We start from the raw sequence: 54,986 nt of genomic DNA on the forward strand, positions 1-54,986 counted from the left end.
AGACCAGGATCCAGGTATAGCCATCCGGCTCGGCCCGCGCCGCCTCGCCGGCGCCGATCGCGCCCGAGGCGCCGCCACGGTTCTCGATCACCACGGGACGGCCCAGAATATCCTGCAGGCGGGGCTGGAAGATGCGGGCCACGGTGTCGGTGCTGCCGCCCGGGGGCCAGGGGACGACCAGGCGGATCGGCCGCTCCGGCCAGGCGGTCTGGGCGCGCAGCACGGCCGGCCGGGCCAGGGCGGCGACCGCGCCGGCGGCCACCAGGCCGCGGCGGTGAATGATCATCTTTCTTGTCCTCCCAGTATGGTCCCGCCGCAATCCGCATCCGAGACAGGGAGAGGCGACCCGGGGCCGCGCTTGCCGCACGGGCCCGGGCCGCCTTCTCCTTACGGGAAGGAAAGCATCTGCCCGAAGGTCTCAGCAAGCACGGTTTGGCAGCCCACCGGGTTCGTGGCGAAAACTGTCGATGATGTGCCGCCCCAGCGCCACCGCGGCCGGGGTGTCGGCGCGCTGGGCGAGCGCGATCTCGAATTCCGGCAGGCGGGGCAGGCCATCGGCCTCATCCAGCACGCGCAGCCCCGGCGGCAGCGGGGCGGAGAGGCCGACCGTGATGGCCAGCCCGGCCAGCACCACCGCATAGGTGCCCATCTGGGCGCTGGAGGAATAGGTGACGCGCCAGGGCAGGCCGGCCGCATCCAGCGCATCGGTCGCGGCGCGGCGCCAGATGCAGGAGGGCTGGGCCAGCGACAGGCGCAGCGGCAGCTGCCGGTGCACCGCATGGGCGGAGGAGCCGACCCAGTGCAGCGCCCCGCGCCAGAGCGGGATGCCCGGCCCGCTGCCGCGCAGCTCATTGCCCGCGGAATAGATGGACAGGTCCAGCTCGCCGCGCTCCAGCCGCTCCAGCAGCTCGGTCGAGGGGGCGCAGACCACCTCCAGCTCGGCGGCGGGGTGGCTTTCGGCGAAACGGGCCAGGATGTCGGGCAGCCAGAGCAGCACATAGTCGTCCGGCGTGCCCAGCCGCACCCGCCCGGTCACCTCGGGGGTGCGGAAATTGGCCAGGATCTCGTCATGCATGGACAGCCAGGGCCGCGCCCGCTCCAGCAGCCAGGCGCCCTGCGGCGTCAGCGAGAAGCCCTTGGCGCCGCGCACCAGCAGGGCGTGGCCCAGCAGCTCCTCCAGCCTGCGCATCTGCATGGAGACGGCGGATTGGGTGCGGCCGACGCGCTGCGCGGCGCGGGTGACGCTCGCCCCTTCGGCGATCAGCACGAAGGAGCGCAGCAGATCGGGGTCGAGGCCGGGAGGAAGGGCGAGCATGGGGCCATCATCAACCGCATTGATGCCCACCGTCAAAACAATTCGTTTTTCTTATTCCGCGCCCATCGCCAGATTGGTGTCGTCACCAACCCCCGGCGCTTGAAAGGCCTCCGGTCATGTCCGCCCAGCTCGGCTCCGCCTCTCCCTGCCCCGTCGCCCTGCGCAGCCCGCGCGGCACGCGCCCGGTCGGCTGGATGGCGACCCTGCGACAGCTGCTGCGCATGATCGAGACCCGGCAGCATCTTGCCGAACTGGATGAGCGCATGCTGCGCGATATCGGCATGACCAAGGCCGAAGCGGCGCATGAGTCGCGCCGCGCCGCCTGGGACACCGGCCGGCGCAGCTGAGCCCGGCGCGGCGGGCTGCCCCTCTCCGCCCCTTCCCCAGGGTGGCCCGCCGCGTCCCCCCCCCGGCCCAGCGCGGAGGCGCAAAAAAACCGGAGCAGCCCGCGGGGCAGCTCCGGTCCAATGCAGCGTTCCGCCACCCAGGCCGGCGGCGCGGGACCGGGGGCCAGCGACCCTCCGATCCACCCAGGGCGCCGCCGCACCGGCAACACCCTCATGGTCACCCCAGCGCCGCGTCCCGCCGCAAAACCAGACGGCGGCAGCCCGAAAGAATCAGGCTGCGAGGCGCAGGGCGGGCTGGCGGCGCAGCAGCTCGGCGGCCCAGTCCGGGCCCTCGGCCAGCAGCTGGTCGATCTGCTGCGGGGTCAGGGTCTCGACATGCTCGCGCGCGGTGGTCGCGGCGCGGTCCCAGCCCTGCAGGGCGGGCAGCGGCGGCACGGCGCCGCCGGTCAGCTCCAGCGCGCGGCGCGCGGTGCAGAGCAGGCGCGCGGCCTCCTCCAGGCGCAGGCGCTCGGCCAGGCGGCCTTCGGCCAGCTCGTTCAACGCATTCAGGGTCAGCCGCCGGCGGGTCGCAGGCGGCAGGTCCATCTTCTCGACAGCCATGGTGGGAATCTCCGTTGCATCCCCGCTTCTTGCTTGCTTGGGCGCGGCGGGGCGTCTTCCCGCCACATGGCCATGTCGGCCGCTAACGGCAAGACGAATCGACGATTTTGCCTCCCGCCCGTCGCATGGCGCCATGCGCGGCACGCGGCGGTAGCGGCACCGGGGCTGCTTGGATCTGCGCCCTGCTGACCCCGGCCTGCGTGCAAACGCAGGCCAAGCCTGCCGGTTTCGCACTTCACGAAAGCGCGGCATCCGGGCATCAACCCGCCATGTCCAAGCACAGCCCGCTGTCGAACCAGCGCATCTCCCTCCCCAAGGACCGCATCCGCATCCTTCTGCTGGAAGGCGTGGCGGACAGCGCCGTGTCGCTGCTCGGCGGCGCCGGCTACAGCAACATCCAGCGCGAGTCGAAGGCGCTGGAGGGCGAGGCGCTGCGCGAGGCGCTGCAGGGGGTGCATCTGCTCGGCATCCGCTCCCGCACCCAGCTCACGAGCGAGGTGCTGGAGGCGGCGGACCGGCTGATCGCGGTGGGCTGCTTCTGCATCGGCACCAACCAGGTGGATCTGCGGGCGGCCAAGCAGCTCGGCATCCCGGTGTTCAACGCCCCCTTCTCCAACACCCGCAGCGTGGCGGAGCTGGTGATGGGCGAGATCGTCATGCTGCTGCGCCGCATCCCCGACCGCTCGCGCTCGGCGCATGAGGGCGGCTGGGACAAATCGGCCACCCATTCGCGCGAGGTGCGCGGCAAGACGCTCGGCATCGTGGGCTATGGCAATATCGGCAGCCAGCTTTCGGTGCTGGCCGAGGCCTTCGGCATGCGCGTCATCTATTATGATACGGTGCCCAAGCTGCCGCATGGCAATGCGGTGGCCGCCGCCAGCCTGCACGACCTGCTGGGCGCGGCCGATGTGGTCAGCCTGCATGTGCCGGAGACGGCGGAGACCGCCGGCATGATCGGCGCCGCCGAGATCGCGGCGATGCGCTCCGGCGCCATCCTGATCAACAATGCCCGCGGCCGGGTGGTCGATCTCGACGCCCTGGCCGGGGCGCTGAGGTCGGGCCATCTGCTGGGCGCCGCGGCCGATGTCTTCCCCGACGAGCCGAAGCGCAATGGCGAGCGTTTCGTCACGCCGCTGCAGGGCCTGCCCAATGTGATCCTGACGCCGCATATCGGCGGCAGCACGGAGGAGGCGCAGGACCGCATCGGCGAGGAGACGGCGCGCAAGCTGGCCGACTATTCCGACACCGGCGCGACGCTGGGCGCGGTGAACTTCCCCGAGGTGACGCTGCCGGCGCGGCCCAACGGCACCCGCTACATGCATGTGCACCGCAACGTGCCCGGCGTGCTGGCGGCGATGAACGAGGTGTTCAGCCGCTTCAGCCTGAACATCGGCGCCCAGTATCTGCAGACCGATCCGGAGATCGGCTATGTGGTGGTGGATGCCGAGAATGTCTCGGACCCGGAGGGGGTGCTGGCCGCGCTGCGACAAATCCCCGGCACCTTGCGGGCCCGCCTGCTCTACGAGCGCTTCTGAAGCTGGTAGAGAGACCGCCGCGGCGCCCGAGACGCACCGCCCATGGCCAGGGGAGGGATTCCGCGGGATCCCTCCCCGCCTGCTTTCTGATGACCCGCGACCGCAAGGGGGAGTTCCGGTGACCCAGCCCAACCCGATCGTCGAGGCCGGCGGTGTCCGCTTCGGCCAGGACCTGCCCTTCGCCGTCATCGCCGGCCCCTGCCAGCTGGAGAGCCGCCAGCACGCGCTGGAGATGGCCTCCGCCCTGAAGGAGATCGCCGCGCGGGTCGGCTTCGGCCTCGTCTACAAGACCAGCTTCGACAAGGCGAACCGCACCAGCGCCACGGCGCAGCGCGGGCTTGGCCTCGAGAAGTCGCTGCCGATCTTCGCCGAGATCCGGGAGAGCCTCGGCCTGCCGGTGCTGACCGATGTGCACAATGCCGAGCAATGCGCCCCCGTGGCCGAGGCGGTGGACATCCTGCAGATCCCGGCCTTCCTCTGCCGCCAGACCGACCTGCTGCTGGCCGCCGCCGCCACGGGTCGCGTCGTCAATGTCAAGAAGGGCCAGTTCCTGGCGCCCTGGGACATGGCGAATGTGGTCGACAAGCTGACCGGCGCCGGCAATCCGCAGGTGCTGCTGACCGATCGCGGCACCTCCTTCGGCTACAACACCCTGGTCTCGGATTTCCGCGGCCTGCCGGTGATGGCGCGCACCGGCGCGCCGGTGGTGTTCGACGCGACGCATTCGGTGCAGCAGCCGGGCGGGCTCGGCGGCGCCTCGGGCGGGCAGCGCGAATTCGTCCCCGTCCTGGCCCGCGCGGCCGTCGCGGTCGGCGTCGCCGGCCTGTTCATCGAGACGCATCAGGACCCGGACAAGGCGCCCTCCGACGGGCCGAACATGGTGCCGCTGCGCCAGTTCGAGGCGCTGCTGTCCGAGCTGGTGGCGCTCGACCGGCTGAGCAAGCAGCAGGCCGCCGCCCGCGCCGGGACCGCCGCGGCATGAAGCCGGTCCTGCTGATCCCCTCGCGCCTGTCCGCCACCCGGCTGCCGAACAAGCCGCTGGCCCTGATCGAGGGCGAGCCGATGATCGTGCATGTCTGGCGCCGCGCCATCGAGGCCGACATCGCCCCGGTCTGGGTCGCCACCGACACGGCCGAGATCGCCGAGGTGGTGCGCGCCGCCGGCGGCAATGCGGTGATGACCGAGCCGAACCACCCCTCCGGCTCCGACCGGGTGTTCGAGGCGCTGAACCGCATCGACCCCGACCACCGCTATGATGCGGTGCTGAACGTGCAGGGCGATTTGCCGACGGTGACGCCCACCACCATCCGCGCCGCCGCGGCGCCGCTGGCCGATGCCGAGGTCGCCATCGGCACCGCCGTGGCCCCCATCCTGCTGGCCGAGGAGCGGGCCGCCAGCAGCGTGGTGAAGATGGTGGGCTCGCCGCTCGGCGGCGGCCGCTTCCGCGCCCTCTACTTCACCCGGGCCGAGGCGCCCTGGGGCGAGGGGCCGCTCTACCACCATATCGGCCTCTATGCCTGGCGCCGCGCGGCGCTGGAGCGCTTCGTCACCCTCGCCCCCTCGCCGCTGGAGCTGCGCGAGAAGCTCGAGCAGCTGCGCGCGCTGGAGGCCGGCATGCGCATCGACGCGATGGAGGTGGCGGAGGTGCCGCTCGGCGTCGACACCCCGGCCGATCTGGAGCGGGCGCGCATGATGCTGGCCGGTCATCGCGGCCCCGTCCATGAAAGCCGGCCGCAGGACAGAAGCAGGCAGGACGCGAAGGCCTAGCCAGCGCCCGCGCCGGCCGCCCCCTCCGCCACGGCCCGACCTGGATGGCCGGCGCCGCCCCCGGGCCACAGGGGGCGGCGCCGGCCATTTCGATTCCCTTACGGTCTGCACAACAAGAAACCCGAAGCAGACTCGGCCGTTTTCCCCGCAGACGCCGACACGGCGCCGGCGCGGCACTGACGCCACGCCGCCGGAGGAAAGGCACTACAGTATGGACAAGAACCGTATCGAGGGCGCCGCCAAGCAGGCCAAGGGCGCCATCAAGGAAGCCGCCGGCAAGGTCGCCAACAAGCCCGGGCTCGAGGCCGAGGGCAAGGCCGACAAGCTGGAGGGCAAGGCCCAGTCCAGCGTCGGCAAGGCGAAGGACGCGGTGCGCAGCGCCACCCACTGACCGGAGGCGGGAGGGCCTGGCGCCCTCCCCCACCGCGCCGCGACCGCGCGGCACACCCCGCCCCGCCGCGTCAGGATCCGCCGCGCGGCGGGTCCGGTGCGGGGGGCGTTTCCCCAACCCGCCTCCGCAGCGCCTGACCGCCCGATCGGATCATGCTGCGGCCGCCCACCCCCGGTGCCCCCGGGAGGGAACCCCCCAGATGAGCGCCACGACGCCTCATGACGCCTATGGTGCCACCCCGGTCGGCCTCGCCGTCGAAGGCGCGCCCAGCCTGCCGCCCAGGATCTCCTGGGGCGCCGTCCTCGCCGGCGCGGTGATCGCGCTGGCCGTCAGCATCACCCTGAACGTGCTGGGCGGTGCGATCGGCGCCAACATGATCGACGCCGTGCAGCGCGACACGCCCGACGCCGCGAGCTTCGGCATTGCCGGCGGCATCTGGATGCTGGTCTCCCACCTGATCGCGCTGGGCATCGGCGCCTATGCGGCGGCCCGCCTCTCCGGCACCGCCGACGGCACCGACGGCACGCTGCACGGGCTGGCGGTGTGGGGCACCACGGTGCTGTTCTCCGCCCTGCTGCTGGGCAGCGTGGTCAGCGGCGCCGTCTCCACCGCCACCACCAGCATCAGCAACCTGCTGGGCGGCACCGCCAACGGCATCGGCCAGGTGGCCGCGACCGCCGGCGGCGAGGCGGCGGACCGCACCAGCACCGCGACGCTGCGCGACGCCGCGCAGTCGCTCGCCGAGCGGGCGCAGAACGCGCTGACCAATTCCGGCGCCGATCCGGCGCAGATGACCAGCGACCAGCGCCGCGCCGAGATCGGCCGGCTGACCGCCCGCCGCGTCACCGAGGGCCCGCTGCCGCAGCCCGAGCAGGCGCGCCTGGCCGCGCTCGTCGGCGCCGAGGCCGGCATCAGCCAGCAGGAAGCCCAGGCCCGCATCCAGCAGGTCGAGCAGCAGACCCAGCAGAGCCTGCAGCAGGCCGAGGAGCGTGCCCGCCAGGCCGCCGACACGGCAGCTTCCGCGGCCGCCACCGCAGCCTATTGGGCCTTCGGTGCGTTGATCCTGGGCGCCATCGTCGCGGTGCTGGGCGCGCGCGCCGGCACCCGCGCCATGGCCGACAGCTTTCGTCGCCGCTGAACGACACAACGGAAGGAGCAAGAGCATGAACACCGATCGTCTCGAGGGCGCCGCCAAGACCCTGGCCGGCCAGGCCCAGGAAGGCTTCGGCAACCTGACCAATGACGACCAGCACCGCGCCGAGGGCCTGGCCCGCCAGGCCGCCGGCCGCGTGCAGGAAGTCTATGGCGAGGCCCGCGACTACGCCCAGCATGCCGGCGAGCGCGTGGTGCGCGTGGTCGAGCAGCAGCCCCTGACCTCCCTGCTCGCCGTCGGCGCGCTGGGCTTCGTCATCGGCCTCCTCTCCGCCCGCCGCTTCTGATTTCCTTCGGCGGCCGGTCAGGGCCCCGACGGGAGGCGCCGCACGGGGGCGGAGCGATCCGGCCCGGTGCGGCGGGCTTCCAGGGCCCTGCGGCCGGTGGGAATGGACGAACCCCGGGGAGAACGCCCCCGGGGTTTTTCCATGGGCGGGGGGCGGGCCGCCAACCGATGCCCGGCGGGGTGCGCGGAGCGCCGCACGGGCCGCGCCAGCCACCCCGGCGCAGCGGGCGCGCCGGCGCGAAGCGCGTTGACGCTGCCTCCGGCAACCCCCTACCCTCGCCGCATGCGTGGCCTTTCCCTCCGCACCGCCAGCCGACGCCGTCGCTGCTTTGCAGCGGCGGCCTGCATGGCTGCGCGCGGACAGGCCCCCGGCCCGGTGCGGACCCCTCTCTAGCGGTCCACCCGGCCGGGGCGGCTTCCGCCCGCATCCCCACAGACCCCCGCAGCCCCCGGCTCCGGGGGTTTTTCTTTGCCTTCTTCCCAAGCCCCAGGACCCCATCATGAGCATTCGCGTCGGTATCGTCGGCATCAGCGGCTTCGGCGGCGGCGAGGCGCTGCGCCTCGTCGCCGGCCATCCCTCCTTCGAGCTCGTCTACGCAGCCGGCGAGGGCAGCGCCGGCAGCCGCCTCGGCGAGCGCTTCCCCGGCCTGCCGGCGCGGCTGGCCGATCTCGTCATCCGGAAATGGGACCCGGCCGGCCTGCCGCCGCTCGACCTGCTCTTCGCCTCGCTGCCCACCGGCGCCTCGGCCGCGGCGCTGGCGGCGGTCCCGGAGAGCGTGAAGATCGTCGATCTCGGCGGCGACCATCGCGACGCCGCGGGCTGGGCCTATGGCCTGGCCGATATCTGGCCCGAGCGCATCCAGGGGCAGCGGCGCGTCGCCAATCCCGGCTGCTTCCCGGCGGCCGTGCTGACGGCCCTCGCCCCGCTGCTGGCCGGGGGGCTGGTCGAGCCCGGCAACATCATCATCGATGCCAAGACCGGCATCTCGGGCGCCGGGCGCGGCGGCGCCGACAGCCGCTTCGGCTTCGCCGAGAGCAACGAGAATTTGGTGCCCTATGGCCTGCTCCAGCATGTGCACATGCCGGAGATGGCCCGCGCCATCGCGCGGCTCAGCGGCGGCAGCGCCGCCGGGCTGGTCTTCACCCCGCATCTGGTGCCGATGACCCGTGGCCTGCTGGCGACGATCTACTGCCGCGGCGGCGCCGGCACGGAGGAATGCCTGGCGGCGGCGCGGCGCTTCTATGCCGGGCGCGCCTTCATCCGCGTCACCGAGCGGCCGCCGCAGACCAAATGGGCGGCCGGCTCCAACCTCGCCTTCGTCAGCTACGCCGCCGATCCGCAGCGCGGGCTGGTGATGGCGCTGGGGGCGGTCGACAATCTGGGCAAGGGCGCGGCCGGCCAGGCGGTGCAGAACGCCAACCTGATCTGCGGCCTGCCGGAGACCACGGGGCTGGAGGGAATGCCCGCCTGGCCCTGAGCGGCGCCGGGCCGGCGGGCGCGGCGCCCGGGGCTGGGCGCGGCGCCCGGGGCTGCTGCCCGGGGCTACTCCTCGCTCTCCAGCGCCTGCCGCGCCTCCTGCAGCCGCGCCCTGCCCTCCGCGGGCAGTTCCGGATAGCGCGGGTCGATCCGCTCCAGCGCCTCGATCACCGCCTCCACCACCATCAGCCGGGTCAGCCATTTGCGGTCGGCCGGGACGATGAACCAGGGGGCGTGCGGCGCGGCGGTGGCGCGGATCGCCGCCTCATAGGCCTCCTGATAGGCGTCCCAGTGGCGCCGCTCGGCGATGTCGGAGGGGTCGAGCTTCCAGTTCTTGTCCGGCTCCTCGATGCGCTTCAGCAGCCGGTCGCGCTGCTCCTCGCGGCTGACATGCAGGAAGAATTTCAGCACCACGATGCCCTGGCGCGAGAGGTAGCGCTCGAAGGCCGCGATATCCTCCAGCCGGTGCTCCCAGATCGTCGGGCCCGTCACCTCCTCCGGCAGGCGCTGCCGCGCCAGCACCGGCGGGTGGACCCGCGCCACCAGCACCTCCTCGTACCAGGAGCGGTTGTGGATGCCGATCTGCCCGCGCGCCGGCAGCCGGGCGATGTGGCGGCGCAGGAAATCCTGGTCCAGCTCCTCCGGCCCCGGCGCCTTGAAGGCATGCACCGAGCAGCCCTGCGGATTGACGCCGGAAAACACGTGCTTGATGGCGCCATCCTTCCCGGCCGCGTCCATCGCCTGGAAGATGACGAACAGCGCGTGCCGGTCCTGCGCGGCAAGCCGCGCCTGCAGCTCCGACAGCCGCTCCACCCCTTCCCGCAGCAGCTCTTCCGAGCGCTCCTTGGTGCCGGCGGGGGCCGCGCCGCGGGTCGAGTAATCCCGCAGATGGAACCCCTTGCCGCCGGTCACCCGGCATGCGGCGACCTGGGCGCGGGCGAAGTCACGGGACATGGCGGCCTCCTGCCGGCGAGAGAGAGGGGGCCCCGCCTCAGCGGGCGGGGGCGGTCTCCGGCGTGGCGGCGGGCGCCTCGGGCGCCGGCGGCACCGGCGGCGGCACCACGGGCTGGACCGGCGCCGGGGGCGTGGCGTCGCCCTGCGGGCGCGGGGTGGCGTCGCCCTGTGGGCGGGGGGCATCACCCTGCGGGCGGGGGGCGGCCGGCGCCTCCGGCGGCGGCACCGGCGGCGGCGGGGCCGGCAGCGCGCCGGGGGAGGCCGGCGCCGGCTGGCCCGGTGCCGTCTGGCTGGGCGCCGGCTGGCTGGGCGCTGATTGGCTCGGCGCCTGGGGCGCGGCCGGGGCCGCCGGGCTGTCCGGCGCGGCGCCCCGCGGCGCTGCGGGCGGCTGCGGCGGCGCGGGCGGCGGCACCTCCGGCGCGGGCGCGCGCGGCGTGGCCGGGGCCGCCGGGCGCTGCGGCGCGGCCGGTGCCGGGGCGGTGGGCGCGGCCGGCGCCTCGGTCCCCGGCAGGGCGGGCAGCACCACGATGGTCACGCTGCGCGATTCACGGTTCGGCGTGCGGCTGGCGAAGCCGGGGTTGCGCGCCTCGGCGCGGATGCGGTCGCGCTCGATCCCCTGGCCGACCGAGAGCAGCTCCGCCACCTCCCGCGCGCGGCGGGCGGCGAGCTGGGTGCTGGTGGTCTGCCCGCCCTCGCGCACCGCATGGCCCAGCACGCAGATGTTGCGCCCCGGCTCGGCCTTGGCCAGCGCCGCGGCGGCGGCGACCGGGGTGCGGGCGCCGTCATTCGGCCGCGCGCTGCCCTGGGGGAAGCGCACTTCGAACACATCATCCTCCAGCCGCTCCGCGCCGATGCAGTTGAACTGGCGGGGCTGGGCCTCGGCTGCCCCGGCCGGGAGCAGCAGGGGCAGGAGCAGCAGGAGAGACTTCTTCATGCGGCGACGAGCAATCCGGATTCGGCCAGGCGCTGCAGCAGCGCGCTAGCGTCGATGGAGGGGTGCGCGGCGCGCAGCTCGGCCTCGGTGCCGTCGGGGCGGGCGAGCAGCCAATTGGCCGCCTCCGCCTCGGCCGGCGCCAGCGGCAGGGCGCCGTTCGGCGCCTTGACCACCCATTCGGCGCCGCGCCGCACCGCCTTCACCCCGGGCTGGACCACGCGGAAGGCATTTTCCTCGCTGCCGCCGCCGGGTGTGGCGGGCGCGGCCAGGCCACGCGCCGCCAGCAGGTCGTTGCCGCCGCGGCGGTAGCGGTAATCCGCCACGAACTTGGCCAGCACATCCATCACCTTGGGGTCCCGCGTCAGCTCCGACAGGCGCTGCCCGAGCTGGGCCGCACGGCTGGTCAACGCGAAGCGGGAGGCCGCGGTTCCATCCTGGCGCGGCAGCGGCTTGCGGAACTCGGTCTCATACAGCACGCGCTCGAGCAGGATGTTCACCAGATCCATGCCGAGCGGCGCATGCACGCCATAGGCGATATGGACGGAGCTCGGCGCCTCGGCCAGCGCGTCATGGTACCAGCCGCGCGGCAAATAGAGCAGGTCGCCGGTCTTCAGCGTCACTTGGCCGCGCAGGCGGCCCTTGGCCTGGTCGTGATGCGCCTGGCCCAGGCTGCGGAAGGCCGGGTGCGGGATCGGCCATTCGGCGCGGCCTTCCCAGATGTTCCAGGTCTTCTCGCCCTCGACCTGCACGGCCCAGACGTCATGCGTGTCGAAATGGCTGGGGAAGGCCTTGTGGCTCTGCCAGGAGATGTAGACATTCGCCTGCGCCTTGCCGAGCCCGGCCTCCTCCAGCGCCGAGGACACGGCGGTCAGGCCGGGCGTCAGGCTGTCCACGTCGTTCAGCACGATCGAGGCGCCGCGCTTCACCCATTCCGCCACCTTGTGCGACTCGGGCTGCAGGACGGCGGCGTTGTCGCGGCTGGTGGCGCGGCCGCAATACTGCTCCGGCGGCACGGCATTGCCGTCCAGCACCAGCTTCAGCGACTGGCTGGACCAGATATGCGTCTGGTCGAGCAGCCGGTTGATCTGCCGCCAGGAGAGCACGGAGGCGAATTTCGCCGCGCCGCCCTGCACATGCAGCGGCTGCTTGTCATAGTACTCGGCGAAGAACTGCTCCGGTGTGACGGGGGCGAGGAGGTCGGCGAGCGTGCTGATCATGCGGAGAGGATAGCCCCGTCCCCGCGCCGCGGTCACCGGGGGAAAAACGGCCGCGCCACGCGCCCGCGGCGCGCTCCGCGCCGCTTCGCGCGGCGCCGGGCGCGGGGCCCGCCCGCTGCGGCGGGGCAGCATGGGCGGCGCCGCGCGGGCGCCGCCGCGCACGGCGCGCCGAGCCCACGCGAAGCGGCGCGAAAGCGGCGAAAAGATGGCCCTTTGCCGCCGAATATTTATGCAAATTGCCCCGCAAACCGGCACGCCATGGCTTGAACCGGGCCCGGCCCTGGCCGATTTTCCGGCCTGTCCATCCCAGGAAGGAGCAGGGGCATGCCGGAAGGCCAGGGCCGCGAGCGCGGCGCAAGGGCGGAGTTGCTGCGCGCGGCGGTGGAGGCGCTCCGCCAGCAGGCACCCGGCCTGCCGGAGCATGCCGCGACCCTGCTGCACCGCCTGGCCGAGGCGCTGCCGACCGCCGAGCTGGCGGCCGAGCCGCCGGAGCGGCTGGCCGCCGCCGCCGCCAGCCTGCACGCCTTCGCCGCCGAGCGCGAGCCGGGCAGCGCCAAGGTGCGCATCGTGCCCCCCGGCCCCGGCCGCGGCGCCGTGGCGGTGGCCGAGATCGTCACCGACGACATGCCCTTCCTGGTGGACAGCGTGCTGGCCGCGCTCGCCCTCTCCGGCCGCACGCCGCGCCGGCTGCTGCATCCGGTGCTGCGCGTGACGCGCGACGCCGGCGGCAGGCTGGCCGCCATCGGCGAGGGCGAGGCGGCCGAGAGCATGATGCATGTCGAGATCGCCCCCGCCGCGGCGCGGCTGGTCGGCACCGGCGAGGCGCCCTCCGAGGGCTGGGAGGCGACCGAGGCGGCGCTGTCCCAGGCCATGGCCGATGTGCGCCAGGCCGTTGCCGATTTCCCCGCCGTGCTGGAGCGGCTGCGCGCGGCCGAGGCCGAGATCGCCGGCAGCGGCGCCGACGCCGCCGCCGGCCAGGCCTTCCTGCGCTGGATGGCGGAGGACAATTTCGTCTTCCTCGGCCACCGGCTGATCCGCTTCGGCGCGGGTGGCGACACGGCGGAGGACGGGCTCGGCCTGCTGCGCGACGCCGCCGTGCCGGTGTTCGACGCGCTGCGCGACCTGGCCTCGATCCCGCCGGCGGTGCGCGCCTCGCTGCGCGGCGCGGCGCCGCTGGCCATCGCCAAGGCCAATATGCGCGCCCGCGTGCACCGGCCGCAGCATGCCGATGTGGTGGCCACCCGCGTCTTCGGCGCCGATGGGCAGGTCACCGGCGTGCGGCTGTTCCTCGGCCTGTTCGCGGCCTCGGCCTACAACCGCAACCCGCGCAGCATCCCCTGGCTGTCGGCCAAGGTGGAGCGCATCCTGGACCGCGCCGGCGTCAACCCGGACAGCCATGATGGCCGCGCGCTGCGCAACATCCTCGACACCTGGCCGCGCGACGAGCTGTTCCAGGCCGAGGACGACGCCATCCTGGAAGGCGCGCATCGCGCGCTCGACCTGTTCATCCGGCCGCGCCCGGCGCTCTATATCCGCCGCGACCCGTTCGAGCGCTTCGTCTCCGCCATCGCCTGGCTGCCGCGCGACACCTTCGACACGCGGCTGCGCGAGAAGGTCGGCGCCATGCTGGCGCGCGCCTTCGGCGGCCGGCTCTCGGCCTTCCACATCGCGCTCGGCGACACGCCGCTGGCGCGGGTGCACTACATCATCGGCACCACGCCCGGCGCGGTGACCAGCGTCGACGACGTGGCGCTGGAGGCCGCGGTGGCGCAGGCCGCCCGCCCCTTCACCGACCGGCTGGGCGAGGCGCTGACCGCCGATCTCGGCGAGACCCGCGCCGCCGCCACCCTGGCGCGCTGGACCGATGGTTTCCCCGCCGCCTATAGCGAGACGGCGACGGCGACCCAGGCCGTGGCCGATCTGCAGCTGGCCGAGGCCGCGCTGTCCGCCGGCCGCCCCGCCGCGCGCTTCGAGCGCCGCCCGGGCGAGAGCCGCCGCAGCCTGACGCTGCGCCTGGTGCATCCGGGCGGGCCGCTGCCGCTGGCCGATGCGCTGCCGCTGTTCGAGAGCCTGGATCTGCGCGCCATCGAGGAGCAGCCCTACCATCTGCAGCCCAAGGGCGCCGATGGCGCGCCGGCGCGGGCGGTGCTGCATGTCTTCTCGCTGGAGGCCGGCACCGAGCTGGCCGAAAGCCGCTTCCCCGCCATCCTGGAGGCGCTGGCCGCGCTGCAGGATGGGCGTGACGAGGTGGACGGGTTCAACCGCCTGGTCACCCGCGCGGGGCTCTCCTGGCGCGAGGCCTGGCTGCTGCGCGCGCTGTATCGCTGGCTGAAGCAGGTGGGCTTCGCCTTCGCCCAGGGCTCGGTGGAGGCGGCGCTGGCCGCCAATCCGCGCGCCGCGCGGCTGCTGGTCGGGCTGTTCAATACCCGCTTCGACCCCGCCGCCGAGAATCGCGACACGGCGGAGGCCGCGCTTTCGGCCGAATGGGCGCAGCTGATCGAGGCGGTGGAGGACCCCGACACCGACCGCATCCTGACCCGGCTGCGCACCGCCCTCGATGCGGTGCTGCGCACCAACTACTTCCAGGGCAAGGGCTATATCGCGCTGAAGATCGACAGCGCCGCGGCGGGCGAGATGCCGCAGCCGCGCCCCTGGCGCGAGATCTTCGTCCACGCCCCGCATATGGAAGGCTGCCATCTGCGCGCCGGCCCGGTGGCGCGCGGCGGCATCCGCTGGTCCGACCGCAGAGAGGATTTCCGCACCGAGATCCTGGGCCTGATGAAGGCGCAGCGGCTGAAGAACGTCGTCATCGTGCCGACGGGGGCCAAGGGCGGCTTCGTGCTGAAGGGCGCGGTGCCGCCGGCCACCGACCGCGAGGCCTTCATGGCCACCGGCATCGCCGCCTACAGGACGCTGATCCGCGGCATGCTGGACGTCACCGACAACCTCAAGGGCGAGGTGGTGGTGCCGCCCCCCGCCGTGGTGCGGCGCGACGGCGACGACCCCTATATCGTCGCCGCCGCCGACAAGGGCACGGCGACCTTCAGCGACATCGCCAACGGGCTGGCGCAGGAATACGGCTTCTGGCTGGACGACGCCTTCGCCTCCGGCGGCAGCCAGGGCTATGACCACAAGGCGATGGGCATCACCGCCAAGGGCGCCTGGGTGATGATCGCCCGGCATTTCTCCGAGCTCGGCCACGACATCCAGAAGACCCCCTTCACCATGGTGGGCGTGGGCGACATGTCCGGCGACGTGTTCGGCAACGGGTTGCTGGTGTCGAAACAGACGAAGCTGCTGGCGGCCTTCGACCACCGCCACATCTTCATCGACCCCTCGCCGGACCCGGCCGCGTCCTATGAGGAGCGGGCGCGCATCTTCGCCCTGCCGCGTTCCTCCTGGGCCGATTATAACCCGGAAAAAATCAGCGCCGGCGGCGGCGTCTATCCGCGCAATGCCCGCACCGTGCCGCTCTCGGCCGAGGCGCGCGCGCTGCTCGGCATCGAGGCGGAGCGGCCGGACCCGGCGACGGTGATGCAGGCGATCCTGCGCGCCCAGGTCGACCTGCTCTATTTCGGCGGCATCGGCACCTATGTGAAGGCCTCGACCGAGAGCCAGGCCGAGGCCGGCGACCGCGCCAATGACGCCATCCGCATCGATGGGCGTGAGGTCCGCGCCCGCATCCTGGGCGAGGGCGCCAATCTCGGCGTCACCCAGGCCGGGCGCATCGAGGCGGCGCGGCTGGGCGCCGAGGGCGCCGGGGTGAAGCTGAACACCGACGCGCTGGACAATTCGGCCGGTGTCTCGACCTCCGACCACGAGGTCAACATCAAGATCCTGCTGGCCGATGCCCGCGCCGCCGGCGCGCTGACCGAGCGGCAGCGCGACGCGCTGCTGGTCGAGATGACCGACGAGGTGGCGGCGCTGGTGCTGCGCGACAATGCGCAGCAATCGCTGGCCGTGTCGCTGGAGGAGGCGATGGGCGCCGAGGCGCTGCCGGCGCATGCGGCGCTGATGACGCGGCTGGAGGCGAGCGGGCTGCTGGACCGCGCGGTCGCCGGCCTGCCGGATGCCGCGGCGCTGGAGACGCGCATCGCCCAGGGCGCCGGGCTGACGCGGCCGGAGCTGTCCGCCCTGCTGCCGTTTGCCAAGCTGTGGCTGACCGAGGCGATCGAGCAGGGCGGGCTGGCCGAGGATCCGGCGCTGCTGCCGTTGCTGGAGAGCTATTTCCCGAGCGCGCTGCGCCAGGGCTACGCCCCCTATATCGCCCGGCACCGGCTGCGGAAGGAGCTGCTGGCGACCATCCTGGCCAATGACGTGGCCAACCGGCTGGGCCCGGCCGGGCTGGCGCGGCTGGCCGCCGGCACCGGCCCGGCCGAGGCGGCGCGCGCCGTGATCCTGGCCGACCGTCTGCTGGGGCTGGGCGAGGCGATGGATGCGGCGGATGCGGCCGAGGCCCCGGCCGAGGCGCGCTATGCCGCCATGCTGGCGCTGCGCCAGCTGCTGGCCGCCACGGCGCGGGAGCTGCTGCCGATGCCGGAGACGGCGCTGCCGCTGCAGCAGGCGCTGGACGCGCTGCGCCCGGGGGTGGAGGGTCTGGTCGCCGCCGAGACCGCCGCCGCCGAGCCGGCCGCCGAGGGTCTGCCCGAGAGCGTGGCGCGGCTGGTGGCCGCCGCCCCGGCGCTGGAGGCGGCGCCGGCCATCGTGCGGCTGTCGCGCCAGGCGGGGGTGGAGCCGGCGCGCGCCGCCGCGGCCTGGGCCCGGGTGGGCGAGGCCTTCCACCTGCCGGCGCTGCGCCAGGCGGCGCAGCAGGCGCAGGCCACCGGCCCCTTCGGCACGCGGGCCAAGGCGGCGCTGCTGGATGATCTGGCGGATCTGCAGACGCGGCTGGCCACTTCCTGCCTGAAGGGCAGCCTGCCCGAGGCCGAGGGCGCCCGCCGCGTGGCGCAGGAGGCCGCGGCCCGCCCCGACCTGGCTGCGGTGACGGTGGCCGTGCGCGAGATCGCCCGCGCGATCCAAAACTGACGGCGGGGTCCGGGGTGGCCCTGCCACCCCGGCGGTGGGGTCTGGGGAGGCAGCGCCTCCCCAGATATCTTCCGGTTTGTCTGGGGAGGCAGCGCCTCCCCGGCAGATGACAAAGGCCGGAAGGGACCTCCCCTCCCGGCCTTTTCCATGCCCGCGCTCTGGCCAGTCCCGGCCCGCGCGGGCAGTCTGCCGCGCATGCCCTCCTCCCTCACCCGCAAGGCCGTGGCCTGGTCGCTGTATGACTGGGCCAACAGCGCCTTCCCGACGGTGGTCTCCACCTTCGTCATCGCCACCTATTTCACCCAGGGGGTGGCGGCCGACCCGGCCACCGGCCAGGCGCAATGGGGCTGGATGCAGACCCTGGCGGGCCTTGCCATCGCGCTGCTCTCCCCGGTGCTGGGGGCGGTGGCCGATGCCGGCGGGCGGCGGCGGGCGATGCTGCTGCTCTGCACCCTGGTCACCGCCATCGCCACCGGGCTGATCTGGTTCGCCACGCCCGGCCCCGGCTCGGCGCTGTGGGCGCTGCTATGCGTCGGCATCGCCACGGTGGGGTTCGAGCTGGGCACGGTGTTCTACAATTCCATGCTGCCGCAGGTGGCGCCGCCCGAGCGGCTGGGCCGCATCTCCGGCCTGGCCTGGGGGCTGGGCTATGCCGGCGGGCTCGCCTGCCTGGTGCTGTGCCTGGTGCTGCTGGTGCGGCCCGACCCCTCGCCCTTCGGGCTGGACCGTGGCGCGGCGGAGCATGTGCGCGCCACCGCCCTGCTGGTGGCGGTGTGGATGCTGGCCTTCGGCTGGCCGGTGCTGCTGGCCCTGCCCGACCCGCCGCCCCCGCGCCCGGCCTGGGGCGAGGCGGTGCGGCGCGGGCTGGAGGAGATCGTCCGCGTGCTGCGCGGCCTGCCGCGCCACCCTTCCATGGCGCGCTTCCTGCTGGCGCGGCTGTTCTACACGGACGGGCTGAACACGCTGTTCGCCTTCGGCGCCATCTACGCCGCGGGGCGCTTCGGCATGGGGTTCGAGCAGATCCTGGTCTTCGGCATCGCGCTGAACGTCACCGCGGGGCTCGGCGCCGCCGGCTTCGGGCTGGTGGAGGACAGGCTCGGCTCCCGCCAGACGGTGCTGGTGGCGCTGGCCTGCATGGTGGCGCTGGGCACCGCCCTGGTGCTGACCAACGACGTCGCCTGGTTCTGGGGGCTGGCGCTGGTGATGGGGCTGTTCATGGGGCCGGCGCAATCGGCCTCGCGCAGCTTCATGGCGCGGCTGGCCCCGCCGGCCGAAGTCGCCGCCTATTTCGGGCTGTTCGCGCTGTCGGGGCGGATCACGGGCTTCCTCGGGCCCGCGGTGCTGGCGATCGTCACGGGGGCCACGGGCAGCCAGCAGGCGGGCATGGCGACCGTGCTGGGGTTCCTGGCGCTGGGGGGGGTCATCCTGCTCACGGTGCGGGACCGGCCTATCCAGTGATTCTGGGGAGGCTTTGCCTCCCCAGACCCCACCACCGGGGGGACAGGGTCCCCCCGGACCCCGCCTTCAGCTGGCGGGACTGCCTTCCACACTCTCGCTGCCGGCGCGCCAGCGATGGGTGGAGGCGCCGAAGGCCACCATCTCGCCCTTGTCGTTGAACACCTCGGTGCGGGCGAAGAAGATGTTGCGGCCGCGCGAGATCAGCTTGCCCTCGGCCACCACCTCGCCGCCCGAAACCTGGCCGGTGAAGCGGCAATCCAGGTCGATCGTCACCGCCTTGCGGATATTGCCCGGCACGCTGCACCAGAGGCCAGCGAAGGCCGCGGCCTGGTCGATCAGCGACAGGATCACCCCGCCATGCACGATGCCGCTGCGGTTCAGATGGCCCGGCCCGCTGTCGCAGACGACACGGGCAAAGCCGTCCCGCCATTCGACCAGGCGGATGCCGAGAAGCTCATGATAGGGCGGCGCCGGAGAGGCGAGGTCTTGCTTGGACATGAAGGCCGGGGTGCCTTGTGCGGCGCAGCAGGTCAAGGTGCCAGCGCGGCCTCCAGCGCGGCGGAGAGGCCCTGGCTCGGCGTGCGGCCAGCGGGCGGCGGGATCGGCTGGGGCTGCGCCGCCACGCGCAGCAGGCAGTCCAGGCTGTCCAGCACCGGCACGGGCAGGCGCGGCGCCAGGCGCGGGGCGAGGCCGGCGAGGCCCGCGCCGCCCAGCACCACGGCCTCAGCGCCCTCGGCGATGGCCGCCCCGGCCGCCTCGGCCAGGAGCGACAGGGCGCGTTCGGGCTCGCGCGCGATCATGTCGCCGGTGGGGGTGACGGCGCGCACCAGCACACGCTCGGCCGGCCAGCCGCGGGAGAGGGCGAATTCCTGCAGCATCGGCACCCAGGCGGTGCCGCCGGTCAGCAGCGCCACGCGCGAGTGCTCGGCCAGCGCCAGGGCCAGGCTGGCATCGGCCATGCCGGCGACGGGGCGCTGCGCCAGTTCGCGCGCCGCGTCCAGCGCGGGGTCGCCGAAGCAGGCGATGGCGATGGCGTCGACCCTGTCGCGGTGCTCGGCCACCAGCTCCAGCACGGCGTGGCCGGCGATGGCGGCGGCGGTGCGGCTGGCGATGTAGCGGGCGCCGAAGCGCGCCGTGGCCGGCACCAGCGTGACATGCGCCAGCCCCATCCTGGCCAGCGCCTGCTGCCCGAGCTGCTGCATGCGCTCGGTCATCGCCGCGTCGGTGTTCCCATTGAGCAGCAGAATCCGCATGCGCTGTTCCTGATGGCGGGGTCCGGGGTGGCCCTGCCACCCCGGCGGGGGTTCAGGGGGCGGAGCCCCCTGCCTTGCTGAACCGATAAGGTGCCGCGCTTTCCTCATGCGGGTCCAGGTTCAGCCGGTGTTCGAGCGGCGGGAAGGCGCGGGAGCGGCATTCGGCGCGGTCGCAGAGGCGGCAGGACAGCCCGATGCCGGTGCGCGCCTGGTCGAGGTTGATGCCGTCCGCATAGACGATCTCGGCGGCGCGGCCGATGTCGCAGCCCATGGCGATGACGTGGAGGGGCGGCGGCTCTCCCCAATGCGCCGCCGGCCCGGTGACGGTTCGGGCGAAGCAGAGGAAGGCGGCGCCGTCGGGCAGTTCGGCGACCTGGACGCGCAGCGCGCCCGGGGTGGCGAAGGCGGTGTGCGGCACCCAGCGCGGGCAGGAGCCGCCGAAGCGCGCGAAGGGGAAGCCGGCGGCGGAGAAGCGCTTGTCGACATTGCCGGCGGGGTCGACGCGCAGGAAGAAGAAGGGCACGCCGCGCGCGCCCTCGCGCTGCAGGGTGGAGAGGCGGTGCGCCACCTGTTCGAAGCTAACGCCGAAGCGCGATGCCAGCAGGTCGAGATCGTGGCGCAGCGCGCGGGCGGCGGCAAGGAAGGGGCCATAGGGCATCAGCAGCGCGCCGGCGGCGTAGTTCAGCAGGCCGAGGCGGATCAGCGCCGCGGCTTCCGGCGTGCTGGGCGCGGCGGGGGCGAGGATGTCTTCCACGCTGTCCCTGGCTTCCAGCAGCATCAGCTGGAAGGCGAGCTGGAAGCCGCGGCTTTCGCGGGGGAGGGATTCGGAGAGTTCGAGCAGCCGGGCGGCGGGGTCGTAGCGGCGCAGGCTGCCCTCCAGCGGGCCGACGCGCACGCGCAGCGCGTGGCGCTGGCGCAGCCGCTCGGCGATGGCGTGGTTCAGCTCGGCCGGCGCGGCGGCGAGTTCGGCGCCGATGCGCTCGGCGACGCTTTCCAGCGCGGGGAAGACATTGGCGTGGTCGTGGAAGAAGTCGCGCGCTTCCTCGGTGGGCAGGATCATGCGGCGGCCGCTGGGGAGTGCGATGCCGCTGGCATCCTCCCGCGCCACGCGCAGCGCGCGGTAGAGGGCGAGCATGGCGCGCGCCGCGTTGGGGGCGCTGCCGGCCAGCGCGCGGATCTCCTCCTCCGGGGTCTCGTCGAGGCCGAGCAGCGGGTCGGCCAGCACCTCGCGCAGGCTGGATTCCAGCTGCTGCTCCTCGCGCCCGGACAGGGCGGCGAGGTCAACCTGCAGCGTGTGGCCGAGCTTGATCAGCAGGGCGGCGGTGACGCCGCGCTGGTCGTGTTCGATCAGGTTCAGATAGCTGGCGGAGATGCCGAGCCGGCTGGCCAGGGCCTGCTGGGTGAGGCTCTGCTCCTGGCGCAGGCGGCGGATGGTGCGGCCGATCAGGGGCCGGGCCATTCTTTACAACCTTTACAAATTTACGTCCTTCACAGTGAAGAACGCCACGGTCTTGCGCGAATACAGGCAGGATGGCGGATGAACTTCGCGGTCGCAATGTGAATTATTGACGCACGGCCGATGGGCCAGAACGAGCGATCGAGGAATACGGACATGCGTCACACCCCGCTTCCCTGCCGCGCCCCGGATGGCATCGGCGCCGGCCCCGGCGCCCCGGGCGACCGCTTCGCCGGCATCCGCCGCGACTACACGCCGGCCGATGTCGAGCGGCTCTCCGGCTCCTTCCGCGTCCGGCACACCCTGGCCGAGATGGGGGCGAAGCGGCTGTGGCAGCTGCTGCACAGCGAGCCCTACATCAACACGCTGGGCGCGCTGACCGGCAACCAGGCGCTGCAGCAGGTCAAGGCCGGGCTGAAGGCGATCTATCTCTCCGGCTGGCAGGTGGCGGCGGACGCCAATTCGGCCGGCGAGATGTATCCGGACCAGTCGCTCTACCCGGTGGATTCGGTGCCGAAGGTGATCAAGCGCATCAATGCCGCGCTGCGCCGCGCCGACCAGATCGCGCGGCTGGAGGAGAAGGGCGACGACACCCACTGGATGGCGCCGATCATCGCCGATGCCGAGGCCGGTTTCGGCGGCGCGCTGAACGCCTATGAGCTGATGCGCGCGATGATCGAGGCCGGCGCCGCCGGCGTGCATTTCGAGGACCAGCTGGCCTCCGAGAAGAAATGCGGCCATCTGGGCGGCAAGGTGCTGGTGCCGATCAGCCAGCATATCCGCACGCTGAACGCCGCGCGGCTCGCCGCCGATGTCGAGGGCGTGCCGACCGTGCTGCTGTGCCGCACCGATGCCGAGAGCGCCCAGCTGCTGACCGCCGATATCGATGAGCGCGACCGCCCCTTCATCAGCGGCGAGCGCACGCCGGAGGGCTTCTTCCGCATCAGGCCCGGGGTCGGCAAGCAATACGCCATCGCCCGCGGCCTGGCCTATGCCCCCTATGCCGATCTGCTGTGGTGGGAGACCTCGGACCCCGATCTCGACGACGCCCGCGCCTTCGCCGAGGCGATCCACCGCGACTTCCCGGGCAAGCTGCTGGCCTATAACTGCTCCCCCAGCTTCAACTGGAAGCGCAAGATGGGCGAGGAAGCCGCGGCGAAGTTCCAGCGCGAGCTCGGTGCGATGGGCTACAAGTTCCAGTTCATCACCCTGGCCGGCTTCCATTCGCTGAACCATTCGATGTTCCAGCTGGCGCGCGGCTACCGGGAGCGCGGCATGGCCGCCTATTCCGAGCTGCAGCAGGCCGAATTCGCCGCCGAGGCCGAGGGCTACACCGCGACGCGCCACCAGCGCGAGGTGGGCGTCAGCTATTTCGACGCGGTGGCGACGGCCGCCTCGGGCGGCACCAGCAGCACCACCGCCATGGCGCACAGCACCGAGACGGCGCAGTTCCACGACGACGACACCCACACCCGCCCCGCCCCCGCCGCCACCCCGGCGATGGCGAAGTGAGCGCGGCCCGACAGGAGAGACGATCATGACCGAGAGCAACGCCCCCTATCTGGACGACAGCCATGATGACGGGCTGGTGCACAGCCATGGCTGGGCCAGCGAGCCGGCCATCGCGCCCTCGCTGCACAAGCAGCCCTGCGTCGCCGCGGCGCATGCGGTGCCGACGCCCAGCACCGCCTATCACGACGACCATCAGCGCGGCTGAGCCCCGCTGAGCGGCGGCCGGCCTGCTCCGGCCGGCCTGCCCTGGCGCTCGGCAGACCCGGCGGCGGGCGCCCCCGGCTCCGATCCCGCCCGCCCCGGCACTTGTCTGCCTGGCCGGCCCGGCCCCGGCGTCCCACGCGCCGGGGCCGGTGGCGTTCCGAAGTTAACGGAACATCCATCTTTCGGGCCTTTTTGTGGCAACCCCGCCCCCGCCCTCGTGTTCACCGGCAGGAGGGGTGTGACCATGCCAATACCTTATTGCGGCGTGGCGCCGCTGCCGGCCGAGCTGTGGGGGCGCTGGAACCTCGACCCCTACCTGCTGACGGCGCTGGCCCTCGGCCTGGCATGGCTGCTGCTGCGCGGACCCAAAGGCGCGCGCGGCCTGGCTGCGCTGGCCGCCTGGGCGGTGCTGGCGCTGGCCTTCGTCTCGCCGCTCTGCGCCCTGGCCTCCGCCCTCTTCGCCGCGCGCAGCCTGCACCATGTGCTGCTGGTGGCGCTGGCGGCGCCGCTGCTGGCCCTGGCCGGGCTGGCGCCGCGGCGCGGCCTGGCGCTGGCCGTGCCGGCGCATCTGCTGCTGCTCTGGGCCTGGCACGCGCCGCCGGCCTATGCGGCGGCGCTGTCCTCGGACGCCGTCTACTGGCTGATGCAGCTCAGCCTGCTCGGCAGCGCCACCTGGTTCTGGGGCGCGGCGCTGGCGCGCGGCGCGGCGCTGCCCGGCATCGGCGCGCTGCTGGCCGGCATGGTCGGCATGGGCATGCTGGGCGCGCTGCTGACCTTCGCCCCTGTCGCGCTCTACGCGCCGCATCTGGCGACCACCGGGCCCTGGGGCCTGTCGCCGCTGCAGGACCAGCAGCTGGCCGGGCTGCTGATGTGGGTGCCCGCGGCGCTGGCCTATCTGCTGCCGGCGCTGGCGCAGGGCGCGGCCTGGCTGCGGGCGGAACGCGGCTGAGCCCGCCGGCAGGGAGGCAGCGCGGATGGCCTGGCTGAAGGCGGCGCATATCGCCACGCTGTGCATCTGGTGCGCCGGGCTGCTGATGCTGCCCGGCCTGTTCATCGGCCGCGTGCAGCGCCTGCCGATGCGCGAGCTGAAGCGGCTCTGGCGCTTCACCTGGATCGGCTACCGCGTGGTGATGTCGCCCGCCGCGGTGCTGGCCATCGCCAGCGGCACCGGGCTGATCTTCGGCTATGCGGTGTTCGAGCCCTGGCTCTACCTGAAGCTCGCCGTGGTGGGCGGCATGGTCGCCCTGCATATGAGCTACGGCCTGGCGCTCGCCCGGCTGGCCCGGCCGGAGCAGCGTTTCCCGCGCCTGGCGGGCCTTGCCATGCTGGGCGGCGCCAGCCTGCTGATCCTCGCCGTGCTGCTGCTGGTGCTGGGCAAGCCGCCGCTCGACGCCGCGGCGCTGCCGGACTGGCTGCGCCAGCCCGGCAGCGGCCGCATCCTGCTTCAATCCTCGTCGTTGGAGAGCATGAGGCCGATCTGATGCTCGAACACCAGCTTGCCCCCATGCCAGCCGGCCAGGCCGACGAAGAAGGCCGCCAGCAGCGACAGGAAGGCGCCCCAGGGCAGCAGCGCCGCCTCGCCCTGCTGCAGCCGCACGCCCCAATTGGCGCCGGCGACGGAGAGCAGCATCACGGCGGCGACGAAATGCGTCCAGCCGGCGCTGTGGCGGCGGATGTCGCGCACCAGCAGCAGCTCCGCCGTGCCGGACAGCCCGGCCAGCAGGCCGAGCAGGAAGGCCGCGCCCGAGGCCCAGAGGCCGGCGCGCACCCAGAACGGGTCGCCATCCCACCAGTACAGCGCGTCGCAGGCCAGCGTCGCCATCACCAGCGCGATCGGGAAGGCCACCAGCATGGCGTGGATCGGGTGGCCGGCGACCGCCACCTTGGAGCTGGCGCCCTGGCTGCTGAGCTCGGGGATCGGGTCGGACATCGCGCGCCTCCTGGCCGGCGGCACCATCGCCGCCTGCGGGCGTTAAGCGCCGCGACCCTGCCCGGGTTCCTCGCCGCCTGCGACGGGCCGCTCTCCACCCTCGATCCGGCGGGGCCGGGGGCGGCGGCCGTGGCCTGGCTGTGGTGGGCGATGCTGGCGGCCGCGCTGCCGATCCTGGCGCTGGTCTGCGGCCTCGCCCTCTACGCGCTGCGCGGCGAGCGGCGCGGCCATGGGCTGCGGGTGCGGCGCTTCGTGCTGGGCTGGGGGCTGGTCTTTCCGCTGGTCGTGCTCGGCGTGCTGCTGGCGGTCTCGCTGCGCACCGGGGAGGCGCTGCTGGCGCGGCCCGAGGAGCCGGGCGTGCTGCGCGTCACCGCCATCGGCCATCGCTGGTGGTGGGAGTTCATCCACACCGATGCCGCGGGCCGGGCGCTGCACAGCGCCAATGAGCTGCACATCCCCGCCGGGCAGACGGTGGAGCTGCGGATCGAGGCGCGCGACGTCATCCACAGCTTCTGGGTGCCGCGGCTGACCGGCAAGATGGACGCCATCCCCGGCCACCCCAATGTGCTGCGGCTGCAGGCCGATGCGCCGGGTGTCTATGACGGGCAATGCGCCGAGTTCTGCGGGCTGCAGCATGCCCGCATGCGCTTCCGCCTGCGCGCCCACCCGCCAGAGGAATACGAGGCGGCGCTGGCCCGGCTGGCGGCGGCGCGGCCCGACCCCGCGCATCCCGGCGCCGCGGCCTTCGCGCAGAACTGCGCCAGCTGCCACAGCATCGATGCCGGCCAGGCCAGCGCGGCGCCGAACCTGGCGGGCCTCGCCCAGCGCGACCGGCTCGGCGCCGGGGCGCTGGACTACCGGGAGGCGGGCGATCTGCGCCTCTGGCTGACCCGGCATGAGCGTATCAAGCCCGGCAGCGGCGAGCCCGCGCATGATTCGCTGCCGTCGGCCGATCTCGACGCCATCATCGGCTATCTGGAGAGCACGCGTTGAGCGGAGACCTGTCGCCGATCGCCCGCCACCGCGCGCTGGAGGCGATCTGGGGCACGCCGCCGGGCTGGGGGCGGCTGGCGGCGGTGAACCATTCGGTGCTCGGCCTGCGCTTCATGGTCACGGCGGCGGTGTTCTTCGCCATCGGCGGCGTGCTGGCCATGCTGATCCGCGCGCAGCTGGCGCTGCCCGGCAACGCCTTCATGGATGCCGGCCAGTACAACCAGGTCTTCACCATGCATGGCACGGTGATGATGTTCCTCTTCGCCATCCCGATGTTCGAGGGGCTGGCGCTCTACCTGCTGCCGAAGATGCTGGGCGCGCGCGACCTCGCCTTCCCGCGCCTCTCCGCCTACGGCTACTGGTGCTATGTGCTGGGCGGCGGCTTCATCGTGCTGGCGATGCTGGCCGGCCTCGCCCCCGACAGCGGCTGGTTCATGTACACGCCGCTCTCCTCGGCCACCTACACGCCGGGCATCAATGCCGATGTCTGGCTGCTCGGCATCACCTTCGTCGAGATCTCGGCGATGGGCGCGGCGATCGAGCTGGTGGCGAGCATCCTGAAGCTGCGCGCGCCGGGCATGGCGCTGCGGCGCATGCCGATCTTCGCCTGGTACATCCTGGTCACCGCCGGGATGATGGTGCTGGGCTTCCCGCCGCTGATCCTGGGCTCGCTCCTGCTGGAGGCGGAGCGCGCCTTCGGCCTGCCCTTCTTCGACCCGGAGCGCGGCGGCAGCCCGCTGCTGTGGCAGCACCTGTTCTGGCTGTTCGGCCATCCGGAGGTCTACATCATCTTCCTGCCGGCGGCGGGCACCATCTCCACCATTCTGCCGGTCTTCGCCCGCCACCGGCTGGTCGGCTACAACGGCATCGTGCTGGCGCTGATCGCCATGGGCTTCCTCAGCTTCGGGCTGTGGGTGCACCACATGTTCACCGTGGGCATCCCGCATATGGCGCTGGGCTTCTTCTCGGCGGCCTCGATGGCGGTGGCGATCCCGACCGCGGTGCAGGTCTTCGCCTGGCTGGCGACGCTGCTGAAGGGCAGGCCGCGGCTCGAACTGCCAATGCTCTACATCCTGGGCTTCTTCTTCGTCTTCACCGCCGGCGGGCTGACCGGGGTGATGGTCGCCGTGGTGCCCTTCGACTGGCAGGTGCACGACACGCAGTTCATCGTCGCGCATCTGCACTATGTGCTGGTGGGCGGCTTCGTGCTGCCGATGATGGGCGCGGCCTATTACTGGATGCCGCTGATCAGCGGGCGGATGCCGGTCTTCCATCTCGGCCGCATCGCCTTCTGGCTGGTCTTCATCGGCTTCAACATGACCTTCCTGCTGATGCACCTGACCGGGCTGCGCGGCATGCCGCGCCGCGTCTACACCTACCCCGAGGGCATTGGCTGGGACTGGCTGAACCTGATCTCCTCGGTGGGCGGGTTCCTCACCGCCATCGGCTTCGCGCTCTTCGCCATCGACCTGCTGATGCAGCCGCGCTTCGGCCGCCACGCGCCGCGCAACCCCTGGGGCGCCACGCCGGAGACGGGCGGGCTGGAATGGGCCATGGCCCTGCCGCCGCCCAGCTACAACACCGCCAGCCTGCCGCCGGTGGCCAGCCGCACCCCGCTGGCCGGGCAGCCCGGCCTGGCGCGCGCGCTGGCCGCCGGCCGGCACTATCTGGCGGAGCCGCGCCAGGGCCGGATGGAGACGCTCGGCGTCGAAGTCAGCTCGGGCCGGGTGGACCAGCTGATCCTCCTGCCGAAACCCTCCTTCCTGCCGCTCTGGACCGGGCTCGCCACCGCGCTGGGCTTCGCCGGGCTGGTGCTGAAGCTGTACTGGCTGGCCGGGTTCGGCGCGCTGCTGGTGCTGCTCTGCGGCCTCGCCTGGTGCTGGAGCATGGGGCTGCGGCACGACCCCGCGCCGCTGCCGATCGGCCATGGCGAGAGCGCCATGCCGCACCCGGCCGCGCCCTCGCAGCCCGGGCTGTGGGCGATGGGGCTGCTGCTGCTGGGCGATTCGGCGATGTTCGGCGCGCTGATCTTCGGCGCGCTGTTCCTGTGGCTGGTGGCGCCGGGCTGGCCGCCGCCGCCGCTGCCCGGGGTGCCGCCGGCGCTGCTGCTGGCGGCGCTGGCCGGGCTGCTGGCCGCCCCCGCCGCCACCGCCCTGGCGCGGCGGCGCCTGGCGCGCGGCCGCGCCGGCACGGGCTGGATGGCGGCCTCCGCCCTGTGCGGCCTGCTGGCGACCGCGGCGCTGGCGGCGCTGCCCTGGCGGGCGGCGGCCGACTATACCGGCCATGCCCAGCCGGCGGTGCTGCTGGCGCTCTGCGCCTATGCCGGGCTGCATGCCGGGCTCGGCACCGTCATGGCCGGCTACAGCGCGGCGCGGGAGCGGGCGGGCTATGTCTCGGCGCTGCGCGACCTGGCGCCGCGCAACACCGGGCTGTGGCAGGGCTATACGGCGCTGGCCGGGCTGGCGGCGCTGGGCTTCTGGCTGCTCTGGGGCGGGATCGCATGATCGCCCGCCTCACCCGTGCTTTGCCGCGGGGCTGGGCGCGGCGCCTGCCCGGCGCGGCGCTGGCGACGCTGGCCTTCATCCTGTGGAGCCTGGCCTTCGTCGCGCTCTATGCCGCCGTCTCGGTCGGCTGCGCGGCGGGGTGGGAGGCGGTGCCGGTCGGCCCGGCCAGCCTGCAGCGGCTGGTGATGCTGGCGGTCTGGGCGCTGCATCTGGCGCTGCTCGGCCTGCTCGGCTGGGCCGCCTGGAGCGCCGAGCCGCTGGACGATGCCGAGCGCAGCTTCCGCCGCGTGGTCGGCTTCGGCGGCTGCGCGCTGGCGCTGGCGGCGACCTTCTGGACCGGGCTGCCGGTGCTCATGACCTCCAGCTGCGCGTGAGCTTCGCCGGGCGCTCCGGCCAGGACCGCGTCTCGCGCGGCGCTTCCAGCCGGTCGAGCAGCGCCTCGACATCCTCCTGCCGCAGCGGCAGGGGGGCGTCGCGCAGGGCGCGATGCGCCGCCATCAGCGCCACGAGCTGGACCGTGCCGCAGGACCGGTGATGGAACATGGTGGGCCTCTCCCCTCCGCTGAGGCCCGCATGCTGGCTTAGTTGAGAATAATTCTCAATATCAGAAAGCCGTGACCGGTGTCTCAGAGGAGGGCGCGTTGCAGCCGCTCCCAGGCGGCTTCGTCGGGCGGCAGGCCGAAGCGCAGCCAGCGCGGCCGGGCGGCGAAGGGCCGCACCAGGATGCCCTGGCGGCCCAGCCTGTCGTGCCAATGGCCAGCCTCGCCCTCCGCCAGCCGGAACAGATGCGTGCCGCCCAGCACGCGCAGCCCGGCGCGCTGCAGCAGCGCGTCCAGCCGCGCACCATCGGCGGCCAGCCGGGCGGCGGCGGCTGCCCGCCAGGGGGCGTCGGCCAGGGCGGCGCGGCCGATGGCCAGCGCCGGGCCCGACACCGCCCAGGGCCCGAGCGCCGCGCGGATCGCCGCCGCGCGCTGCGGCGCCGCCAGGGCGAAGCCCAGCCGCAGCCCGGCCAGGCCGTAGCTCTTGCCGAAGGAGCGCAGCAGGATCAGCGCCGGATGCGGCAGCAGCGGCGCCGCGCTGAGCGGGTCCGGCTCCAGATCGGCGAAGGCCTCATCCACCAGCAGCAGCCCGCCGCGCGCCGCCATGGCATCGGCCAGCGCGCCGATCTCCGCGCGCGACAGGCGGCGGCCATCCGGGTTGTTGGGGTTGCAGAGCAGGGCGGCGGGCGCTTCGGCCAGGGCGGCCGCATCCGCCACCTCCTCCACCACCGTGCCCGCGGCGCGCCAGCAGGCGGCGTGCTCGGCATAGGTGGGGCCGAGGATCGCCAGGCGCGGCAGCGGGAAGAGGCGCGGCAGCAGCTGGATCAGCAGCTGCGTGCCGGGGGCGGCGGCGACCATGTCGGGGCTGGCGGCGCCATAGGCGGCGGCGGCGGCGGCGCGCAGCGCGGCCTCCTCCTCCGGCTCCGGCAGGCGGGCCCAGGCCGCCGCCGGCAGGGGCGGCACCGGCCAGGGGATCGGGTTGATGCCGGTGGAGAGGTCGATGAAGGGCTCCGGCGCGCCGGCGAAGCGCGCCCGCGCGGCGCCGAGGCGGCCGCCATGTTCCAACCCTGCTGCCGCCATGCTAGCCGGCATGCCCTCTCCTTCCCGCGCTGGCGATGGCATATTTGCACACCCCCCTGCTGATCCTGCTCGGCGCGCTGCTGGCCGAGGCCGCCTTCGGCTACCCCAAAGCGCTGTATGCCACCATCCGGCATCCGGTGGTGTGGATGGGCGGGCTGATCGCGGCGCTGGAGCGGCGGCTGAATGTTCTTTCGGTGCCCTTCGCCGCGCGGCGGCGGCGGGGCGTGCTGGGGCTGCTGCTCCTGCTGCTGGCGGTGGGCGTGCCCACGACAGCGTTGCAGCTCGGCCTGCTGGCGCTGCTGCCCTGGGGCCTGGCGGTCGGGCTGCTGGCGCTGCTGGCCGCCACATTGCCGGCGCAGCGCAGCCTGTACGAGCATGTGGCCGCCGTGGCCGATGCGCTGGAGGGGCCGGGCGATGCGGCCGCGCGGCTGGCGGCGGGGCAGCGCGCCGTGTCGATGATCGTCGGCCGCGACACTGCCGTCCTGGACGAGGCCGGGGTGGTGCGCGCCGCCATCGAGAGCCTGGCGGAGAATTTCTCCGACGGGGTGGTCGCACCCTCCGTCTGGTGCGGCGTGGCCGGTTTGCCGGGAATCGCGCTGTACAAGGCGATCAACACCGCCGACAGCATGGTGGGCCACCGCAATGAGCGCTACGGCGCCTATGGCTGGGCATCGGCGCGGCTGGATGACATCGTGAACCTGCCGGCCTCCCGCCTCGCTGCCCTGTGGATCGGGCTGGCGGCGCTGCTGCTGCCGGGGGCGGATGCGCGCGGGGCGTGGCGCGCCGTGTGGCGCGATGCGCGGCGCCACCGCTCCCCCAATGCCGGCTGGCCGGAGGCGGCGATGGCCGGCGCGCTCGGCCTGCGCCTGGCCGGCCCCCGCATCTATGGCGCCGTGCGGGTCGAGGACCATTGGATGGGCGATGGCCGCGCCGCCGCGACCCCGGCCGACCTCCGCCGCGCGCTGCGCCTCTACCGCCTCGCCTGCTCCCTTCCCTTCTTTTTTCTGGCTGCCGCCGTCCTGTGGTGAGGCGGGACGCTGCGTTGGGGCGGGGCGCGGGCTGACAGGGGTCAGCCATGGCGCTGTTGCCAGGCTGTGGCTGCATGGAACGCGGCCGGGCCGGTGCGGGGGGTGGCCGTGCAGCGACCCCGTCGCGGCCCTGACCGGCAGCTGGCAGAGAAAAGATGGGGGTCTGGGGGAATTCATTCCCCCAGCCTGCCAGCACTTTCCCCAAAGAAGATTTTTCTTAGTCCTATATTATTTCAAATATAAGCTAAGTAAATTTTACATAAATCCGCGACCGCCGAGAATCTCCCGAGATTGGCGACGAAACTTTCGCCCGAATCGCATCTCCATGCCTCGCCAGGACTTGATTTTCGCGGCGCAGCATCGCAGCTTGGTCTCTCAACAACCGCCAGAGAGTGCATCCGCCCGCGGCCATTGCCGCTTTTCGACACAGAGCGCGGCCGCGTCCGGCCGCCCCAAGAACGGAGGGCCCTTCCGTGCTTCCCAACGGATCCGCCACCCGGGACATCGCGTTCCACGACCCCGCCCCGTATCACCGCGTCGCCGTCATCGGCGGGGGTGCCTGGGGCACCGCCCTGGCGCTGGCCGCGCAGCGCTCCGGCCGCCGCACCAGCCTCTGGGTGCGCGAGGCCGAGGCCATCGCCCAGATCGCCCGCACCGGGCGCAATCCCTTCCTGCCCGATCACGCCATTCCGCCGGCCATCGCCACCACCGCCGACCTCGCCGCCGCGCTGCGCGGTGCGGAGCTGGCCGTGCTGGTGGTGCCGTCGCAGCATCTGCGCGGCATCGCGGCGCGGGTCGAGCGGCTGCTGCCGGATGGCGTGCCGGTGGTGCTCTGCGCCAAGGGGATCGAGGCCGATAGCGGCGCGCTGATGACGCAGGTCATCGCCGAGGAGATGCCGGGCCGCCCGCAGGCCGTGCTCTCCGGCCCGAGCTTCGCCGCCGAGGTGGCGGAGGACCAGCCGACCGCCGTCACCATCGCCGCCGCCCCTGGCCCGGACGGGATCTTCGCCGAGGGCCATCACGCGGCGCGCATCGCGGTGAGCTTCGCCAGCCGGCATTTCCGCCCCTACCTGTCCGACGACCCGGTGGGGGTCGAGGTCAGCGGCGCGGTGAAGAACGTGCTGGCCATCGCCTCCGGCGTGATCGATGGGCGCGGCCTCGGCGCCAATCCGCGCGCGGCGCTGCTGGCGCGCGGGCTCGCCGAGATCAGCCGGCTGGCCACGGCGCTCGGCGGCCGGGCCGAGACGGTGCTGGGCCTGTCGGGCGCGGGGGATGTGATGCTCACCTGCTCCTCCACCCAGTCGCGCAATTTCTCCTTCGGCCAGGCGCTGGGCGCCGGCCGCGCGCCGCGGACGGCGCAGGGCGCGGTGGTGGAGGGGGTGGCCAATGCGCGCTCCGTCCTGGCGCTGGCCCAGCGCCTCGGCGTCGCCATGCCGATCTGCGAGGCGGTGGACCGCGTCGTGCATCATGGCCTGCCGGTGGAGCGCGCCATCGCCGCCCTGCTGACCGGCCCGCTGCGCGCCGAGCCGCGGGGCCTGGAGCACCGCGCCAGCATCGCGCATCCGGCGCTCGCCACGCCGCGGCGGGAGCGCGTCTTCGCATGAGGGGCGCCGCACAGACCCATCCGCTGAACCTGGTGCTGGCGACGGATCTCGACGGCACCTTCCTCGGCGGCAGCACGGCGCAGCGCCGCGCGCTGTATGAGCAGATCAACAGCCGCGACGATGTGCTGCTGGTCTTCGTCACGGGGCGCGACCGCGATTTCATCCGCGCCCTGCTGCGCGAGCCGGGCATGCCGCAGCCGCGCTACGTCATCGGCGATGTCGGCACCTCGGTCTTCGATGGGGAGACGCTGGCGCCGATCCCGACGCTGGAGGCGGAGATCGCGGCGCGCTGGAACAATGCCGGCGCGCGCCTGGCGGCGCTGCTGCAGGGCGAGCCCGGGCTGCGGCTGCAGCCCACCCCGTTCCGCCACCGCCTCAGCTACTATTACGACCCGGCGCTGCTGCAGGATTCCACGCTGCGCAAGGTCGAGGCGGAGGGGTTCGACGTGCTGACCTCGGCCGACACCTATCTCGACGTGCTGCCGCGCGGCATCGCCAAGGGGCCGACGCTGCTGCGCCTGGTGCAGGCGCTGGGCCTGCCGGCCGGGCGCGTGCTGACCGCGGGCGACACGATGAACGATTTGTCGCTGTTCCAGACCGGGCTGAAGGGCGTCGCCGTCGGCAATTCCGAGCCGCGGCTGCTGGAAGCGCTGCGCGACTGGCCCGAGACCTACCGTTCCGCCCTTCCGGGCGCCGCCGGCATCCTCGATGCCATCCGCCATTTTTCCCTGTTGCCGGAGGCCGTGGCATGAGCACCGAGACCCCGAAATCCTCCCTCGTCATCGTCTATCACCGCCAGCCCTATGAGGAGGCGGTGGAGAACGGGCAGACGGTGTTCCGCCCGAACCGCAGCCCGAACGGCATCGTGCCGACGCTGAAATCCTTCTTCCGCCGCACCGCGCCCGGCGCCGGCGCCTGGGTGGCGTGGAAGCTGGCGAAGCCCGGCGAGAGCTTCGAGCGCGCCGTGCATATCGATGACGAGAATGGCGGCTACACCGTCTCCCGCCTCGGGCTGACGGCCGAGGAAGTGGAGAGCTTCTACCACGTCACCTCGAAGGAGGCGCTGTGGCCGGTGCTGCATTCCTTCCCGTCGCTGTTCCACTACGACAATGCCGATTGGGACACTTTCCGCGCGGTCAACCGGAAGTTCGCGGAAGCCGCCGCCGCCCAGGCCGAGGATGACGCCGTCATCTGGGTTCATGACTACAATCTGTGGCTGGTGCCGGCCTATCTGCGGCAGCTGAAGCCGCGCGCGCGCATCGCCTTCTTCCACCACACGCCCTTCCCGGCGCCGGATGTCTTCAACATCCTGCCCTGGCGGCAGGAGATCCTGGACAGCCTGCTGGATTGCGACAGCGTGGGCTTCCACACGCCGCGCTACGCCGCGAATTTCGCGGCGCTGGCCCGCGCGCTGGGCGGCGCGGAGCTGGTGGAGGAGGCCCCGGTGCCGGCCGCCTTCGGCGCGCCCGGCCAGGCGCTGTCCGAGCCGACCATGCCGACCCTGCTGCGCGCCGGCGGCCGCGCTGTGCGCATCGACACCGCCCCCGTCGGCACCGATGCCGCGCTGATCGCCGATGTGGTGCGGCGCCCGGAGAACCGCGCCATCCAGCGGGAGATCCGCGACGGGCTCTCCGGCCGCCGCATGATCATGGCCGTCGGCCGCACCGACTACACCAAGGGCATGATCGAGGCGCTGCAGGGCTTCGAGCGCCTGCTGGAACGCCGCCCCGAGCTGGTGGGGGAGGTGAAGCTGGTCGCCACCTCGGTCCGCGCCGCGGCGCAGATGAAGGTCTATGAGGACACGCAGCGCGACATCGAGGCGCTGGCCGGCCGCATCAATGGCCGCTTCTCCCGCCTCGACTGGACGCCGGTGGTGCTGTTCAGCAACTCCATCCCCTTCGAGACGCTGCTGGCCTACTACAATGTCGCCGATCTCTGCCTGACCACGCCGCTGCGCGACGGGCTGAACCTGGTGGCCAAGGAATATGTCGCCGCCAAGCAGGGCCAGCCCGGCGCGCTGGTGCTCTCGGAATTCGCCGGCTGCGCCGTCGAGCTGCCGGATGCGGTGATGACCAACCCCTATTCCAAGCGCAACCTCGACCGCGCGCTGGACGAGGCGCTGGACATGAAGCAGGCCGAGGCCATCGCCCGCATGGAGCGCATGGGCCGCGCGGTGCAGGAGGGCGATATCAGCCTGTGGACCGACCACATCTTCGCGGAGTTCGAGGCGATCGGCTTCCGCCCCCCCGCCCCCCTCTCCGCCGCCGCCTAGTTTTCAGCTGCCGGTCAGGGCTTTTCTTTCAGCTGCCGGTCAGGGCCGATACGGGCGGCGCTGTGGGGGCAGCGTCGCTCTCCGGCCCTGGGTGGTGGCAGGCGCGTCTGGTACCCTCCGGCCTTCGGATTGCGGTCACCCTGCGCCCGGCTGGCCGGCGGCCGACAGCAGAAAGCCCTGACCTGAAACACCCCAGGCCAGGGCTTTTTCAGGCGCAGCGCACGGCAGAAAACCCTCGCCCCGCTCCGGCATGCCGGAACCAGGCGAAGGCTTGAATGCAGGCGGGCGCCGCATCTGTGCAGCGGCCGCCACGCCATCCATGGCTGCGGCGCTACCGGAACAGCGGCGCCGCCCCTCAGTGCAGCGTCCCGCCTCTCAACCCGGCAGCGGCAGCCCGAAAGAATCAGGCGTGCAGGGTGCGGGCCATGCGGAGGCAATCCTGCAGGCGCAACCGGCCGCCATGGGCGCGGCTGGCACGGTAGAGGCGGGCGGCCAGCGCGGCGCTGCTCGGCTCAGGGCGGGTGAAGGGGCGCAGCATGATGTGCAGCAGGGTCATGGCCGGGGGGTCCAATCGGTTGCTTTCGAAGGTAAAACACCAAGCGTGACGATTCGGTTTACGGCTCCCGAAATGGTCAACGCGGCCACGCCCTAGCTGGCCAGCGCCAGCAGCCCCGGAATGTCCATGTGCCGCTCCAGATGCGCGGCCAGCGCGTCCAGCGCCGCCTCCACCTCCGCCTCATGGTCGCGCGGCGCGGCCTTGGCGCCGAGCCGCGCCAGCCAGGCGGCGCGCTGCGCATCGGCCGAGAAGAAGCCATGCACATAGGTGCCCGCCACGCGCCCATCGGCCGAGCACGCACCCTCCGCCCGCCCATCCGCCAGACGCAGCAGCGGGCGCGCCGTGTCCGGGCCGGTGGTGCGGCCGATATGCATCTCATAGCCGGTGAAGCTCAGCCCATCGGCCAGGGTCGTGCCGGAGGCCGGCGCCAAGCGCTTCTCCCCCGCCAGCACGGTGTCCACCGCCAGCAGGCCGAGGCCGGGCACCGCGCCCGCGGGCCCCTCCACCCCCTCCGGATCGGCGATCGAGCGGCCCAGCATCTGGTAGCCGCCGCACAGGCCCAGCACCCGCCCGCCGCGCCGGTGATGCGCCAGGATGTCGGTGTCCCACCCCTCCGCCCGCAGCGCGGCCAGATCGGCGATGGTGGCCTTGGAGCCGGGCAGGATCACCAGATCCACCCCCTCCGGCAGCGCCATGCCCGGGCGCAGCGGGATCAGCTCCACCCCCGGCTCCGCCGCCAGCGGGTCCAGATCGTCGAAATTGGCGATGCGCGGCAGCAGCGGCACGGCGATGCGGCAACCCGCGCCAGCACGGCGCGGAAGATGCTCCAGCAGATCCTGCGCATCCTCGGCCGGCAGGCGGCGCGCGCCGTCGAAGAACGGCACCAGGCCGAGCGGCGCCCAGCCGGTGCGCGCCGCGATCTGCGCCATGCCCTCCTCGAACAGGGAGAGATCCCCGCGCATGCGGTTGACGATGAAGCCGCGGATCATCGCCCGATCCTCGGGCTCCAGCACCGTGTGCGTGCCGACCAGCGCGGCGATCACCCCGCCACGGTCGATATCGCCCACCAGCACCACCGGCGTGTCCGTGGCCCGCGCGAAGCCCATATTGGCGATGTCCGCCGCGCCGCAGATTGATCTCCGACGCGCTGCCCGCCCCCTCCACCAGCACGATATCGGCCTCGGCCCGCAACCGGGCGAAGCTGTCCAGCACATCGGGCAGCAGCGCCGGCTTCATCGCCTGGTATTCCCGCGCCCGCGCCGTGCCGCGCACCCGCCCTTGCACCACTAGCTGCGCGCCGATCTCGCTCTGCGGCTTCAGCAGCACCGGGTTCATGTGCACGCTGGGCGCCACGCCGGCCGCGCGCGCCTGCAAGGCCTGGGCCCGGCCGATCTCGCCCCCATCCGCGGTGACGGCGGCGTTGTTCGACATGTTCTGCGGCTTGAAGGGCCGCACCGACAGCCCCCGCCGCACCAGCGCCCGCGCCAGACCGGCCACCAGCAGCGATTTGCCGACGGAGGAGCCGGTGCCTTGCAGCATCAGGGCGCGTGCGGTCATATCAGATCCTTCTTTTTCTGAAGAAAAAGAAGCAAAAAGACTTTCTGTCAGGCTGCCGCCGTCCTCCCGTCACAGCAGGACGCCAAACTGACAAAAGTTTTTTGGTTCTTTTTTCCAAAAAAGAACTCTTAAAACTCGATCCCTGCCTGCGCCTTCACCCCTGCCGCGAAATGGTGCTTCACCGGCATCATCTCCGTCACCAGATCGGCGGCTTCCAGCAAGGCGGGCGGCGCGTTGCGGCCGGTGACGACCACATGCAGCATCGGCGGCCGCGCGGCGAGGCCGGCCAGCACCTCCTCCACCGGCAGGTAGCCATAGCGCAGCGCGATGCAGAGCTCGTCCAGCACCAGAAGGCCGAGGCCGGGGCGCTGCATCAGCTCAAGCGCCTTTTCCCAGGCACGGCGGCAGGCGGCGATGTCGCGCTCCCGGTCCTGGGTTTCCCAGGTGAAGCCCTCGCCCATGCTGTGCCATTCGAGGTTGGGCAGCCCCTCCAGGATGGGCCGCTCCCCCGTGCTCCAGGCGCCCTTGATGAACTGCACCACGCCGACGCCCCGCCCCCGCCCCAGCATGCGCAGCGCCAGGCCAAAGGCGGCGGTGGATTTGCCCTTGCCCGCCCCGGTATGGACCATCAGCAGGCCCTTCTCGACGGTCTTAGAAGCCACCTCGGCATCCTGCACGGCTTTGCGCTTCGCCATCTTCTCGCGATGGCGCCCGGCATCCTCGGTCATGGCTCCCCCTTCAGCACCAGCGGCAGGCCGGCCGCGACGAAATGCACCCGCGCCGCGCGCGCGGCCAGGCGCTGGTTCAGCACGCCGGCCGCATCGCGGAACCGCCGCGCCAGCGCATTCTCCGGCACGATGCCCAACCCCACCTCATTCGCCACCAGCACGGTGGGTGCGGCACGAGCCGCCAGCGCCGCCTCCAGCGCATCGGTGGCCGCGCCGATATCGTGCTCGCCCAGCATCAGATTGGTCAGCCACAGCGTCAGGCAATCGACCAGCGCCGGGCGCGGCCCGGCCTCCGCCAGCGCCACCGGCAGGTCGAGCGGCACGTTCAGCGTCTGCCAGCGGGAATCGCGCCGCGCCTGGTGCTCCGCGATGCGCGCGCGCATCTCCGCATCCCAGGCCTCGGCCGTGGCCAGATAGGCCCAGGGGGCGGGATGGCGGGCGATCAGCCCCTCGGCATGGCGCGACTTGCCGGAGCGGGCGCCGCCCAGGACCAGGGTGAAGCTCATGCGGGCCGGGGTAGCCTGACGTCGGAAGAGGGGCAAGAATCTTCTTTTTCTGAAGAAAAAGAAGCAAAAAGACTTTTATCAGGCTGCCGCCGTCTCCCGGCACAGCGGGACGCCAAACTGGAAAAAGTTTTTTGGTTCTTTTTTCCAAAAAAGAACTTCTTCTCCTACTTCGGCTTCTCCAACCCGGTCAGCCCCGGCATCCTCTCCCGCATCAGCGCGATGAAATGCCGCAGCCGCGCCGGCTGCAACCGCCCGGCGGGATAGACCAGCGACACCGGCAGCGGCGCCGCGCGCCAGTCGGGCGCCAGCTGCACCAGCCGCCCCAGGCGCAGATCCTCCGCCACCGCCCAGGCCGAGACGATGGCGGCGCCCAGCCCCGCCAGCGCCGCGGCGCGCAGCGCGTGCAGGCTGTCGGTGCCGAGCCGCGGGCGGATCGGGAAGCGCAGCGCCGCATCCTCGCGGGTCAGGGTGACCTCGTCGCGGTAATAGGTGGTCAGCGCCAGCCAGGGCAGGTCGCGCAGCGCCGCATCCTGCGGCGGCGGGCCATCGCCCCACAGCCCGGGCGCGGCGACGACGATGCGCGGCACATCGGCCAGCCGCACCGCCACCACCGAGGGCTCCTCCACCCAGCCCACGCGGATGGCGCAGTCGATGCCGTCGGCGATGAAATCCGGCATCCGGTCCTGCAGCCGCCACTCGACCGAGACCTCGGGATGCGCCGCCAGGAACTCGGCCAGCGGGGCGATCAGCTGGTCCTGGCCGAAGGCATGCGGCGCCTGCACCCGCAACAGGCCGCTCGCCCCCTCGCGGGAGCCGCGCAGCGTCTCCTCCAGCACCGACCAGCCATCCAGCACCTCCCGCGCATGGGCCAGGCAGCGCTCGCCATCCTCGGTCAGCGCCAGGCCATGGGTGGAGCGGCGCAGCAGCCGCAGCCCCAGCATCCGCTCCAGCAGCTGCAGCCGACGGCTGATGGTGGGCTGGGTGGTGCCGAGCTGCGCCGCCGCGGCCGAGAGGCTGCCGGCCTCGACGATGCGCAGGAAGCTGCGCAGCAGCTCGATACGGTCGGCGCCGCCGGCCGGCTCTGGGGTCCTCATACGTGCCACGTATAGACGATCTACGCTGCACCGCACTACAGCGGCGGCGCGAAGGGGAATATCTGGGCGGGCATCCTCAAGCGGACGCTCGCCATGACCTCCCTCTCCCTCCCCCATACAGCCAGCGCATCCACAGCCGACGGCCCCTCCCGCGCGCTGGTGCTGCTGCTGGCCAGCGGCGCCGGTTTCTCGGTGGCCGCGCTCTACTACGCCCAGCCCATCCTCGGCGTGCTGGAGGGGCAGCTGCCGGGCGACCCGGCGCTGCTCGGCCTGGTGCCGATGCTGGCGCAGCTGGGCTATGCGCTGGGCATCCTGCTGCTGGCGCCGCTGGGCGACCGTTTCGACCGCCGCCGGCTGATCCTGGCCAAGGCGGCGCTGCTGGTCCTCGCCTTGGCCGGCAGCGGAATGGCGCCCAGCCTGCCCTGGCTGCTGGCCGGCAGCCTGGCGATCGGCCTGACCGCCACGGTGGCGCAGGACATCGTGCCGGCGGCCGCCATCCTGGCGCCGGAGCAGCATCGCGGCCGCATGGTCGGCACGGTGATGACCGGGCTGCTGCTGGGCATCCTGCTCTCCCGCGTCGCCAGCGGCGTGCTGGCCGAGCGGTTCGGCTGGCGCTCGGTCTTCCTGCTGGCGGCGCTGGCCGAGGCCGGGCTGCTGCTGGCCGCCTGGCGCGCCCTGCCGCGCTTCCGCCCCACCACCACCCTGCCCTGGTCCGGGCTGATGCTGTCCATGCTGGCGCTGTGGCGGGAACTGCCGGCGCTGCGCCGCGCCACCCTGGCGCAGGGCGCGCTCTCGGTCGGCTTCAGCGCCTTCTGGTCGCTGCTGGCGGTGATGCTGCACCAGCAGCACCAGCTGGGCAGCGCGCTTGCCGGCGCCTTCGGCCTGGCGGGTGCCGCCGGCGCCCTGGCCGCGCCGCTGGCCGGGCGGCTGGCCGACCGGCGCGGGCCGGAGCTGGTGACGCGCCTCGGCGCCGCCATGGTGGCGCTGTCCTTCGCGGTGCTGCTGCTGGCCGCCCTGGCCCCGGCCACGCTGCTGCCGCCCCTGGCGCAGCTGGCCATCCTGGCGATCGGCGCGGTGGGCTTCGATTTCGGTGTGCAGGCGACGCTGGTGGCGCACCAGACCATCATCTACGGGCTGCGGCCGGAGGCGCGCAGCCGGCTGAACGCGCTGATGTTCACCGGCGTGTTCATCGGCATGGCCTCGGGCGCGGGTCTCGGCAGCCTGGCCTATGCGGCGGGCGGCTGGGCCGGGGTGATGGGGCTGGCGACGCTGGCCGGGCTCACCGCCCTGGCGCTGCGCCTCGGCGGCCGCGCCACACGGCGCTGAGGCGGCGCGGCCCGCGGGGGCCGCAAGCGGGCGGGCCGGCGCGGCCCGCCGCGGTCAGGCGGCGCTTCCGGTCCCGGGGCGCCGCCTTTTTCTGTCCTGGTGTCCGGGCGCGGGATCGTCCTGGCGCCTCGCGGCCCTTCTGCCGGGGGCCCGGGCCGCGGACATGCCCGGCACAAAGCCGGCGCCCCACCGCCCAGGCCGTCCCCCGGGCCGGCCGCCGCGCCTCAGACGGCGCGGCGCGCCTTCTCCATGAAGCCGCCGACCTCGCGGTTCAGCCGCTCCGCCTCGCCCGACAGGCCGGCCGCCGCCTCGCGCATCGCGGTGGCGGCGCTGTCGGTGGCGCCCGCCGCCTCGCGCACCGCGTCGATGTTGCGGCCGACCTCGGCGGTGCCGGCGGCGGCCTGCTCGACGCTGCGGGCGATCTCGGCGGTGGCGGCGCTCTGCTCCTCCACCGCGGCGGCGATGGCGGTCGCCACCTCATCGGTCTCGCGCACCGTGCTGCCGATGCGGGTGATGGCCTCCACCGCCTCGGCCAGCGCGCTCTGCATGGCGCCGATCTGCTGGGTGATCTGGTCGGTGGCGCGCGCCGTCTGGCTGGCCAGCCCCTTCACCTCGCCGGCCACCACGGCGAAGCCCTTGCCGGCCTCGCCCGCCCGCGCCGCCTCGATCGTGGCGTTCAGCGCCAGCAGATTGGTCTGGCCGGCAATGCCGGAGATCAGCTGCACCACCTCTCCCACCTGCTGCGCCGCCTCGTTCAGCCCGGCGACCGTGGCGTTGGTCTGCTCCACCGCGGTGACCGCCGAGCGCGCGATCTGCGAGGCGCGGCCGACCTGGCGGGTGATCTCCGACACGGCGGAGGAAAGCTGCCGCGCCGCGACGGCGACATTCTGCGAGCTGCTCTCGGCCTGATGCGTGGCGGTGGCGGCGGCGGCGGCGCGCTGGCTGGTCTGCTCGGCGGTGGCGGACATGCCGGTGGCGGTGTCGCGCAGCCCCCCGGCGGCGCTGGCCACGTTGCGGATGACGCCGCCGACGCTGGCCTCGAACCCCTCGGCGAAGGCGGTGAATTCGCGCGCCTTGCCTTCCATGGCGTTGGCAGCGGCGTTGATGTCGTTGGCGCCGCTGCGGAAGGCGCCGGGCAGGCCGCGCAGCAGCACCTTGCGGTAGTAGCGCCCGCCGCTGGCCGCGCGCATGGCGCCGGCGGATTCGCGCACATAGGCGTCGGTGATGTCGAGCAGGTGGTTCACCCGCCGCTGCAGCAGGCCGAGCGCGCCGGGCGCCGGCACCTCCAGCACGCGGGCTTCCAGGTCGCCCTTGGCGGCGGCCTCGGCCACCGCGGCGGTGCGGCGCATCGCGCCTTCCTGCCGCAGCAGCGCCGCCAGCGCGGCGCCGCAGGCCAGCGCCGGCAGCAGGGCCAGCCCCGTCTCCACCGCCGTCGCGCCGGAGAGGGCGACATAGCCGGCATGGCCGGCGGCGAGCAAGGTGGCGAGACCGAGGGGCCAGCGCGGCTCAGAGAGAGAAGACAAAGCGCTCATAGCTGGTTCCCTGTTTCGCCAGCAGCTCCTGCAGCGCGGTGGTGCCCTGCTGCATGCCCTGCTTGCGGTCCGCCGCCGCCTGCTCGATCCGCAGCAGCTGCTGATAGACCGGCCAGACCTTGGCCACCTGCGCCGCATCCGGCTTGCGGCGGTTGGAATGGTAGCCGACCACCCGCCCCTGCGCGTCGCGCGTCGGCGTGGCATGGGCGAAGACCCAGTAATGGTCGCCATCGGCGGCCATGTTCAGCACATAGCCGAAGAATTCCTCGCCACGCTCCAGCGTGTCCCAGAACAGCTTGAAGACGCAGCGCGGCATCTCCGGATGGCGGACGATGCTGTGCGGCTGGCCCAGGATCTCGGCCGCGCTGTATTTCGCGACGCGCAGGAAGACGTCATTCGCATAGACGATGCGACCCTTCAGGTCCGTCTTGCTGACGATAAGCTCCTCCTCGCCGAGCGGGGCTTCCCGGCCCGTCGGCGTGATCTTGGTCCTGGCCATATCCCGGATTCTGCCTGCTTTCCTGCCGCTTCCGGAGCTTAGGCTAAAAAATGTTAACCATTTCCTAGGCCGGTTTCGGCGCTCCCGGCGGCCGGGCTGGCGGCTGCCGCGAGCGCCGAACATAAGAGATTTCGCATAAAGCGCCCCGCGCGCCGGGTTTGACACCCGCCCCGGCCGCCGCCTAAGCACGCTGCGATGGTCCTCCCGAAGGGGAGGTGAAAAGGGAATGCGGTGCCGGCCCTGCTCCTCGGCGAGGAAGGTCCCAATCCGCGGCTGCCCCCGCAACTGTAGGCGGAGAGCGCCCCGCCACCCCGGCCACTGGGCACGCGCCTGGGAAGGCCGGCGGGGCGCGCCGGATCCGCGAGCCAGGAGACCTGCCATCACCCATCGGATCGTGCCACCGGGCGGGGTGCCCCGGCGGGCGGCGACGGGCCCGGGCGTCACGCTTCGGGCACCCTCGACCCGGGCGGGCCCGCGCCCCTCCGGGCGGTCGGCATCCCGTGCCTGCACGCGCCCCCCGGGGCGCCGGAGAGACGCATGGAGCCGGCCGCAGACACCCCCCAGGACACCGCGCCCGGCATCGCGCCGCCCTGCCTGATCCTCTGCACCACCTGCCGCGCCGGCCGCACTTTGGCCGAGGGCGAGGTGCCGCCGGGCCAGATCCTGTTCGACAGCCTGGCCGCGGCGCTGGCCGCGCATCCGGCGCCGCCCGTGACGCTGCGCGCGGCCAAATGCCTCTCGGTCTGCGCCCAGGGCTGCGCCGGCGCCATGACCCAGGCCGGCAAGTGGAGCTACCTGCTCGGCCGGCTGGACCAGGCGCCGCCGGCCGATCTGCTGGCCTATGCCGAGACCTATGCGGCGCATCCGACGGGGGCCGTGCTGCCCTCCCGCCGCCCCGAATCGCTGCGCGGCGCCGTGCTGGGCCGCCTTCCCTCCCTCACCGACGCCCCGCAGGAGAGTGCCGCATGAGCGCGCTTGAAAAGGTTCCCGCCACCATCGTCACCGGCTTCCTCGGCGCCGGGAAGACCACCCTGCTGCGCCATGTGATGAGCCGCGCCGGGGGCCGCCGCATCGCCATCATCGTCAATGAGTTCGGCAGCCTCGGCGTCGATGGCGAGACGCTGAAGGATTGCGGCATCCCCGGCTGCGAGGCGGAGAACATCGTCGAGCTGGCCAATGGCTGCCTCTGCTGCACCGTGGCCGATGATTTCATCCCGACCATCGAGGCGCTGCTCGGCCGGCCCAACCCGCCCGAGCACATCCTGATCGAGACCTCGGGCCTCGCGCTCCCCAAGCCGCTGATCAAGGCCTTCAACTGGCCCGCCATCCGCTCCCGCGTTACGGTCGATGGCGTGGTGACGGTGGTGGACAGCCCCGCCGCCGCCGAAGGCCGCTTCGCCGACGACCCGGAGGCGGTGGCCGCCCAGCGCGCGGCCGACCCCTCCCTCGACCACGACAACCCGCTGGCCGAGGTGTTCGAGGACCAGCTGAACGCCGCCGACATCGTCGTGCTGAACAAGGCCGATTTGCTGGATGAGGCCGCGCTCGCGGCGCTGCGCGCCGATCTCGCCCCGCGCCTGCCGCGCGCGGTGAAGCTGGTGCCGGCGAAGGAGGGCGCGCTGGACCCGGCCATCCTGCTCGGCCTGAACGCCGCCGCCGAGGAGGATCTCGACGCCCGCCCCTCGCACCACGATGCGGTGGATGGCGCGCATGAACACGACGATTTCGAGAGCTTCGTGCTGGTGCTGCCGGAATACGACTCGGCGGATGATCTGATGCGCCGCCTGCCGGAGGTCGCCGCGCGGCACGACATCCTGCGCATCAAGGGCTTCGTGCGGCTGAAGGGCAAGCCGATGCGCCTGGCCGTGCAGGGCGTCGGCCGCCGCTTCCGCCAGCATTTCGACCGGGCCTGGACGGATGACCGGGACGGGCATCTGGTCGTCATCGGGCAGACCGGGATGGATGTGGAAGCGATCGCGAAGGAGATTCTCGCCTAAGGTCTTCTTTTTCTGAAGAAAAAGAAGTTTTCTTTCAGGCTGCCGCCGTCTCCCGGAGAAGCGGGACGCCAAACTGAAAAAAGTTTTTTGGTTCTTTTTTCCAAAAAAGAACCTTCTGAAAGACCTGTCTCTTGCACCTCCTCGTCCGCGAAACCCGCAGCCTGGACGATGCCGAGCAGGCCGAGGATCTCGGCCATGCCCCGGCGGACCTCGTGCTGCTGTCCTTCAGCGACGCGGATCTCGGCGCGGCGGCGATGGGCTGGTCGCGGCTCGCGGAACCACGGCCCACGCTGCGGCTGGCCAATCTCGGCCGGCTGCGGCACCCGATGTCGGTGGACCTCTATGCCGAGGACACGCTGGCGCGTTCCCGCTGCGTGGTGATCCGCCTGCTGGGCGGGCTGGAATACTGGCGCTACGGGGCGGAGGAGGTCGCGGCGCTCTGCCGGCGGGAGGGCATCCCGCTGGCGCTCCTGCCCGGCGACGGGCGCGACGATGCCCGGCTCGCCGAACTCTCCACCGTGCCGCCCGCCATGCATGCCCGCATGGACGCGCTGCTGGCCGAGGGCGGGCCGGACAATCTGGCCGCCGCCCTGCGCCTGGCCGCGCACTGGGCCGGGCTCGGCGCCGATGACGGCACTCCGCCCATCCCCCTGCTGCTCTGCGGCGAGCACGGGCTGGGCGCGGAGGAGGCCGACCCGCAGGCGGTGATCGTCTTCTACCGCTCCCACCTGCTCTCCGGCGACATCGCGCCGATGCTGGAGCTGGCCACGGCGCTGCGGGCACGCGGGCTGCGGGTGCGCGGGCTCCATGTCGCCAGCCTGAAGGAGCCGGGCTCCGCCGCGCTGGTGCGGGAGCGGCTCTCGGCCTGGCGCCCGGCGGTGGTGCTGAACGCCACCGCCTTCGCCGCGCGGCAGGAGGGGGAGTCGCCGCTGGAGGCCGCCGGCGCCCCCATTCTGCAGGTGATGCTCTCCGGCGCGGCGCGGGAGGCCTGGGCGGCCTCGCCGCGCGGGCTGTCGCAGAGCGACCTCGCCATGCAGGTGGCGCTGCCGGAGCTGGATGGGCGGCTGCTGACCGCCGCCATCGGCTTCAAGGCCCCGGCCGAGCCCCTGCCGGGGCTGGAGCAATCCCGCACCCTGCTGGCGCCCGATGCCAGCGGCATCGCGCTCGCCGCCGACCGGGCGCTGGGCTGGGCGCGGCTCGCCGCCACCCCGCGCGCCGGGCGGCGGGTGGCGGTGCTGCTCTCCGACTATCCGGCGATGGGCGGGCAGGAAGGCCATGCGGTGGGGCTGGACAGCTTTGAAAGCCTCGCCGCCCTGCTCGGCGATCTGGCTTCCGCCGGCTACGACACCGGCGGCGCGACCGTCACGGCCGAAACCCTGGCCCAGGCCCTGACACGCGGCGCCCCCACCCCGCTGCTGTCCCTGGAAGACTACCGGGCGGCCTTCGCCACCCTGCCCGAGGCGCTGCGCCAATCGGTCACCACCGCCTGGGGCGACCCGGAAGACGACCCCACCTGCCAGGACGGCGCCTTCCACGCCCGCCATCTGGAACTGGGAAAAATCCTGATGGCGGTGCAGCCGGATCGCGGCGGGGCGCTGGACCGCTCGGCCGCCTATCACGACCCGGACACGCCGCCGCGCCATGGCTACATCGCCTTCTACCTGGCGCTGCGGCGCGGGGCGGATGCGCTGCTGCATCTCGGCACGCATGGCACGCTGGAATGGCTGCCGGGCAAGGCGGTGGCGCTGTCGGAGGCCTGCGCGCCCCGCGCCCTGCTGGGCGGGCTGCCGGTGGCCTACCCCTTCATCGTCAACAACCCGGGCGAGGCCGCGGTCGCCAAGCGCCGCCTGGGGGCCGTCACCATCGGCCATCTGACGCCGCCGCTGAAATCCGCCGGCCATCACGGCGCCGCGGCCGAGTTGGAAAAGCTGATCGACGAATACGCCGCCGCCGACGGGCTGGACCGCCGCCGCACCGCCCTGCTGCGCCGCGCCATCCTGGACCGCGCCGGGGAGGCCGGGCTGCTCGAGGAAGGCCATATCCCGCGCGACATCCCGGAGGAGGAGGCGCTCTCCCGCCTCGATGCCTGGCTGTGCGACGTGAAGGAGCTGCAGATCCGCGACGGGCTGCACATCTTCGGCCGCCCGCCGGCGCCGGAGCGCCGCGCTTTGCTGCTGGAGAATCTGGCCCGCGCCACGCCCGGCTTCGACCCGGCGCGGCTGGATGCCTGCGCGGCGGCCGAGCGGGATGCGCTGCTGGCGGCGCTGGACGGGCGCTTTGTCCCCCCCGGCCCCGCCGGCGCGCCGACGCGTGGCCGCGCCGATGTGCTGCCCACCGGGCGGAACCTGTACAGCATCGACCCGCGCGGCGTGCCCACGCGCTCCGCCCTGGCCCTGGCCGAGAAGGCCGCCGACGACCTGCTGCGCCGCCACCGGCAGGAGCAGGGCGACTGGCCGCGCCATCTGATGCTCGACCTCTGGGGCAGCGCCACGCTGCGCACGGGGGGGGAGGATCTGGCGCTTGCTTTACTGTTGATGGGCGCGCGGCCGGTGTGGGACGCGGCCTCGGCCCGCGTCACGGGGGTCGAGATCATCCCGCTGGCGCTGCTGGACCGGCCGCGCGTCGATGTCACGCTGCGCATCTCCGGCCTGTTCCGCGACGCCTTCCCGGCGCAGATCGCGCTGTTCGACGAGGCGGTGCGCGCCATCGCCGCGCGGGACGAGGCGCCGGAATGGAACGCGCTGGCCGCCAGCGCGGCGGGGCTGGAGGGCGCCGCGCTGCGCCAGGCCACCGCCCGCATCTTCGGCGCCGCCCCCGGCGCCTATGGCACGGGGCTGGAGGAGATCCTGACCAAGGGCGCCTGGGCGCGGAGGGAGGATCTCGGCCATGCCTGGATCGCCGGCTCGGCCGCCGCCTATGGCCAGGGGCTGGAGGGCGTCGCGGCGCCCGAGGCGCTGCGCGACCGGCTGGCCCTGGCCGAGGCCTTCCTGCACAGCCAGGACCATGACGGCACCGACCTGCTGGACAGCCCCGAGGTCGCCGCCCATGCCGGCGGTTTCGCCGCCGCCGCCGCGCTGCTCGGCGCCAGCCCCGCCCTCTATCACGCCGACACCAGCCGCCCCGGCGAGCCGCGCCTGCGCAGCGTGGCGGAGGAGGTGGCGCGCGTGTTGCGCGGCCGCGCCGCCAACCCGGCCTGGATCGCCGGCATGATGCGCCATGGCCGCCGCGGCGCCGCCGAGATCGCCCGCGCGGTGGAGGCGCTGCACGGCTTCGCCGCCACCCTGCCCACCCGCTTCGACCGGCAGTTCGATTTGCTGCACGCGGCGACGCTGGGCGACGAGGCGGTCCTGTCCTTCCTGGCCGAGCACAATCCGGAGGCGCTGGCGGCGCTGCGGGCGCGCTTCGCCGAGGCCCGCGAGAGGGGGCTGTGGCATGCGCGGCGGAATGATGTTTAGTTTTCTCTCGTTCTTTTTTGAAAAAAAGAACCAAAAAACTTCTGTCAGTTTGGCGTCCCGCTGTGACGGGAGACGGCGGCAGCCTGAAAAAAGTCTTTTGCTTCTTTTCTTCAGAAAAGAAGATCTTCCTGAAAAGGCTCCCTTCTCATGTCATCCGTGAAGGGCTGGTGCCCCACCCTCCACGCCCCGATGGACACGGGCGATGGCGTGCTGCTGCGGGTGAAGCCCTTTGGCGGGCGGCTGAGCGTGGCGCAGGCGCGCGCCCTGGCGGCCATCGCCCCCGGCGCCATCGAGCTGACCAACCGTGCCAACCTGCAATTGCGCGGCGCCAGCGCGGAGGGCGCCCCGGCGCTGGCCCAGGCGCTGGTCGCCGCCGGGCTGGCCGATGCCGATCCGGGGCGGGAGGCGCGGCGCAACCTCATCGCCTCGCCGCTGCTGGGGGATGACCCGACGATCCCGGCTGCGGCGTTGGGCTGGCGGGATGCGCTGACCGGGGTGCTGGAGGAGGCGGGCACCCTGCCGGGCAAGTTCGGCCTGGTGCTGGAGGCCGGCGGCGTGCTGCCGCTGGCGGGGGTGGAGGGCGACATCACCCTGCGCCTGGCCGGCGATGGCACCGCCTGGCTGCGGCTGCAGGAGGCCCCCTGGCAGGCGCGCGGCGCCACGCCGGGGCAGGTCGCGGCGCTGGTGGAGGCGTTCCGCGCCAGCGGTGCCAGGCGCATGCGCGGCGCGGTGGCGCAGCTCGGCGCCGCCGCGCTGTTCGCCGCCGCCGGGCTGGTGCCGGAGGCTGCGCCCGCGGCTGCCGCATCCGCGCCGGAGGTGCTGGGCTTCCACCCCTATCCGGGCGGGGCGCGCGGCGCCTTCGGGCTGATGCCGGAATTCGGCGTGCTGGACGGGGCCGGGCTGCTCGCCCTGGCCGATCTGGCCGAGCGCTTCGGCGATGGCATGCTGCGCCTGACGCCCTGGCGCGCCGTGCTGCTCGGCGGTGTGACGCAGCCGGCGGCGCTGGCGGCGGCGGCCCTGGGCTGGGTCACCGACCCGGCCGATCCGCGCCGGCGCATCGTGGCCTGCCCCGGCTCGGAGGGCTGCGCCAGCGGCCTGGCCCCGGTGCGGCAGGATGCGCGGGCGCTGCTGGCGCAGGGCGCGGTGCCGGGGCGGGGCTTGCTGCATCTCTCGGGCTGCGCCAAAGGCTGCGCGCACCCCGCGCCGGCGGCGGCGGTGCTGGTGGCGGCGCCGGGGGGCTATGCCCTGCTGCGCCAGGCCCGCGCCGGCGACACGCCGCTGCGCAGCGGACTCACCCTCGCCGAGGCGGCGGCCGAACTGGAAAAAGAATGAGCGGCTACGACTACATCCGCGACGGCGCGGCGATCTATGAGAAATCCTTCGCCACCATCCGGGCGGAGGCCGATCTCACCGTCTTCTCCCCGGCCGAGGCGCGGGTGGCAGTGCGCGTCATCCATGCCTGCGGGCTGGTCGAGGTGGCGCGCCATATCCGCTTCGCCCCCGGCTTCACCCAGGCTGCGGAAAGCGCGCTGCGCGCCGGCGCGCCGGTGCTGTGCGACGCCAAGATGGTGGCGCAGGGCATCACCCGCCCGCGCCTGCCGGCGGCGAACGAGATCCTCTGCCTGCTGGACGATCCGCGCGTGCCCGATCATGCGCGCGCCATCGGCAACACCCGCTCCGCCGCCGCGCTGGATTTCTGGGGCGAAAGGCTGCGCGGCGCCGTCGTCGCCATCGGCAATGCGCCGACGGCGCTGTTCCACCTGCTGGAGCTGATCGATGCCGGCGCGCCGCCTCCCGCCGCCATCATCGGCCTGCCGGTGGGCTTCGTCGGCGCCGCCGAATCCAAGGCGGCGCTGGCGGCGTGGAACCGCGTGCCCTGGATGATCGTGGAAGGAAGGCAGGGCGGCAGCGCCATGGCGGTGGCCGCCGTCAACGCGCTGGCGATGGAGCGCGAATGAGCGGCGTGCTGCACATCGTGGGCGTGGGCCCCGGCGATCCGGAGCTGGTGACGCTGCGCGCCGCGCGCATCCTGGGCCGCGCGCCGTCCTATGCCTTCTTCGCCAAGCGCGGGCGGGCGGGCCATGCCGTCACCATCGCCACGCCGCATCTGAACCCGGCGGCCGAGGCGCTGCGCTTCGAATACCCCTACACCACCGAGCTCTCCGTCGAGGATGCGCGCTATGCCGGCGGCATGGGCGAATTCTACGACGAATGCGCCGAACGCCTGGCCGGGCGCCTCTCGGCCGGCGAGGAGGTGGCGCTGCTCTGCGAGGGGGATCCCTTCCTCTACGGCTCGGCCATGTATCTGTTCGACCGGCTGCGCGGGCGCTTCGCGGTGGAGGTGACGCCCGGCATCACCGCCATGTCGGGCTGCTGGTCGCGCGCCGCCGCGCCGATGGTGCATGGCGATGATGTTCTCTCGGTGCTGCCCGCCACCATGCCGGAGGCCGAGCTGGCCGAGGCGCTGCAGCGCTGCGACGCCGCCGTGGTGATGAAGCTCGGCCGCAACCTGCCCAAGCTGCGCGCGGTGCTGGAACACACCGGCCTGCTGCCGCGCGCCATCTATGCCGAGCGCGGCACCATGCCAGGCGAGGTGGTGATGAAGCTTGCCGAGCGGGATGACAGCCCGGCGCCGTATTTCGCGCTGGTGCTGATTCCGGGGCGGCAGGGTGTGAGATGACAGAAGAGAACATGTTCTTTTTTGAAAAAAAGAACCAAAAAACTTTTGTCAGTTTGGCGTCCCGCCTGGACGAGAGATGGCGGCAGCCTGAAAAAAGTCTTTTTGCTTCTTTTTCTTCAGAAAAAGAAGTTCTTCCATGAACTGGCTGAAGATCATTGGCTTAGGCCCCGGCGCCGAAGACCTCCGCACCCCCGAAGCGACGGCGGCGCTCGCCGAGGCCACCGACATCATCGGCTACGCCCCCTATGTCGCGCGGGTGCCGGCGCATCCCGGCCAGCGCCGCCACGCCACCGACAATCGGCAGGAGCTGGAGCGCGCGGCGCATGCGCTGGCGCTGGCGGCGTCCGGCGCGCGGGTGGCGGTGGTGTCCTCCGGTGATGCGGGCGTCTTCGCCATGGCCAGCGCGGTGTTCGAGGCGCTGGAACAGGGCCCGCCCGAATGGCGCGCGCTGGACATCGCCGTGCTGCCGGGGCTGTCGGCCATGTTCGCCGCCGCGGCGCGGCTGGGCGCGCCGCTCGGGCATGATTTCTGCGCCATCTCGCTCTCCGACAATCTCAAGCCGTGGGAGCTGGTGGAAAAGCGCCTGAATGCGGCGGCGGGGGCGGGCTTTGTCATCGCCCTCTACAACCCGATCTCCAAGGCCCGCCCCTGGCAGCTCGGCCGGGCGTTTGATCTGCTGCGGGCGATCCTGCCGGGCAGCGTGCCGGTGGCCATCGCCACCGCCATCAGCCGGCCGGAGGAGCGGCTGGCGCTGACCACGCTGGCGGAGGTGGTGCCGGAGGCCGCCGACATGCGCAGCCTGGTGCTGATCGGCACGGCGGAAAGCCGGCTGGTGGCGCGGGGCGAGGGGAAGCGTCCCTGGCTCTACGCGCCGCGCTCGGCGCGCCGGGCATGAAGCCAGGCGAGCGCATCCGCCGCATCCTCCACCACGGGCAGGCCGGGCGGCAGCGGCGGGCGGGCCAGCAGATGCACGGGCACGCCCAGCTCCCGCGCCGCCACCAGCTTGGCCGCCGTCGCGGCACCGCCGGAATTCTTGCTGGCGATGCGCTCGATGCCATGGCGGCGCAGCAAAGCGCGCTCCTCCTCCAGGGCGAAGGGGCCGGTGGCGGTCAGCACCTCGGCGCGCGGCGGCAGCAGGGCCGGGTCGGGCGGGTCGACGCTGCGGATGACGTAATGGTGCCAGGGCGCGGCGCGGAAGGCGGCCAGCTCCTTCTGGCCGATGGTCAGCAGCACGCGGCGCGGGGTGTCGCCCAGCGCGGCGGCCAGGGACGGCATGTCGGGGTGTTCCGTCCAATCGTCGCCCGCGCCGGGCATCCAGGCGGGGCGGTGCAGGCGCAGCAGCGGCGCGCCGGTGGCCCCGGCCGCCTGGGCGGCATTGGCGGTGATGCGCGCGGCGAAGGGGTGGGTGGCGTCCAGCAGCGCCTGGATGCGCTCGGCGCGCAGGTAGTCGGCCAGGCCCCCGGCGCCGCCGAAGCCGCCCAGCCGCGTCGGCAGGGGCAGCGGGCGCGGCGCGCGGGTGATTCCTGCCAAGGAAACCGTCACCTGGTATCGGTTATCCTCGGCCAAGGCACGGGCCAGGCCCGTGGCCTCGCCGGTTCCCCCCAGCAGCAGAACGCGCATAGTCCCTCGAGATGAACACTCCGTGGCTGACCATCCTGGGCATCGGCGAGGACGGCGTCGAGGGCCTCTCCCCCGCCGCCGCGACATTGCTGGCCGGGGCGGAGGCGGTGTTCGGCGCGGCGCGGCAGATCGCGCTGGCCGCGCCGCTGATCCGCGGCGAGCGCCACCCCTGGCCGAGCCCGATGCTGGAGGGAATCCCGGCGCTGCTCGCCCGGCGCGGGCGGCCGACCGTCGTGCTGGCCTCGGGCGACCCGTTCTGCTTCGGCATCGGCACCACGCTGGCGCGGCAGCTGGAGCCTGGGGAGTTCGTGACGCTGCCGGCGCCTTCCGCCTTCTCGCTGGCCGCGTCGCGGCTGGGCTGGGCGCTGCAGGATTGCGCCACGATTTCTTTCTGTGGGCGGCCGGTAGAGCGTCTGCTCCCGTTGCTTCAGCCGGGGGCGCGCATCCTGGCGCTGTCGGCCGATGCCTCGACGCCCGCGGAGGTGGCCGCGCTGCTGGAACGGCATGGCTTCGGCCCGACGCGGCTGCATCTGCTGGAGGCGCTGGGTGGCCCGCGCGAACGGGTCCGCGTCGCCGAGGCGCGCGGCTTTGCGCTGCGGCCCGATCCGCTGAACCTGCTGGCGCTGGAGGTGATGCCGGGTCCGGGCGCGCGCATCCTGCCGCTGGCGGCGGGGCTGGATGAGAGCCTGTTCGAGCATGACGGGCAGATCACCAAGCGCGAGGTCCGGGCGGTGACGCTGGCGGCGCTGGCGCCGCGGCAGGGCGAGCTGCTGTGGGATGTGGGGTGTGGCAGCGGCTCGGTCGCCATCGAATGGCTGCTGCGGCACCCGGCGAACCGCGCCATCGGGCTGGAGCCGAAGCCGGACCGGCTGGCCCGCGCCGCGCGCAATGCCGCGCAGTTCGGCGTGCCGGGGCTGGAGCTGGTCGAGGCCGCCGCGCCGCAGGGGTTCGAGGGGTTGCCGCAGCCGGATGCCATCTTCCTGGGCGGCGGCGCCAGCCGGCCTGGGGTGCTGGAGGCGGCCTGGGCCGCGCTGCGCCCGGGCGGCCGCCTGGTGGCCAATGCCGTCACGGTGGAGACCGAGATGGTGCTGCTGTCGGCCTTCGGCCGCTGGGGCGGGGAGCTGACGCGGATCGGCGTCGAGCGGCTGGACCGGGTGGGCGGCTTCCACGGCTACCGCCCCGCGATGACGGTCGTCCAATACGCCGTTGCCAAACCGATGGCGGGGTCTGGGGAGACCCTGTCTCCCCAGCGGGGTCCAGGGGCAGCGCCCCTGGCCACGGCCGGTCTTGGCTTGCGCCCCTCTGCCACCGGCCCTGATCTCGTCGCGCTGATCCGCCGCGCCGAGGAATTGTCGGGCCATCGCGTCGCCCGCCTCGCCGCCCCCGCCTTCCGCGAGGGCGCCGAGGCCTTGTCCTTCGCCGCCGACAGCCTCGGCCTTCCCGTGGTGTTCATCGACCGCGACGCGCTGCTGGCGGTCCAGGGCCGCTGCCCCTCGCGCTCCGAGGCCTCGCTGCGCGCCACCGGCATCGCCTCGGTGGCGGAGGGCTGCGCGCTGGCGCAGGGCGGGCGGCTGGTGCTGGCGCGCATCGATGGCAGCGGGGTCAGCTGCGCCCTTTCGACGGAGTCCGAGACATGACCGTGCATTTCATCGGCGCCGGGCCGGGGGCGGCGGACCTCATCACGCTGCGCGGGCGCGATCTTCTGGCCGCCTGCCCGGTCTGCCTCTATGCCGGCTCCATCGTGCCGCCGGCGCTGCTGGCGCATTGCCCGCCGGGGGCGCGGCTGGTGGACACCGCGCCGCTCGACCTCGACGCGATCGAGGCCGAATACCTCCGCGCCCATGCGGCGGGGCAGGATGTGGCGCGGCTGCATTCCGGCGACCTCTCGGTCTGGTCCGCCATGGGCGAGCAGATCCGCCGGCTGGAACGCCACGGCATTCCCTACACCGTCACCCCCGGCGTGCCCGCCTTCGCCGCCGCCGCCGCGACGCTGGGGCGGGAGCTGACCATCCCCTCCGTGGCGCAGAGCCTGGTGCTGACGCGGGTCTCCGGCCGCGCCTCCCCCATGCCGGGGGGCGAGACGCTGGAGGGCTTCGGCGCCACCGGCGCGACCCTGGCGCTGCATCTGGCGATCCACGCTTTGCCGCAGATCGTGCAGCGCCTGGCGCCGCTCTATGGCGAGGACTGCCCCGTGGCGGTGGTGGTGCGCGCCTCCTGGCCGGAGGAACGCGTGGTGCGCGCGACGCTCGGCCGCATCGAGGCGGAGATGGCGAAGGAGCCCGCCGAACGGACGGCGATCATCTTCGTGGGGCCAGGTCTTCGCGAAGCGCAAACGGAAAGCGCTTTATATTCTACTGAATATCAGAGAAGATTCAGATAGTAATCTTCTTTTTCTGAAGAAAAAGAAGCAAAAAGACTTTTTCAGGCTGCCGCCGTCTCCCGGCACAGCGGGACGCCAAACTGCCAAAAGTTTTTTGGTTCTTTTTTTCAAAAAAGAACCCTTTACTGACTGACCGCCAGCAGCGCCCCATCCCGCCCGAACAGCGCCACATCCACCGCCACCGGCGCACCCTCCACCACGGCGGCGGCCACCGCCCGCGCCC

Annotated in this window: 52 protein-coding genes, 2 pseudogenes and 1 riboswitch (2 of these 55 cut by a window edge); of the genes and pseudogenes, 33 read left to right on the top strand and 21 right to left on the bottom strand. The window is 73.0% G+C overall.

Annotation, left to right across the window (positions count from 1 at the left end; all coding sequences use genetic code 11):
* A protein-coding gene (locus QE401_RS16165) for a tripartite tricarboxylate transporter substrate-binding protein (RefSeq protein WP_307139175.1) crosses the window boundary here: on the bottom strand, positions 1-286 show its start. It extends 692 nt beyond the left edge of the window; the window shows 286 of its 978 coding nt (coding positions 1-286); its start codon is at positions 284-286; its stop codon lies beyond the left edge, outside the window.
* Between the two features lie 132 nt (positions 287-418).
* Positions 419-1,315 carry a LysR substrate-binding domain-containing protein gene (locus QE401_RS16170; RefSeq protein WP_307139176.1) on the bottom strand — a complete coding sequence of 299 codons (897 nt, stop codon included), beginning with the start codon at positions 1,313-1,315 and terminating at the stop codon, positions 419-421.
* Positions 1,316-1,431: 116 nt separating this feature from the next.
* On the opposite strand from QE401_RS16170, the gene QE401_RS16175 reads away from it, so the two are divergent.
* A complete protein-coding gene (locus QE401_RS16175) occupies positions 1,432-1,662 on the top strand; it encodes a DUF1127 domain-containing protein (RefSeq protein ID WP_307139177.1) in 231 nt (76 codons plus the stop codon).
* A 270-nt stretch (positions 1,663-1,932) separates the two neighbouring features.
* Here QE401_RS16175 and QE401_RS16180 read toward each other — a convergent pair whose 3' ends face one another.
* Positions 1,933-2,262 carry a hypothetical protein gene (locus QE401_RS16180; RefSeq protein WP_307139178.1) on the bottom strand — a complete coding sequence of 110 codons (330 nt, stop codon included), beginning with the start codon at positions 2,260-2,262 and terminating at the stop codon, positions 1,933-1,935.
* Positions 2,263-2,531: 269 nt separating this feature from the next.
* Between QE401_RS16180 and serA the strand changes: the two genes are divergently transcribed.
* The 7 genes from serA to argC all read left to right on the top strand — a co-directional run bounded on the left by serA (position 2,532) and on the right by argC (position 8,871).
* Positions 2,532-3,797, top strand: coding sequence for a phosphoglycerate dehydrogenase (gene serA, locus QE401_RS16185; RefSeq protein WP_307139179.1), 1,266 nt, complete (start codon positions 2,532-2,534; stop codon positions 3,795-3,797).
* 118 nt (positions 3,798-3,915) lie between these two features.
* A complete protein-coding gene (kdsA, locus tag QE401_RS16190; protein ID WP_307139180.1) occupies positions 3,916-4,779 on the top strand; it encodes a 3-deoxy-8-phosphooctulonate synthase in 864 nt (287 codons plus the stop codon).
* Positions 4,776-5,564 carry a 3-deoxy-manno-octulosonate cytidylyltransferase gene (locus tag QE401_RS16195; protein ID WP_307139181.1) on the top strand — a complete coding sequence of 263 codons (789 nt, stop codon included), beginning with the start codon at positions 4,776-4,778 and terminating at the stop codon, positions 5,562-5,564. Before kdsA ends, QE401_RS16195 begins: the two co-directional genes overlap by 4 nt.
* Before the next feature lie 211 nt (positions 5,565-5,775).
* Positions 5,776-5,955 carry a CsbD family protein gene (locus tag QE401_RS16200; protein WP_307139182.1) on the top strand — a complete coding sequence of 60 codons (180 nt, stop codon included), beginning with the start codon at positions 5,776-5,778 and terminating at the stop codon, positions 5,953-5,955.
* 199 nt (positions 5,956-6,154) lie between these two features.
* Complete coding sequence (locus tag QE401_RS16205; RefSeq protein ID WP_307139183.1) at positions 6,155-7,093, top strand: hypothetical protein; 939 nt, start codon at positions 6,155-6,157, stop codon at positions 7,091-7,093.
* A gap of 25 nt (positions 7,094-7,118) precedes the next feature.
* Positions 7,119-7,394: a CsbD family protein gene (locus tag QE401_RS16210; protein WP_271136878.1), complete on the top strand. Its 276-nt coding sequence runs from the start codon at positions 7,119-7,121 to the stop codon at positions 7,392-7,394.
* Between the two features lie 499 nt (positions 7,395-7,893).
* Positions 7,894-8,871 (top strand): N-acetyl-gamma-glutamyl-phosphate reductase, encoded by a 978-nt coding sequence (gene argC / locus QE401_RS16215; protein ID WP_307139184.1) that lies wholly within the window; start codon positions 7,894-7,896, stop codon positions 8,869-8,871.
* Between the two features lie 65 nt (positions 8,872-8,936).
* Here argC and QE401_RS16220 read toward each other — a convergent pair whose 3' ends face one another.
* Genes QE401_RS16220 through QE401_RS16230 form a run of 3 tightly spaced genes read right to left on the bottom strand, consistent with a single transcriptional unit; the run spans position 8,937 to position 11,975 of the window.
* Positions 8,937-9,824: a polyphosphate kinase 2 family protein gene (locus QE401_RS16220; protein ID WP_307139185.1), complete on the bottom strand. Its 888-nt coding sequence runs from the start codon at positions 9,822-9,824 to the stop codon at positions 8,937-8,939.
* A gap of 37 nt (positions 9,825-9,861) precedes the next feature.
* Positions 9,862-10,758 carry an OmpA family protein gene (locus QE401_RS16225; RefSeq protein WP_307139186.1) on the bottom strand — a complete coding sequence of 299 codons (897 nt, stop codon included), beginning with the start codon at positions 10,756-10,758 and terminating at the stop codon, positions 9,862-9,864.
* Positions 10,755-11,975 carry a cupin domain-containing protein gene (locus QE401_RS16230; protein ID WP_307139187.1) on the bottom strand — a complete coding sequence of 407 codons (1,221 nt, stop codon included), beginning with the start codon at positions 11,973-11,975 and terminating at the stop codon, positions 10,755-10,757. The genes QE401_RS16225 and QE401_RS16230 overlap by 4 nt, the downstream gene beginning before the upstream one ends.
* Before the next feature lie 324 nt (positions 11,976-12,299).
* On the opposite strand from QE401_RS16230, the gene QE401_RS16235 reads away from it, so the two are divergent.
* Positions 12,300-17,000 carry an NAD-glutamate dehydrogenase gene (locus QE401_RS16235; RefSeq protein ID WP_307139188.1) on the top strand — a complete coding sequence of 1,567 codons (4,701 nt, stop codon included), beginning with the start codon at positions 12,300-12,302 and terminating at the stop codon, positions 16,998-17,000.
* A 195-nt stretch (positions 17,001-17,195) separates the two neighbouring features.
* Positions 17,196-18,458, top strand: coding sequence for an MFS transporter (locus QE401_RS16240; protein ID WP_307139189.1), 1,263 nt, complete (start codon positions 17,196-17,198; stop codon positions 18,456-18,458).
* A 66-nt stretch (positions 18,459-18,524) separates the two neighbouring features.
* Here QE401_RS16240 and QE401_RS16245 read toward each other — a convergent pair whose 3' ends face one another.
* From QE401_RS16245 to QE401_RS16255, 3 genes are read right to left on the bottom strand one after another with little or no spacing between them, the layout of a single operon-like run.
* Positions 18,525-18,956 (bottom strand): PaaI family thioesterase, encoded by a 432-nt coding sequence (locus QE401_RS16245; protein WP_307139190.1) that lies wholly within the window; start codon positions 18,954-18,956, stop codon positions 18,525-18,527.
* 32 nt (positions 18,957-18,988) lie between these two features.
* Positions 18,989-19,711 (bottom strand): aspartate/glutamate racemase family protein, encoded by a 723-nt coding sequence (locus QE401_RS16250; protein WP_307139191.1) that lies wholly within the window; start codon positions 19,709-19,711, stop codon positions 18,989-18,991.
* Positions 19,712-19,763: 52 nt separating this feature from the next.
* Positions 19,764-21,170, bottom strand: a complete 1,407-nt coding sequence (locus QE401_RS16255) for a helix-turn-helix domain-containing protein (protein ID WP_307139192.1) — start codon at positions 21,168-21,170, stop codon at positions 19,764-19,766.
* A gap of 153 nt (positions 21,171-21,323) precedes the next feature.
* Here QE401_RS16255 and aceA point away from each other — a divergent pair, with 153 nt between their 5' ends.
* The 4 genes from aceA to QE401_RS16275 all read left to right on the top strand — a co-directional run bounded on the left by aceA (position 21,324) and on the right by QE401_RS16275 (position 24,364).
* Positions 21,324-22,679, top strand: coding sequence for an isocitrate lyase (aceA, locus tag QE401_RS16260; RefSeq protein WP_307139193.1), 1,356 nt, complete (start codon positions 21,324-21,326; stop codon positions 22,677-22,679).
* Between the two features lie 25 nt (positions 22,680-22,704).
* Positions 22,705-22,884, top strand: a complete 180-nt coding sequence (locus tag QE401_RS16265; RefSeq protein ID WP_307139194.1) for a hypothetical protein — start codon at positions 22,705-22,707, stop codon at positions 22,882-22,884.
* Between the two features lie 243 nt (positions 22,885-23,127).
* Positions 23,128-23,832, top strand: coding sequence for a cytochrome c oxidase assembly protein (locus QE401_RS16270; protein ID WP_307139195.1), 705 nt, complete (start codon positions 23,128-23,130; stop codon positions 23,830-23,832).
* A gap of 25 nt (positions 23,833-23,857) precedes the next feature.
* Complete coding sequence (locus QE401_RS16275; protein WP_307139196.1) at positions 23,858-24,364, top strand: CopD family protein; 507 nt, start codon at positions 23,858-23,860, stop codon at positions 24,362-24,364.
* On the opposite strand, the gene QE401_RS16280 is transcribed toward QE401_RS16275, so the two are convergent.
* The gene (locus QE401_RS16280; protein ID WP_307139197.1) at positions 24,328-24,813 is read right to left on the bottom strand and encodes a DUF2231 domain-containing protein; all 486 of its coding nucleotides are present in this window, start codon (positions 24,811-24,813) and stop codon (positions 24,328-24,330) included. The genes QE401_RS16275 and QE401_RS16280 overlap by 37 nt on opposite strands.
* On the opposite strand from QE401_RS16280, the gene coxB reads away from it, so the two are divergent.
* Genes coxB through QE401_RS16295 form a run of 3 tightly spaced genes read left to right on the top strand, consistent with a single transcriptional unit; the run spans position 24,748 to position 28,684 of the window.
* Entirely contained in the window at positions 24,748-25,806 is a 1,059-nt protein-coding gene (coxB, locus tag QE401_RS16285) for a cytochrome c oxidase subunit II (RefSeq protein WP_307139198.1), read from the top strand. The genes QE401_RS16280 and coxB overlap by 66 nt on opposite strands.
* Positions 25,803-28,310, top strand: a complete 2,508-nt coding sequence (ctaD, locus tag QE401_RS16290) for a cytochrome c oxidase subunit I (RefSeq protein ID WP_307139199.1) — start codon at positions 25,803-25,805, stop codon at positions 28,308-28,310. The genes coxB and ctaD overlap by 4 nt, the downstream gene beginning before the upstream one ends.
* Positions 28,307-28,684 (top strand): hypothetical protein, encoded by a 378-nt coding sequence (locus tag QE401_RS16295; RefSeq protein ID WP_307139200.1) that lies wholly within the window; start codon positions 28,307-28,309, stop codon positions 28,682-28,684. Before ctaD ends, QE401_RS16295 begins: the two co-directional genes overlap by 4 nt.
* On the opposite strand, the gene QE401_RS16300 is transcribed toward QE401_RS16295, so the two are convergent.
* Both QE401_RS16300 and cobD read right to left on the bottom strand, forming a co-directional pair.
* The gene (locus tag QE401_RS16300; protein ID WP_307139201.1) at positions 28,662-28,853 is read right to left on the bottom strand and encodes a hypothetical protein; all 192 of its coding nucleotides are present in this window, start codon (positions 28,851-28,853) and stop codon (positions 28,662-28,664) included. The genes QE401_RS16295 and QE401_RS16300 overlap by 23 nt on opposite strands.
* An 83-nt stretch (positions 28,854-28,936) precedes the next feature.
* Complete coding sequence (cobD, locus tag QE401_RS16305; protein ID WP_307139202.1) at positions 28,937-29,941, bottom strand: threonine-phosphate decarboxylase CobD; 1,005 nt, start codon at positions 29,939-29,941, stop codon at positions 28,937-28,939.
* Between the two features lie 23 nt (positions 29,942-29,964).
* Here cobD and cbiB point away from each other — a divergent pair, with 23 nt between their 5' ends.
* The 4 genes from cbiB to ggpS all read left to right on the top strand — a co-directional run bounded on the left by cbiB (position 29,965) and on the right by ggpS (position 34,833).
* Positions 29,965-30,957: an adenosylcobinamide-phosphate synthase CbiB gene (cbiB, locus tag QE401_RS16310; RefSeq protein WP_307139203.1), complete on the top strand. Its 993-nt coding sequence runs from the start codon at positions 29,965-29,967 to the stop codon at positions 30,955-30,957.
* Positions 30,958-31,430: 473 nt separating this feature from the next.
* On the top strand, positions 31,431-32,561 hold the full coding sequence (locus QE401_RS16315; RefSeq protein ID WP_475638089.1) for an NAD(P)H-dependent glycerol-3-phosphate dehydrogenase: 1,131 nt from the start codon (positions 31,431-31,433) through the stop codon (positions 32,559-32,561).
* Positions 32,558-33,313, top strand: coding sequence for an HAD family hydrolase (locus tag QE401_RS16320; RefSeq protein WP_307139204.1), 756 nt, complete (start codon positions 32,558-32,560; stop codon positions 33,311-33,313). Before QE401_RS16315 ends, QE401_RS16320 begins: the two co-directional genes overlap by 4 nt.
* Positions 33,310-34,833 (top strand): glucosylglycerol-phosphate synthase, encoded by a 1,524-nt coding sequence (gene ggpS, locus QE401_RS16325; RefSeq protein WP_307139205.1) that lies wholly within the window; start codon positions 33,310-33,312, stop codon positions 34,831-34,833. Before QE401_RS16320 ends, ggpS begins: the two co-directional genes overlap by 4 nt.
* A gap of 403 nt (positions 34,834-35,236) precedes the next feature.
* On the opposite strand, the gene QE401_RS16330 is transcribed toward ggpS, so the two are convergent.
* From QE401_RS16330 to QE401_RS16350, 5 genes and pseudogenes are all read right to left on the bottom strand, one after another.
* Positions 35,237-35,389 (bottom strand): hypothetical protein, encoded by a 153-nt coding sequence (locus QE401_RS16330; protein ID WP_271136853.1) that lies wholly within the window; start codon positions 35,387-35,389, stop codon positions 35,237-35,239.
* A gap of 92 nt (positions 35,390-35,481) precedes the next feature.
* Positions 35,482-36,946 (bottom strand): annotated as a pseudogene (locus QE401_RS16335) (cobyric acid synthase).
* A gap of 128 nt (positions 36,947-37,074) precedes the next feature.
* Positions 37,075-37,674: a cob(I)yrinic acid a,c-diamide adenosyltransferase gene (gene cobO, locus QE401_RS16340; RefSeq protein ID WP_307139207.1), complete on the bottom strand. Its 600-nt coding sequence runs from the start codon at positions 37,672-37,674 to the stop codon at positions 37,075-37,077.
* Positions 37,671-38,180 carry a bifunctional adenosylcobinamide kinase/adenosylcobinamide-phosphate guanylyltransferase gene (gene cobU, locus QE401_RS16345; RefSeq protein ID WP_307139208.1) on the bottom strand — a complete coding sequence of 170 codons (510 nt, stop codon included), beginning with the start codon at positions 38,178-38,180 and terminating at the stop codon, positions 37,671-37,673. Before cobU ends, cobO begins: the two co-directional genes overlap by 4 nt.
* A gap of 164 nt (positions 38,181-38,344) precedes the next feature.
* Positions 38,345-39,274: a LysR family transcriptional regulator gene (locus QE401_RS16350; protein ID WP_307140262.1), complete on the bottom strand. Its 930-nt coding sequence runs from the start codon at positions 39,272-39,274 to the stop codon at positions 38,345-38,347.
* A 93-nt stretch (positions 39,275-39,367) separates the two neighbouring features.
* On the opposite strand from QE401_RS16350, the gene QE401_RS16355 reads away from it, so the two are divergent.
* Positions 39,368-40,600 (top strand): MFS transporter, encoded by a 1,233-nt coding sequence (locus QE401_RS16355; protein WP_307139209.1) that lies wholly within the window; start codon positions 39,368-39,370, stop codon positions 40,598-40,600.
* Positions 40,601-40,824: 224 nt separating this feature from the next.
* On the opposite strand, the gene QE401_RS16360 is transcribed toward QE401_RS16355, so the two are convergent.
* Positions 40,825-42,078, bottom strand: coding sequence for a methyl-accepting chemotaxis protein (locus QE401_RS16360; protein ID WP_307139210.1), 1,254 nt, complete (start codon positions 42,076-42,078; stop codon positions 40,825-40,827).
* A gap of 28 nt (positions 42,079-42,106) precedes the next feature.
* Positions 42,107-42,631 (bottom strand): PAS domain-containing protein, encoded by a 525-nt coding sequence (locus QE401_RS16365; protein ID WP_307139211.1) that lies wholly within the window; start codon positions 42,629-42,631, stop codon positions 42,107-42,109.
* A 181-nt stretch (positions 42,632-42,812) separates the two neighbouring features.
* A riboswitch (cobalamin riboswitch) is annotated at positions 42,813-43,027 on the top strand.
* A 141-nt stretch (positions 43,028-43,168) separates the two neighbouring features.
* Here QE401_RS16365 and QE401_RS16370 point away from each other — a divergent pair.
* From QE401_RS16370 to cobJ, 8 genes are all read left to right on the top strand, one after another.
* Entirely contained in the window at positions 43,169-43,600 is a 432-nt protein-coding gene (locus QE401_RS16370) for a DUF1636 family protein (RefSeq protein WP_307139212.1), read from the top strand.
* Positions 43,597-44,628 carry a cobalamin biosynthesis protein CobW gene (gene cobW / locus QE401_RS16375; RefSeq protein ID WP_307139213.1) on the top strand — a complete coding sequence of 344 codons (1,032 nt, stop codon included), beginning with the start codon at positions 43,597-43,599 and terminating at the stop codon, positions 44,626-44,628. Before QE401_RS16370 ends, cobW begins: the two co-directional genes overlap by 4 nt.
* 131 nt (positions 44,629-44,759) lie before the next feature.
* Positions 44,760-48,083 (top strand): cobaltochelatase subunit CobN, encoded by a 3,324-nt coding sequence (cobN, locus tag QE401_RS16380; RefSeq protein WP_307139214.1) that lies wholly within the window; start codon positions 44,760-44,762, stop codon positions 48,081-48,083.
* Between the two features lie 147 nt (positions 48,084-48,230).
* Complete coding sequence (gene cobG, locus QE401_RS16385; protein ID WP_307139215.1) at positions 48,231-49,415, top strand: precorrin-3B synthase; 1,185 nt, start codon at positions 48,231-48,233, stop codon at positions 49,413-49,415.
* Complete coding sequence (locus tag QE401_RS16390) at positions 49,412-50,041, top strand: precorrin-8X methylmutase (RefSeq protein WP_307139216.1); 630 nt, start codon at positions 49,412-49,414, stop codon at positions 50,039-50,041. The genes cobG and QE401_RS16390 overlap by 4 nt, the downstream gene beginning before the upstream one ends.
* Positions 50,038-50,763, top strand: a complete 726-nt coding sequence (locus QE401_RS16395; protein ID WP_307139217.1) for a precorrin-2 C(20)-methyltransferase — start codon at positions 50,038-50,040, stop codon at positions 50,761-50,763. The genes QE401_RS16390 and QE401_RS16395 overlap by 4 nt, the downstream gene beginning before the upstream one ends.
* Entirely contained in the window at positions 50,760-50,903 is a 144-nt protein-coding gene (locus tag QE401_RS16400) for a hypothetical protein (RefSeq protein ID WP_307139218.1), read from the top strand. Before QE401_RS16395 ends, QE401_RS16400 begins: the two co-directional genes overlap by 4 nt.
* Positions 50,900-51,658, top strand: a complete 759-nt coding sequence (gene cobJ, locus QE401_RS16405) for a precorrin-3B C(17)-methyltransferase (protein WP_307139219.1) — start codon at positions 50,900-50,902, stop codon at positions 51,656-51,658. Before QE401_RS16400 ends, cobJ begins: the two co-directional genes overlap by 4 nt.
* On the opposite strand, the gene QE401_RS16410 is transcribed toward cobJ, so the two are convergent.
* Positions 51,628-52,383, bottom strand: a complete 756-nt coding sequence (locus QE401_RS16410) for a cobalt-precorrin-6A reductase (protein WP_307139220.1) — start codon at positions 52,381-52,383, stop codon at positions 51,628-51,630. The genes cobJ and QE401_RS16410 overlap by 31 nt on opposite strands.
* Positions 52,384-52,394: 11 nt before the next feature.
* Here QE401_RS16410 and cbiE point away from each other — a divergent pair.
* The 3 genes and pseudogenes from cbiE to cobM form a co-directional block, all read left to right on the top strand.
* A pseudogene (gene cbiE, locus QE401_RS16415) lies at positions 52,395-53,609 on the top strand (precorrin-6y C5,15-methyltransferase (decarboxylating) subunit CbiE); the annotation flags it as partial.
* Positions 53,601-54,020 carry a cobalamin biosynthesis protein gene (locus QE401_RS16420; protein ID WP_307140263.1) on the top strand — a complete coding sequence of 140 codons (420 nt, stop codon included), beginning with the start codon at positions 53,601-53,603 and terminating at the stop codon, positions 54,018-54,020. The pseudogene cbiE and the gene QE401_RS16420, both read left to right, overlap by 9 nt.
* Entirely contained in the window at positions 54,017-54,763 is a 747-nt protein-coding gene (cobM, locus tag QE401_RS16425; RefSeq protein WP_307139221.1) for a precorrin-4 C(11)-methyltransferase, read from the top strand. The genes QE401_RS16420 and cobM overlap by 4 nt, the downstream gene beginning before the upstream one ends.
* Before the next feature lie 122 nt (positions 54,764-54,885).
* On the opposite strand, the gene QE401_RS16430 is transcribed toward cobM, so the two are convergent.
* Positions 54,886-54,986, bottom strand: partial view of a cobalt-precorrin-5B (C(1))-methyltransferase gene (locus QE401_RS16430; RefSeq protein ID WP_307140264.1) — the 3' portion only. Its footprint extends 1,012 nt past the window's final position; only the last 101 of its 1,113 coding nucleotides appear in the window; its start codon lies off the right edge, out of view; the stop codon is at positions 54,886-54,888.

This window comes from Pseudoroseomonas cervicalis (assembly GCF_030818485.1).
Taxonomy (GTDB): domain Bacteria; phylum Pseudomonadota; class Alphaproteobacteria; order Acetobacterales; family Acetobacteraceae; genus Pseudoroseomonas; species Pseudoroseomonas cervicalis_A.

Coding starts and splice junctions, on each gene's coding strand:
- QE401_RS16170 (WP_307139176.1), bottom strand. CDS start 1,315: ATGCTCGCCCTTCCTCCCGGCCTCGACCCCGATCTGCTGCGCTCCTTC.
- QE401_RS16175 (WP_307139177.1), top strand. CDS start 1,432: ATGTCCGCCCAGCTCGGCTCCGCCTCTCCCTGCCCCGTCGCCCTGCGC.
- QE401_RS16180 (WP_307139178.1), bottom strand. CDS start 2,262: ATGGCTGTCGAGAAGATGGACCTGCCGCCTGCGACCCGCCGGCGGCTG.
- serA (WP_307139179.1), top strand. CDS start 2,532: ATGTCCAAGCACAGCCCGCTGTCGAACCAGCGCATCTCCCTCCCCAAG.
- QE401_RS16195 (WP_307139181.1), top strand. CDS start 4,776: ATGAAGCCGGTCCTGCTGATCCCCTCGCGCCTGTCCGCCACCCGGCTG.
- QE401_RS16200 (WP_307139182.1), top strand. CDS start 5,776: ATGGACAAGAACCGTATCGAGGGCGCCGCCAAGCAGGCCAAGGGCGCC.
- QE401_RS16205 (WP_307139183.1), top strand. CDS start 6,155: ATGAGCGCCACGACGCCTCATGACGCCTATGGTGCCACCCCGGTCGGC.
- QE401_RS16210 (WP_271136878.1), top strand. CDS start 7,119: ATGAACACCGATCGTCTCGAGGGCGCCGCCAAGACCCTGGCCGGCCAG.
- argC (WP_307139184.1), top strand. CDS start 7,894: ATGAGCATTCGCGTCGGTATCGTCGGCATCAGCGGCTTCGGCGGCGGC.
- QE401_RS16220 (WP_307139185.1), bottom strand. CDS start 9,824: ATGTCCCGTGACTTCGCCCGCGCCCAGGTCGCCGCATGCCGGGTGACC.
- QE401_RS16225 (WP_307139186.1), bottom strand. CDS start 10,758: ATGAAGAAGTCTCTCCTGCTGCTCCTGCCCCTGCTGCTCCCGGCCGGG.
- QE401_RS16230 (WP_307139187.1), bottom strand. CDS start 11,975: ATGATCAGCACGCTCGCCGACCTCCTCGCCCCCGTCACACCGGAGCAG.
- QE401_RS16235 (WP_307139188.1), top strand. CDS start 12,300: ATGCCGGAAGGCCAGGGCCGCGAGCGCGGCGCAAGGGCGGAGTTGCTG.
- QE401_RS16240 (WP_307139189.1), top strand. CDS start 17,196: ATGCCCTCCTCCCTCACCCGCAAGGCCGTGGCCTGGTCGCTGTATGAC.
- QE401_RS16245 (WP_307139190.1), bottom strand. CDS start 18,956: ATGTCCAAGCAAGACCTCGCCTCTCCGGCGCCGCCCTATCATGAGCTT.
- QE401_RS16250 (WP_307139191.1), bottom strand. CDS start 19,711: ATGCGGATTCTGCTGCTCAATGGGAACACCGACGCGGCGATGACCGAG.
- QE401_RS16255 (WP_307139192.1), bottom strand. CDS start 21,170: ATGGCCCGGCCCCTGATCGGCCGCACCATCCGCCGCCTGCGCCAGGAG.
- aceA (WP_307139193.1), top strand. CDS start 21,324: ATGCGTCACACCCCGCTTCCCTGCCGCGCCCCGGATGGCATCGGCGCC.
- QE401_RS16265 (WP_307139194.1), top strand. CDS start 22,705: ATGACCGAGAGCAACGCCCCCTATCTGGACGACAGCCATGATGACGGG.
- QE401_RS16270 (WP_307139195.1), top strand. CDS start 23,128: ATGCCAATACCTTATTGCGGCGTGGCGCCGCTGCCGGCCGAGCTGTGG.
- QE401_RS16275 (WP_307139196.1), top strand. CDS start 23,858: ATGGCCTGGCTGAAGGCGGCGCATATCGCCACGCTGTGCATCTGGTGC.
- QE401_RS16280 (WP_307139197.1), bottom strand. CDS start 24,813: ATGTCCGACCCGATCCCCGAGCTCAGCAGCCAGGGCGCCAGCTCCAAG.
- QE401_RS16295 (WP_307139200.1), top strand. CDS start 28,307: ATGATCGCCCGCCTCACCCGTGCTTTGCCGCGGGGCTGGGCGCGGCGC.
- QE401_RS16300 (WP_307139201.1), bottom strand. CDS start 28,853: ATGTTCCATCACCGGTCCTGCGGCACGGTCCAGCTCGTGGCGCTGATG.
- cobD (WP_307139202.1), bottom strand. CDS start 29,941: ATGCCGGCTAGCATGGCGGCAGCAGGGTTGGAACATGGCGGCCGCCTC.
- cbiB (WP_307139203.1), top strand. CDS start 29,965: ATGGCATATTTGCACACCCCCCTGCTGATCCTGCTCGGCGCGCTGCTG.
- QE401_RS16320 (WP_307139204.1), top strand. CDS start 32,558: ATGAGGGGCGCCGCACAGACCCATCCGCTGAACCTGGTGCTGGCGACG.
- ggpS (WP_307139205.1), top strand. CDS start 33,310: ATGAGCACCGAGACCCCGAAATCCTCCCTCGTCATCGTCTATCACCGC.
- QE401_RS16330 (WP_271136853.1), bottom strand. CDS start 35,389: ATGACCCTGCTGCACATCATGCTGCGCCCCTTCACCCGCCCTGAGCCG.
- cobO (WP_307139207.1), bottom strand. CDS start 37,674: ATGACCGAGGATGCCGGGCGCCATCGCGAGAAGATGGCGAAGCGCAAA.
- cobU (WP_307139208.1), bottom strand. CDS start 38,180: ATGAGCTTCACCCTGGTCCTGGGCGGCGCCCGCTCCGGCAAGTCGCGC.
- QE401_RS16350 (WP_307140262.1), bottom strand. CDS start 39,274: ATGAGGACCCCAGAGCCGGCCGGCGGCGCCGACCGTATCGAGCTGCTG.
- QE401_RS16355 (WP_307139209.1), top strand. CDS start 39,368: ATGACCTCCCTCTCCCTCCCCCATACAGCCAGCGCATCCACAGCCGAC.
- QE401_RS16365 (WP_307139211.1), bottom strand. CDS start 42,631: ATGGCCAGGACCAAGATCACGCCGACGGGCCGGGAAGCCCCGCTCGGC.
- QE401_RS16370 (WP_307139212.1), top strand. CDS start 43,169: ATGGAGCCGGCCGCAGACACCCCCCAGGACACCGCGCCCGGCATCGCG.
- cobW (WP_307139213.1), top strand. CDS start 43,597: ATGAGCGCGCTTGAAAAGGTTCCCGCCACCATCGTCACCGGCTTCCTC.
- cobG (WP_307139215.1), top strand. CDS start 48,231: ATGTCATCCGTGAAGGGCTGGTGCCCCACCCTCCACGCCCCGATGGAC.
- QE401_RS16390 (WP_307139216.1), top strand. CDS start 49,412: ATGAGCGGCTACGACTACATCCGCGACGGCGCGGCGATCTATGAGAAA.
- QE401_RS16395 (WP_307139217.1), top strand. CDS start 50,038: ATGAGCGGCGTGCTGCACATCGTGGGCGTGGGCCCCGGCGATCCGGAG.
- QE401_RS16400 (WP_307139218.1), top strand. CDS start 50,760: ATGACAGAAGAGAACATGTTCTTTTTTGAAAAAAAGAACCAAAAAACT.
- cobJ (WP_307139219.1), top strand. CDS start 50,900: ATGAACTGGCTGAAGATCATTGGCTTAGGCCCCGGCGCCGAAGACCTC.
- QE401_RS16410 (WP_307139220.1), bottom strand. CDS start 52,383: ATGCGCGTTCTGCTGCTGGGGGGAACCGGCGAGGCCACGGGCCTGGCC.
- QE401_RS16420 (WP_307140263.1), top strand. CDS start 53,601: ATGGCGGGGTCTGGGGAGACCCTGTCTCCCCAGCGGGGTCCAGGGGCA.
- cobM (WP_307139221.1), top strand. CDS start 54,017: ATGACCGTGCATTTCATCGGCGCCGGGCCGGGGGCGGCGGACCTCATC.